This window comes from Nocardia sp. NPDC004573, from assembly GCF_053602135.1.
Window position 1 is genome coordinate 1 of the sequence record NZ_JBSGDA010000005.1, and the last position, 56473, is coordinate 56473.

At 67.9% G+C, this 56473-nt stretch carries 56 protein-coding genes and 2 pseudogenes (1 of these 58 cut by a window edge); 28 read left to right on the forward strand and 30 right to left on the reverse strand.

Annotated elements, in window-relative coordinates:
• Positions 1-333 (forward strand): hypothetical protein (locus tag ACWEKR_RS09710; protein ID WP_452354127.1); only part of this gene is annotated, 333 nt, incomplete at its 5' end.
• A gap of 57 nt (positions 334-390) precedes the next feature.
• Here the strand turns inward: ACWEKR_RS09710 and ACWEKR_RS09715 are convergent.
• The 4 genes from ACWEKR_RS09715 to ACWEKR_RS09730 all read right to left on the reverse strand — a co-directional run bounded on the left by ACWEKR_RS09715 (position 391) and on the right by ACWEKR_RS09730 (position 4475).
• Positions 391-1323 carry an undecaprenyl-diphosphate phosphatase gene (locus ACWEKR_RS09715; RefSeq protein ID WP_452354128.1) on the reverse strand — a complete coding sequence of 311 codons (933 nt, stop codon included), beginning with the start codon at positions 1321-1323 and terminating at the stop codon, positions 391-393.
• Between the two features lie 322 nt (positions 1324-1645).
• A complete protein-coding gene (dmpG, locus tag ACWEKR_RS09720; protein WP_452354129.1) occupies positions 1646-2671 on the reverse strand; it encodes a 4-hydroxy-2-oxovalerate aldolase in 1026 nt (341 codons plus the stop codon).
• Positions 2668-3648 (reverse strand): acetaldehyde dehydrogenase (acetylating), encoded by a 981-nt coding sequence (locus ACWEKR_RS09725; RefSeq protein ID WP_452354130.1) that lies wholly within the window; start codon positions 3646-3648, stop codon positions 2668-2670. Before ACWEKR_RS09725 ends, dmpG begins: the two co-directional genes overlap by 4 nt.
• 5 nt (positions 3649-3653) lie before the next feature.
• Positions 3654-4475: a 2-keto-4-pentenoate hydratase gene (locus tag ACWEKR_RS09730; protein WP_452354131.1), complete on the reverse strand. Its 822-nt coding sequence runs from the start codon at positions 4473-4475 to the stop codon at positions 3654-3656.
• A gap of 200 nt (positions 4476-4675) precedes the next feature.
• On the opposite strand from ACWEKR_RS09730, the gene ACWEKR_RS09735 reads away from it, so the two are divergent.
• Complete coding sequence (locus tag ACWEKR_RS09735; RefSeq protein ID WP_452354403.1) at positions 4676-5407, forward strand: IclR family transcriptional regulator; 732 nt, start codon at positions 4676-4678, stop codon at positions 5405-5407.
• A gap of 229 nt (positions 5408-5636) precedes the next feature.
• On the opposite strand, the pseudogene ACWEKR_RS09740 reads toward ACWEKR_RS09735, so the two are convergent.
• A pseudogene (locus ACWEKR_RS09740) lies at positions 5637-6096 on the reverse strand (IclR family transcriptional regulator); the annotation flags it as partial.
• A gap of 446 nt (positions 6097-6542) precedes the next feature.
• Between ACWEKR_RS09740 and ACWEKR_RS09745 the strand changes: the two are divergent.
• Positions 6543-6794: a hypothetical protein gene (locus tag ACWEKR_RS09745; protein ID WP_452354132.1), complete on the forward strand. Its 252-nt coding sequence runs from the start codon at positions 6543-6545 to the stop codon at positions 6792-6794.
• Between the two features lie 289 nt (positions 6795-7083).
• On the opposite strand, the gene ACWEKR_RS09750 is transcribed toward ACWEKR_RS09745, so the two are convergent.
• From ACWEKR_RS09750 to ACWEKR_RS09775, 6 genes are all read right to left on the reverse strand, one after another.
• Positions 7084-7224, reverse strand: coding sequence for a hypothetical protein (locus ACWEKR_RS09750; RefSeq protein ID WP_452354133.1), 141 nt, complete (start codon positions 7222-7224; stop codon positions 7084-7086).
• Positions 7225-7452: 228 nt separating this feature from the next.
• On the reverse strand, positions 7453-8466 hold the full coding sequence (locus ACWEKR_RS09755) for a cytochrome d ubiquinol oxidase subunit II (RefSeq protein ID WP_452354134.1): 1014 nt from the start codon (positions 8464-8466) through the stop codon (positions 7453-7455).
• Between the two features lie 18 nt (positions 8467-8484).
• Positions 8485-9906, reverse strand: coding sequence for a cytochrome ubiquinol oxidase subunit I (locus tag ACWEKR_RS09760; protein WP_452354135.1), 1422 nt, complete (start codon positions 9904-9906; stop codon positions 8485-8487).
• 297 nt (positions 9907-10203) lie between these two features.
• Positions 10204-11427 carry an FAD-dependent monooxygenase gene (locus ACWEKR_RS09765; protein ID WP_452354136.1) on the reverse strand — a complete coding sequence of 408 codons (1224 nt, stop codon included), beginning with the start codon at positions 11425-11427 and terminating at the stop codon, positions 10204-10206.
• 531 nt (positions 11428-11958) lie between these two features.
• Positions 11959-13047, reverse strand: a complete 1089-nt coding sequence (locus ACWEKR_RS09770) for an NAD(P)-dependent alcohol dehydrogenase (protein WP_452354404.1) — start codon at positions 13045-13047, stop codon at positions 11959-11961.
• 6 nt (positions 13048-13053) lie between these two features.
• Positions 13054-13530, reverse strand: a complete 477-nt coding sequence (locus ACWEKR_RS09775; RefSeq protein ID WP_452354137.1) for a DUF4334 domain-containing protein — start codon at positions 13528-13530, stop codon at positions 13054-13056.
• 83 nt (positions 13531-13613) lie between these two features.
• On the opposite strand from ACWEKR_RS09775, the gene ACWEKR_RS09780 reads away from it, so the two are divergent.
• The 4 genes from ACWEKR_RS09780 (at position 13614) to ACWEKR_RS09795 (ending at position 17382) form a co-directional block, all read left to right on the forward strand.
• On the forward strand, positions 13614-14195 hold the full coding sequence (locus tag ACWEKR_RS09780; RefSeq protein WP_452354138.1) for a TetR family transcriptional regulator: 582 nt from the start codon (positions 13614-13616) through the stop codon (positions 14193-14195).
• 126 nt (positions 14196-14321) lie between these two features.
• Positions 14322-16307, forward strand: coding sequence for a glycoside hydrolase family 15 protein (locus tag ACWEKR_RS09785; protein WP_452354139.1), 1986 nt, complete (start codon positions 14322-14324; stop codon positions 16305-16307).
• 101 nt (positions 16308-16408) lie between these two features.
• A complete protein-coding gene (locus ACWEKR_RS09790) occupies positions 16409-17044 on the forward strand; it encodes an MspA family porin (RefSeq protein ID WP_452354140.1) in 636 nt (211 codons plus the stop codon).
• Positions 17035-17382 (forward strand): hypothetical protein, encoded by a 348-nt coding sequence (locus ACWEKR_RS09795; protein ID WP_452354141.1) that lies wholly within the window; start codon positions 17035-17037, stop codon positions 17380-17382. The genes ACWEKR_RS09790 and ACWEKR_RS09795 overlap by 10 nt, the downstream gene beginning before the upstream one ends.
• Here ACWEKR_RS09795 and ACWEKR_RS09800 read toward each other — a convergent pair.
• Complete coding sequence (locus ACWEKR_RS09800) at positions 17375-17824, reverse strand: DUF6463 family protein (RefSeq protein WP_452354142.1); 450 nt, start codon at positions 17822-17824, stop codon at positions 17375-17377. The two genes, ACWEKR_RS09795 and ACWEKR_RS09800, sit on opposite strands and share 8 nt — an antisense overlap.
• 128 nt (positions 17825-17952) lie before the next feature.
• On the opposite strand from ACWEKR_RS09800, the gene ACWEKR_RS09805 reads away from it, so the two are divergent.
• The gene (locus tag ACWEKR_RS09805; protein WP_452354405.1) at positions 17953-18561 is read left to right on the forward strand and encodes a TetR/AcrR family transcriptional regulator; all 609 of its coding nucleotides are present in this window, start codon (positions 17953-17955) and stop codon (positions 18559-18561) included.
• A gap of 507 nt (positions 18562-19068) precedes the next feature.
• Positions 19069-19374 (forward strand): annotated as a pseudogene (locus tag ACWEKR_RS09810) (F420-dependent methylene-tetrahydromethanopterin reductase); the annotation flags it as partial.
• Positions 19375-19537: 163 nt separating this feature from the next.
• Here the strand turns inward: ACWEKR_RS09810 and ACWEKR_RS09815 are convergent.
• On the reverse strand, positions 19538-20395 hold the full coding sequence (locus tag ACWEKR_RS09815; protein ID WP_452354143.1) for a MerR family transcriptional regulator: 858 nt from the start codon (positions 20393-20395) through the stop codon (positions 19538-19540).
• A 218-nt stretch (positions 20396-20613) separates the two neighbouring features.
• Here ACWEKR_RS09815 and ACWEKR_RS09820 point away from each other — a divergent pair, with 218 nt between their 5' ends.
• From ACWEKR_RS09820 to ACWEKR_RS09845, 6 genes are all read left to right on the forward strand, one after another.
• Complete coding sequence (locus ACWEKR_RS09820; protein WP_452354144.1) at positions 20614-21108, forward strand: DUF6764 family protein; 495 nt, start codon at positions 20614-20616, stop codon at positions 21106-21108.
• 63 nt (positions 21109-21171) lie between these two features.
• Positions 21172-22290: a polyprenyl synthetase family protein gene (locus ACWEKR_RS09825; protein ID WP_452354145.1), complete on the forward strand. Its 1119-nt coding sequence runs from the start codon at positions 21172-21174 to the stop codon at positions 22288-22290.
• 16 nt (positions 22291-22306) lie between these two features.
• On the forward strand, positions 22307-23842 hold the full coding sequence (crtI, locus tag ACWEKR_RS09830) for a phytoene desaturase family protein (protein ID WP_452354146.1): 1536 nt from the start codon (positions 22307-22309) through the stop codon (positions 23840-23842).
• Positions 23843-23857: 15 nt separating this feature from the next.
• A complete protein-coding gene (locus tag ACWEKR_RS09835) occupies positions 23858-24781 on the forward strand; it encodes a phytoene/squalene synthase family protein (protein WP_452354147.1) in 924 nt (307 codons plus the stop codon).
• A gap of 94 nt (positions 24782-24875) precedes the next feature.
• The gene (locus ACWEKR_RS09840; protein ID WP_195085219.1) at positions 24876-25457 is read left to right on the forward strand and encodes a TerD family protein; all 582 of its coding nucleotides are present in this window, start codon (positions 24876-24878) and stop codon (positions 25455-25457) included.
• Between the two features lie 79 nt (positions 25458-25536).
• Positions 25537-26886, forward strand: coding sequence for a family 1 glycosylhydrolase (locus ACWEKR_RS09845; RefSeq protein WP_452354148.1), 1350 nt, complete (start codon positions 25537-25539; stop codon positions 26884-26886).
• Positions 26887-26896: 10 nt separating this feature from the next.
• On the opposite strand, the gene ACWEKR_RS09850 is transcribed toward ACWEKR_RS09845, so the two are convergent.
• Entirely contained in the window at positions 26897-27724 is an 828-nt protein-coding gene (locus ACWEKR_RS09850; RefSeq protein WP_452354149.1) for an SDR family oxidoreductase, read from the reverse strand.
• 137 nt (positions 27725-27861) lie between these two features.
• Here ACWEKR_RS09850 and ACWEKR_RS09855 point away from each other — a divergent pair, with 137 nt between their 5' ends.
• From ACWEKR_RS09855 to ACWEKR_RS09865, 3 genes are all read left to right on the forward strand, one after another.
• Positions 27862-29550, forward strand: a complete 1689-nt coding sequence (locus tag ACWEKR_RS09855; protein ID WP_452354150.1) for a glycoside hydrolase family 13 protein — start codon at positions 27862-27864, stop codon at positions 29548-29550.
• 52 nt (positions 29551-29602) lie between these two features.
• A complete protein-coding gene (locus ACWEKR_RS09860) occupies positions 29603-30679 on the forward strand; it encodes an NAD-dependent epimerase/dehydratase family protein (RefSeq protein WP_452354151.1) in 1077 nt (358 codons plus the stop codon).
• Between the two features lie 164 nt (positions 30680-30843).
• On the forward strand, positions 30844-31734 hold the full coding sequence (locus ACWEKR_RS09865) for a manganese catalase family protein (RefSeq protein WP_195085224.1): 891 nt from the start codon (positions 30844-30846) through the stop codon (positions 31732-31734).
• A 108-nt stretch (positions 31735-31842) separates the two neighbouring features.
• Here the strand turns inward: ACWEKR_RS09865 and ACWEKR_RS09870 are convergent, their stop codons facing one another.
• The 3 genes from ACWEKR_RS09870 to ACWEKR_RS09880 form a co-directional block, all read right to left on the reverse strand.
• Positions 31843-32406, reverse strand: a complete 564-nt coding sequence (locus tag ACWEKR_RS09870; protein WP_452354152.1) for a hemerythrin domain-containing protein — start codon at positions 32404-32406, stop codon at positions 31843-31845.
• A 95-nt stretch (positions 32407-32501) separates the two neighbouring features.
• Positions 32502-33797: an FAD-binding domain-containing protein gene (locus tag ACWEKR_RS09875; protein ID WP_452354153.1), complete on the reverse strand. Its 1296-nt coding sequence runs from the start codon at positions 33795-33797 to the stop codon at positions 32502-32504.
• Positions 33798-33961: 164 nt separating this feature from the next.
• On the reverse strand, positions 33962-34645 hold the full coding sequence (locus ACWEKR_RS09880) for a TetR/AcrR family transcriptional regulator (protein ID WP_452354154.1): 684 nt from the start codon (positions 34643-34645) through the stop codon (positions 33962-33964).
• 115 nt (positions 34646-34760) lie between these two features.
• Here ACWEKR_RS09880 and ACWEKR_RS09885 point away from each other — a divergent pair, with 115 nt between their 5' ends.
• Both ACWEKR_RS09885 and ACWEKR_RS09890 read left to right on the forward strand, forming a co-directional pair.
• Positions 34761-35555: an SDR family NAD(P)-dependent oxidoreductase gene (locus ACWEKR_RS09885; protein WP_452354155.1), complete on the forward strand. Its 795-nt coding sequence runs from the start codon at positions 34761-34763 to the stop codon at positions 35553-35555.
• Positions 35556-35571: 16 nt separating this feature from the next.
• The gene (locus tag ACWEKR_RS09890) at positions 35572-36345 is read left to right on the forward strand and encodes a 2OG-Fe dioxygenase family protein (RefSeq protein ID WP_452354156.1); all 774 of its coding nucleotides are present in this window, start codon (positions 35572-35574) and stop codon (positions 36343-36345) included.
• 73 nt (positions 36346-36418) lie between these two features.
• Here the strand turns inward: ACWEKR_RS09890 and ACWEKR_RS09895 are convergent, their stop codons facing one another.
• Both ACWEKR_RS09895 and ACWEKR_RS09900 read right to left on the reverse strand, forming a co-directional pair.
• Positions 36419-38221 carry a CocE/NonD family hydrolase gene (locus tag ACWEKR_RS09895; protein ID WP_452354157.1) on the reverse strand — a complete coding sequence of 601 codons (1803 nt, stop codon included), beginning with the start codon at positions 38219-38221 and terminating at the stop codon, positions 36419-36421.
• A gap of 267 nt (positions 38222-38488) precedes the next feature.
• Positions 38489-39397 carry an NADP-dependent oxidoreductase gene (locus tag ACWEKR_RS09900; protein ID WP_452354158.1) on the reverse strand — a complete coding sequence of 303 codons (909 nt, stop codon included), beginning with the start codon at positions 39395-39397 and terminating at the stop codon, positions 38489-38491.
• Between the two features lie 116 nt (positions 39398-39513).
• Between ACWEKR_RS09900 and ACWEKR_RS09905 the strand changes: the two genes are divergently transcribed.
• Positions 39514-39972: a winged helix-turn-helix transcriptional regulator gene (locus tag ACWEKR_RS09905; RefSeq protein ID WP_452354159.1), complete on the forward strand. Its 459-nt coding sequence runs from the start codon at positions 39514-39516 to the stop codon at positions 39970-39972.
• 108 nt (positions 39973-40080) lie between these two features.
• Here ACWEKR_RS09905 and ACWEKR_RS09910 read toward each other — a convergent pair whose 3' ends face one another.
• Entirely contained in the window at positions 40081-41304 is a 1224-nt protein-coding gene (locus tag ACWEKR_RS09910; RefSeq protein WP_452354160.1) for a cytochrome P450 family protein, read from the reverse strand.
• Positions 41305-41528: 224 nt separating this feature from the next.
• Here ACWEKR_RS09910 and ACWEKR_RS09915 point away from each other — a divergent pair, with 224 nt between their 5' ends.
• On the forward strand, positions 41529-41885 hold the full coding sequence (locus tag ACWEKR_RS09915; protein ID WP_452354161.1) for a nitroreductase/quinone reductase family protein: 357 nt from the start codon (positions 41529-41531) through the stop codon (positions 41883-41885).
• An 88-nt stretch (positions 41886-41973) separates the two neighbouring features.
• Here ACWEKR_RS09915 and ACWEKR_RS09920 read toward each other — a convergent pair whose 3' ends face one another.
• A complete protein-coding gene (locus ACWEKR_RS09920) occupies positions 41974-42594 on the reverse strand; it encodes a TetR/AcrR family transcriptional regulator (RefSeq protein WP_452354162.1) in 621 nt (206 codons plus the stop codon).
• Positions 42595-42823: 229 nt separating this feature from the next.
• Between ACWEKR_RS09920 and ACWEKR_RS09925 the strand changes: the two genes are divergently transcribed.
• The 5 genes from ACWEKR_RS09925 (at position 42824) to ACWEKR_RS09945 (ending at position 46800) form a co-directional block, all read left to right on the forward strand.
• A complete protein-coding gene (locus ACWEKR_RS09925; RefSeq protein WP_452354163.1) occupies positions 42824-43750 on the forward strand; it encodes a metal-dependent hydrolase in 927 nt (308 codons plus the stop codon).
• 11 nt (positions 43751-43761) lie between these two features.
• The gene (locus tag ACWEKR_RS09930; protein ID WP_452354164.1) at positions 43762-44922 is read left to right on the forward strand and encodes a DUF7802 domain-containing protein; all 1161 of its coding nucleotides are present in this window, start codon (positions 43762-43764) and stop codon (positions 44920-44922) included.
• 102 nt (positions 44923-45024) lie between these two features.
• Positions 45025-45480 (forward strand): peptide-methionine (R)-S-oxide reductase MsrB, encoded by a 456-nt coding sequence (gene msrB, locus ACWEKR_RS09935; RefSeq protein ID WP_281880056.1) that lies wholly within the window; start codon positions 45025-45027, stop codon positions 45478-45480.
• Positions 45477-45992, forward strand: coding sequence for a peptide-methionine (S)-S-oxide reductase MsrA (gene msrA, locus ACWEKR_RS09940; protein WP_452354165.1), 516 nt, complete (start codon positions 45477-45479; stop codon positions 45990-45992). The genes msrB and msrA overlap by 4 nt, the downstream gene beginning before the upstream one ends.
• 226 nt (positions 45993-46218) lie before the next feature.
• A complete protein-coding gene (locus tag ACWEKR_RS09945) occupies positions 46219-46800 on the forward strand; it encodes a DUF2165 domain-containing protein (RefSeq protein WP_452354166.1) in 582 nt (193 codons plus the stop codon).
• Positions 46801-46831: 31 nt separating this feature from the next.
• Here ACWEKR_RS09945 and ACWEKR_RS09950 read toward each other — a convergent pair whose 3' ends face one another.
• The 3 genes from ACWEKR_RS09950 to ACWEKR_RS09960 form a co-directional block, all read right to left on the reverse strand.
• A complete protein-coding gene (locus tag ACWEKR_RS09950) occupies positions 46832-49735 on the reverse strand; it encodes a UPF0182 family protein (protein WP_452354167.1) in 2904 nt (967 codons plus the stop codon).
• Between the two features lie 127 nt (positions 49736-49862).
• Entirely contained in the window at positions 49863-50087 is a 225-nt protein-coding gene (locus ACWEKR_RS09955) for a hypothetical protein (protein WP_452354168.1), read from the reverse strand.
• A 410-nt stretch (positions 50088-50497) separates the two neighbouring features.
• Positions 50498-51796 (reverse strand): DUF3533 domain-containing protein, encoded by a 1299-nt coding sequence (locus tag ACWEKR_RS09960; RefSeq protein WP_452354169.1) that lies wholly within the window; start codon positions 51794-51796, stop codon positions 50498-50500.
• A 65-nt stretch (positions 51797-51861) separates the two neighbouring features.
• Between ACWEKR_RS09960 and ACWEKR_RS09965 the strand changes: the two genes are divergently transcribed.
• On the forward strand, positions 51862-52461 hold the full coding sequence (locus tag ACWEKR_RS09965) for a TetR/AcrR family transcriptional regulator (protein WP_452354170.1): 600 nt from the start codon (positions 51862-51864) through the stop codon (positions 52459-52461).
• A 21-nt stretch (positions 52462-52482) separates the two neighbouring features.
• Here the strand turns inward: ACWEKR_RS09965 and ACWEKR_RS09970 are convergent, their stop codons facing one another.
• From ACWEKR_RS09970 to ACWEKR_RS09995, 6 genes are all read right to left on the reverse strand, one after another.
• Positions 52483-52629 (reverse strand): DUF1059 domain-containing protein, encoded by a 147-nt coding sequence (locus tag ACWEKR_RS09970; protein ID WP_159840470.1) that lies wholly within the window; start codon positions 52627-52629, stop codon positions 52483-52485.
• Positions 52630-52689: 60 nt separating this feature from the next.
• Positions 52690-53577, reverse strand: coding sequence for a VOC family protein (locus ACWEKR_RS09975; protein WP_452354171.1), 888 nt, complete (start codon positions 53575-53577; stop codon positions 52690-52692).
• Positions 53578-53593: 16 nt separating this feature from the next.
• Positions 53594-54658, reverse strand: a complete 1065-nt coding sequence (locus ACWEKR_RS09980) for a 2Fe-2S iron-sulfur cluster-binding protein (protein ID WP_452354406.1) — start codon at positions 54656-54658, stop codon at positions 53594-53596.
• A gap of 56 nt (positions 54659-54714) precedes the next feature.
• Positions 54715-54942: a hypothetical protein gene (locus ACWEKR_RS09985; RefSeq protein WP_195085244.1), complete on the reverse strand. Its 228-nt coding sequence runs from the start codon at positions 54940-54942 to the stop codon at positions 54715-54717.
• A gap of 10 nt (positions 54943-54952) precedes the next feature.
• Complete coding sequence (locus ACWEKR_RS09990; RefSeq protein WP_452354172.1) at positions 54953-56095, reverse strand: Rieske 2Fe-2S domain-containing protein; 1143 nt, start codon at positions 56093-56095, stop codon at positions 54953-54955.
• A 92-nt stretch (positions 56096-56187) separates the two neighbouring features.
• Positions 56188-56473 carry the 3' portion of a flavin reductase family protein gene (locus ACWEKR_RS09995; protein WP_452354173.1) on the reverse strand. The gene runs 221 nt beyond the window's last position, so the window shows 286 of its 507 coding nt (coding positions 222-507); its start codon lies off the right edge, out of view; its stop codon occupies positions 56188-56190.

Below are 56473 nucleotides of genomic sequence, written 5' to 3' on the forward strand. Positions count from 1 at the left end.
GACGCCCTGGACTGGCTCGCCCTCGACGACCCCACCCTCGTCGCCGAGATCGCCGCCGAATCCCCCCGCCCGGTCACCTACGCCCACCGCACCCGCGCCCTGCGCGGCAGCGATCCGGCTTTCGTCGGGGAGCAGATCCTGAGCTACGACGACTTGGCGGCCGCCTCCGCGCAATTGCGCGACCGCGCCGAACTCACCTACGAGTCCGAAATAGTGCAGCACGAGGAACCGGGATTGTCCGCCGCTGTGATCGAACTGGTCGCCGCGGGCACGGTCGGCGCATCGGTCGTCCTGGACGACGACAGTGCGGTGCCGACGGGCGAATGCGCGTAACCCGATTGATCGGCCCGGCTCGCCGGAGCCGGGCCGTCGACCTCCGGCGAGGCGAGCTCAGCCGAAGTGGACGAGTGAGACAGTCCCCGCGGCAATGCAATACACCGCGAACGGCAAGAGGGTGCGGGTCTGGAAGTACCGCTCCAGGAATCGTACTGCCAGCCAGGACGACACCCCGGAGACGATCGCGCCGACCAGCACCGGCCCTCGGATACCGTCGGTCTCCGGGCCCACCAGTTCGGGAATCTCGAGCAGACCCGCACCCAGAATCGCCGGGGTGGCCAGCAGGAACGCGAACTTGGCCGCGTGCTCGTGCGCGAGACCACGCCACAAACCGCCGACCATGGTCAGGCCCGCCCGGCTGAAACCGGTCAGCAGCGCGCCGACCTGGGCGAAGCCGATCCCCAGTGCATCCGGTGCCCCGAGGGCGGCCAGCGGCCGGTCGGATTGGCGACGGGTCTCCGCCTCGGCGGTGAGCGTGCCGCGCCGGGCCTCCTGCCGGGCGAACCGTCGGCCGTATTCGGCCAGGGACGGCTCGTTTCGTCGGCGCAGCCCCTCGCCGATGATCAGCACGACACCATTGAGCGCCAGGAAGAAAGCGGCGTAGACGGGCGTCCCGAACAAGGCGTGCAGCGGATGCTCCAGCAGGAAGCCGAGGACGCCGACGGGAATGGTGGCGATGACGATCAGCCACGCCAGCCGCTGCGGAATGGTGTCGAGCCGCCCGGTGCGCAGCGTGGTGAACAGACCCGCGACGATCGCGCACCAGTCGCGCCAGTAGTAGCCGAGCAGCGCCACCGCGGTCGCCACGTGCAGCGCCACCACGAACGCCAGATACGGTGTGCCGGACTCGCCCTCGCCGGTGAGCTTCGCCCAATCACCGCCCAGCCATGCCGCGACCAGCACGGAATGGCCGAGGCTGGAAATCGGGAACAGTTCGGTGACACCCTGCACCGCGCCGATGACAGTCGCTTGAAAGTAAGTGAGCATCGTCTCCGAGTCTCGCACGCGCGCAACGCAATCATGGGACAGCCTCGGCTCGGTCGAGAATCGGTCGACGACGGCTCTCCGTCGCGGCCTGGCAACGCTGCGGCAGTGCCGTGCGGTCGAAGCCGTGGACGGACCCGCACAGGACGGCGAGCCGGTGTAGGCAGCCGGTCGATCGGAAGGAATCGACCGGCCGTCGGCAGCGAGGTGTGAGTCTGTCGCTCGCCAGAGTGTCTACGTGTCGATGACGTTGCCGCGCCGTGCGTCCGGATCGCGTCCGCGCCCGAACGGTGTCGATGAGCCACCATCGGAGAGGTCGACGCGTTCAGTCCGCGGCGCGGCCGGTTCCGGCGAGCAAGTCGAGGGCGATGTCCACGATGAGATCCTCTTGCCCGCCGACCAGCCCGCGGCGTCCCACCTCGAGCAGTATCGTGCGCACGTCTATCCCGTGCCGCCGCGAGGCGGTTTCGGCATGCCGCAGGAAGGAGGAGTAGACCCCGGCGTACCCGAGAGTCAGGGTTTCCCGGTCGACGCGCACCGGGCGATCCTGCAATGGCCGCACCAGGTCGTCGGCGGCGTCTTGCAGGGCGAACAGATCGCAGTTGTGCTTCCAGCCGTGCAGGTCGGCGACGGCGACGAACGGTTCGATCGGGCAGTTGCCCGCACCGGCCCCGTGTCCGGCGAGCGAGGCGTCCACTCGGGTGACGCCTTCCTCCACCGCCACAACGGAATTGGCCACCGACAACGACAGGTTCTCATGCGCGTGGATGCCGATCTCGGTGGCCGGATCGAGCACCTGACGGTAGGCGCGGACCCGGTCACGAACGCCGTTCATGGTCAACCGGCCGCCCGAGTCGGTAACGTAGACGCACTGCGCGCCATAGGATTCCATCAGTTTCGCTTGCTCGGCCAGGCGGGCGGGTTCGGCCATGTGCGACATCATCAGGAACCCGGAGACGTCCATGCCGAGCTCCCGGGCGGTGGCGATGTGCTGGGCGGACACGTCGGCTTCGGTGCAGTGGGTGGCCACGCGCACCGACCGGACGCCCAGCCGGTAGGCGTGCTTCAGTTCTTCGATGGTGCCGATGCCGGGCAACAGCAGAGAGGTCAGCCGGGCGTGCGTCAGGTTCGCGGCGGCGGCTTCGATCCACTCCCAATCGGTATTGCTGCCCGGACCGTAGTTCAGGCTACCTCCGGCGAGACCGTCGCCGTGGGCGACTTCGATGCCGTCGACCCCCGCCGCGTCGAGCGCGGCCACGATCCGCCCGACGTCGTCGGGCGTGATGCGGTGGCGCACCGCGTGCATGCCGTCCCGGAGTGTGACGTCTTGGATGAACAGCTGAGTGGTCATCGGAGCGCTCCCCGTTCTGCCGGTGCGGCGATCGTGTCGGCGACGGATTCGGCGTAGCGCACGGCCGCCGAGGTCATGATGTCGAGATTGCCCGCATAGGCCGGTAGGTAGTGGGCGGCTCCTTCGACTTCGAGGAAGACCGTCACCTGGTGGGTGGGCGATGCCGCCGCGTCCGGGCCGACCAGGGTGTGCACCGGTTGGTCCTGCGGGACGGGGGTGATCTGCACCTGCTGCTTGAGACGGTAACCGGGCACGTACGCGGCCACCTCCGCGACCATCCGCTCGACCGATTCCCGAATCCCATCTCGCACACCGGGATCGGGAGCGGTGACCAGGCACAGCACCGTATCGCGCATGATCAGCGGCGGGTCGGCCGGATTCAGGATGATGATGGCTTTGCCACGCCGGGCGCCGCCGACCGATTCGATCGCGTGCGCGGTGGTCTCGGTGAACTCGTCGATATTGGCGCGCGTACCCGGGCCAGCGGATTTCGAGGCGATGGACGCGACGATCTCGGCGTAAGCGACCGGTGTGACGCGCGAGATGGCGGCGACGATCGGAATGGTGGCCTGCCCACCGCAGGTCACCATGTTGACGTTCCGAGCATGACGATGTTCGTCGAGGTTCACCGCCGGTACGACGAACGGACCGAGCGCGGCGGGAGTCAGGTCGATCAGGCGTTTGCCGAGCGGCTCCAGCACCGCGGCGTGCGCGGTGTGGGCCTTGGCGGAAGTCGCGTCGAAGATGATGTCGATGTCGTCGAAGTTCGGCAGCTTCAGCAGGCCCTCGACGCCCTCGGCCGTGGTCGGGATCCCGAGCCTGCGGGCGCGGGCGAGGCCGTCGGATCCGGGGTCGATGCCGACCATGGCGCCCATCTTCAGCACCTCCGAGTGCCGGATCACCTTGATCATCAGGTCGGTGCCGATGTTGCCCGACCCGATCACCGCGACTTCGAGCCTGGCAGCGTTGTCGTTCATGGGTTTCACTCCTGGATGAAGGTCGCGGTCACCGAGCCGAGCCCGGTGATCTCCGCGGTGACCGTTGCGGTGCCTTCGATCGCGGCCATCGGTCCGAGCGCTCCGGAGAGAACGATCTGACCTGCCCGCAGGGGACGGCCGAACTCCCGCGTGGTGCGGGCCAGCCAGGTCAGCGCGTGCAGCGGATCGCCGAGGCAGGCCGCGCCGGTCCCCGTCGACACCTCGGCACCGTCGATCGCCATCCGCATCTGCACCGCAACGGGCTCGAAGGAATCGAGGGTGCGGCGGTCGGCGCCGAGAACGAAAAGGCCGCTCGAGGCGTTGTCGGCGACGGTGTCGCCGAAGGTGATGTCCCAGTCGGCAATGCGACTGTCGACGATCTCCAGCGCGGCAACGGCGTAGTCGACCGCGCTGCGCACCTGCTCCGCATCGAGTGGACCGTCGACCAGATCCTCCGCGAGCACGAACGCGATCTCCGCTTCGACCTTCGGTTGCAGCAACCGGGTCAACGGCACGGGCGTGTCCTGCCGATAGGACATGTCGTCGAACAGCACGCCGAAGTCGGGTTGGTCGACGCCGAGCTGTCGCTGCACCGCCGGGGAGGTCAAGCCGATCTTGCGTCCGACGATCTCGGCGCCCGCCGCGATGCGCTCGGCGGTGAGCAGCTCCTGCACCGCGTACGCCGCGGCTATGTCGTCGGCGCCGATCAAATCGCGTATCGGTGCGCACGGGGTGCCGGAGCGGGCGGCGGCGCTGAGCAGGCCGGCCGCGAGCGTGGCGGTGTCCGCGGCCACGGAGCGTCGGTCGAGGTCTGGAGGTGTCGGCATCGGCAGTCCGGATTCTGGTGAGGAGGGTGAAACGGTGGTCCCACTGTCGCCGCGGCCGCGACCGCGTCGCCAGCAATGCGTTCCACTGAGTCGAACGCCCGCGCCGGTAGAGTGAGCCGGGGCCGAAAGTTCGGAGGTCTACGGTGTCATCCGCGTTCGCAGGCCGTGCGGTCGACGGGACGACCGTGCTGGGCAAGATCATGGCGGTGCTCGAGGCGTTCGCCATCGACGACACCGCCTTGAGCCTGGCCGAACTCGCGCGACGGACTCACATGCCGAAGGGCACCTTGCATCGCGTCCTCGCCGACATGGTGACGGTGCGACTGCTCGACCGCACCGATGCCGGGTATCGGCTCGGCGGCCACCTATTCGAGCTGGGTATGCGCGCGTCGGTCGAGCGGAGTCTGCTCGAGGTGGCCATTCCGTTCCTGGAGGAGCTGAACGCCCGTATGCACGAGACCACGCATCTGGGCGTTATCGACGGCATGGAGGTCGTGTACCTGACGAAGATCGGCGGGCGCAGGCAGGCCAGTGCTCCGTCGCGGATCGGGGGGCGCATGCCGGTGCACTGCACAGCCATCGGCAAGGTGCTGCTGGCCAACGCGGATCCGGCACTTCGCGACCGAGTGCTGGCCGGACCGCTTCGTCGCTACACCCCGCGGACGATGGTCCTGCCGGGCACGTTGCGCAAGCAGCTCGATCGCATCGCGGCCGACGACGTGGCCTTCGAATTCGAGGAATCGACTCCCGGCCTCGTGTGCGTGGCCGCCCCGGTTCGTGAAGGAGACCGAGTAGTGGCCGCGATCAGCGTGGCAGGGCCGTCCCACCGGTTCCATCCCGATGCCCACGCGGCCTCCGTCCGCGCGGCGGCCGAGGGCATCGGACTCACCCTTACCCGGCGGGCTCGAATGTTGCGCACACCGCCGCCCTGAGCGCAGCGCACGAAGGCGACCCCGTCCGGCCCATGTCCGATCGAGTGTTTGTAAGAAACCCGGCAGCGCAGGCACACCAGATGTGTCCGGCTGGGGTAGATACACATGTGCGCAGGGTACATTCGAGGCTCTGTCGGGTCGAGCCGTTTCGGCCCTGGGCTGCACGGCATCAGGTCCGGATTCCTGAAAGTCACGCTTAAGGCGCGGCTATCGCAGATCGACTTTCGCGTCGGTCGACCACTTGCGCGACCACATCGCCGGCGGAGAACGGCAGAATCGCCTTGCCCGTCGCGGTCGCGTACAGCGGCAGCCGGCCCGCCACCCGCGTCGGGATCTCCACCGCGCCGTGACCGGACAGCTTCTCGATATAAAGCACATCCAGACCGTCGGGATCGCGAAATACACCGTCGCGCCGGTCGCGCCTGCAGTTCCTGCAGATACGGCAGGGCCGCGTCGCGGAGAACCCGTTGCGTGGGGACCAACTGCCCCAGCTCGAACAGGCGCAGGCCGAGCCGATACTTCGTTCCTGCGCGGTCCAAGACACCCCACTCGACCAGAGCGTTCGCCAGCCGATGCGTCGTCGCCTTGGCTACGCCGCCGCGGCGGGACAGTTCAGTGAGCGACAAGGCCACCGAGTCGGCGTCGAACGCTTCGAGTAGCAACCGCGCTTTGCCCAGTACCGATTGCATCGTCGAGCGCCTCCGACAAACCCAGGCGGTCCACCCGCCGGACCAAGCCATACCGTTGCGTATTCGTCGCTGGTGATTTACCCACCGCGGTGCTCAGGCGCTCGAAACCGAGCGCAGGCAGGCCCGAAACGCGTTCAAGATAAGTTCGCTGCCGGGTTCCCATAAGGTATATACATCTGTTACATTACCGATGCGGAGCCTATATAAACACCTGCTGCTCCTCGTCCGTACGACAAAGCCGTCGCAGGACATCCGACCCGACAACGATGTCGGAAGGCCGACAATGCCGTCGGCCGCCCAACGGATTCGCCACCCCCAGGTGCAGGCCCGCCCTCGCATCACCCGGCGTCCAGGCGAGTCGCGCTGCGCGGTGCGGAAAAGGCCGCAACAATCATGGGCGACTCGCCGCCCGATCGGACATTGAGGAGCCGGAGGAAACCATCGACATGCCGATCAACTTCTTGAGTGGGCTCGATTTGATCGCCGCGCTCGACGCGCGCAATGTCGAAGCCCACCTCGCCGACGCCGTCGAGGGCTGTACGGCATGCGCCACGACCTCGCGGCCTGGGCCCGGGTGCCCCGCCGGCATCGCCGCGCAGATCCGCGTCGCCGACTCCGCACCGTCGACGCTGACGGCGATCGAACTGGTCGACAGACTACTCGCCCTGCGCCGGTCACCCGAAGCCTCCGGCCGGTAGCACGGCCGCACGACGCACCAGCGCAGCAGGCCGGTGCGGGTCGCCCTCGAATGAGCGACGCCTGTCCGTCGTTCAGGCGCCGCGGCATCTACTGCGCGTACTCGCGGGAACGCTCGCGCGATCGAGCGGGCGTGCAAGCCGCACCAGACGTCGGCAGCGCGTCTTCGGTCGTCAGCGGCATGATCCGAACGGTGGCTCCCAGAAGATGCGGCGCAGCGCTCGAACGTCCGCGATCCGGTGGACACCCGGCGAACGCAGCCGCGACGGGACGCGAGCCGTCGAGACGGCGTCAGCTCTGCGCCGTGGTCTGCGTGCGGGGGAATCGGTGGCCCATGACATCCGCCCACCATGCGCTCAAAGCGCTGGACTCGGGCCAGATGATCCGGTCTCGGTCGTCGTCGATGCTGGGCACGTTCGCGTCCTCGATCACGATGCAATCCTTTGCGCCATCAATCCTTCGGAAGAAGCACCTCCCGCTCCGGTCATCGAGCGGTGGCACTGATTGCGTACCGACACGACCGCGCTGTCGGGCCGATACGTGCACCGGGTACCACCGGCGACCGTAAACAAACCGTTCTTCCGGTACCTGCTCCGGTTTCCGTCACGCGGTTCTCCTCCGGCGAGGGCGCGGGTCTCAACCGGGCATTCGTTCGGACTTCTACGCCTTTTCCGGGGATCGAGCCGGTTCATCGCGAACCCACGCGTCGGTCTGGGTCAGCCAGAGCAGATAGGCCAGGGCCGGGAGCACCGTGACGGCGGCGACCGCGACCACGGCGAGCAGTCCGACCAGGGTCGCTCGCGCACCCGCGGCATCCTCGATGAGCATCTCGTCGACCAGGATCCACGGCGTCTGCGCGACCGCCCACCCGATGACGATCGCGGCGACCGCGACCGTCGCGGGCACGCGGGCCCACGCGAATCGGCGACGGTACACCAGCACCAGGGTGAGCACACCCGCGGCGGCCGAGAGCGCGATCAGCGGCAAGGCGCGCCCGAGCAGACCGGCGCCCAGTGTCGGTGCATCGTGCCGGATCGGAGCGATCGCGGCGATCGCGACCGCCCCGGTCACGCCACCGACGATCAGCGTGCGGGAGCGCAGGTAACCGGCGAGCGTGTCGTCGCCCGAACGAGCGGCGTCCGCGGTCAGAAAGACTCCGGCCAGGAAGACGGACGTTCCGACCGCCAGCGCCCCGCCCAGGATGGATGTCGGATTCAGCCAGGAATGCACCCGGTCGCCGTATCCCTCGGCGGGCACCCGGCCGGACGCGATCGCGCCGACGGCGGTGCCGAAGAAGAACGGCGTGATGAGCGATGCGCCGGCGAACAAGGCGCCGAACAGGCGAGCCTGGCGCAGGGTCGCGGAGTATTTCCGGAACGCGAAGTTCGCCCCGCGCAGGACGATACCGAGCAAAGCCAGGCTCATCGGGACGAACAAAGTGGTCATGATGGCGGCGAACGCCCTCGGGTAGGCGGTCCACAGGAACACCAGGATGTAGATCAACCAGACGTGATTGGCCTCCCACACCGGCCCGATGCTGTGGTCGATGAGCACGCGCAGGCGGCTGCCGCGCCGGGGCCCGCCCGCGGTCAGGTCCCAGAATCCGGAGCCGAAGTCCGCGCCGGCGAACAGCGCGTAGAACACCACTCCGGTGAACATCGCTGTCGCGACCACGTCCGAAAGGTCCATCGGTCAGGGCTTTCCGACGCTGCGGGCGCGCTGCGCCTGATCGACCGGCGACGCTCCCGGCCCGTACGGGGCGGTGATGGTCGCGGCGCCGGTGCGCCAGCGCCGGGCCATCGAGCGCAGGACGACGATCGCACCCACCGTCATCCCGAGGTACACCAGCAGCACGCTGATATAGCTCCACCACAGGCCGGTGCTGGTGCTGGCGGCGTCGGTGGTGCGCAGCACCTGCCATACCGTCCACGGCTGGCGGCCCACTTCCGTGGCGATCCAGCCGCACTCCAGCGCGAGAATCGCCAAGGGCCCCGCTGCTACCGCAGCGCCCAGGAACCAGCGTTCGGCCAGCGGGTCGCGCCGCCGCCAGCGCAGCAGCCAGAACACGGTCACCATGAGCGCGAGCAGGGTGCCGATGGCGACCATGCTCTGAAAGGCGAGATGGGTGAGGTTGACCGGCGGCCGATCCTCCGGAGGTATGGCGTCCAGACCGGGGACCGGGGCGGTCAGGGAATTGCGGGCGATGATCGAACCCAGGCGCGGAATCTCGAGCGCTCCCCTGACCTCACCGTCGACGAGAATTCCGCCCAATCGCAATGGGGCAGGCCCTTCCGGGACGGGGGCGAGTTCGAACGCGGCCAGCTTGGACGGTTGCGTGTCGTGCACGCGCATCCCGAGCACATGTCCGATGAGGGGCTGCGCGAGCGCGGCGACGGTAGCGAAGACGAACGGGACGGTGAATCCCAGTCGGTGATGTGTGTCGCGGCGGCCCCGCAACAGACCGGCCGCGTAGACCCCGGACACCAGGAACCCGACCACCATGAACGCTCCGACCCACATGTGCGCGAACTGCAGATAGACGCCGTCGTTGAACATCGCCCGCCACGGATTCACGTCGATCACCTCGCCGTCGACGATGCGGAAGCCGGTCGGGTTGTTCATCCACGCGTTGACGCTGACGACGCAGAAGGTGCCGACCACCCCCGCGATGCCCATCGGCACGAGCATGGCGAGGTGCAGGCGGGGCGCCATGCGACCCCAGCCGTAGAGGTAGATGCCCAAGAAGATCGCTTCGATGAAGAACGAGAGCCCTTCGAAGGCGAACGGCAAGCCCAGCACGTCGCCGTAGCGGCCCATCAGTCCCGGCCACAGCAGCCCCATTTCGAAGCTCAGCACCGTTCCGGAGACCGCGCCGATCGCGAACAGGATCGCCGACACCGTTGCCCACCGCTTCGCCAAGCCCAAGGCCGTACGGTCGTCGCGCACGATGCCACGGCGATGCACGACGTAGATCATGGCGGGGAACGCGACCCCGAAGCAGGCGAGCACGATGTGCCAGCCCAGCGAGAACGCCATTTGCTGGCGCGCGGGCAGCAGACCGGGCGGACCCTCTGCCGACGCCTGGTAGAGCGCGGCGAGCGTGCTCGACACCATGGCAGCCCCTTTCCGCATTCACGGGCGCCGCATGCCGCACGCGCATCCGGCCCCTCCGCGGATATCCCCCTTTTGCACCTCGCCAACCACGCGAAGTAGCACGGATCCGAGTGCTCGGCGTAGCGGAGCAGTCGCGTGGAGAGCGCGGACCCGCGCCGTGCTCGAGCCGAGCACCCGTCCGGACGGCCGCAACGGCAGCTGCGACGTTCACGTGGCCGTGTCATCAGGAGGATTGTTCTCTCTGGGAATCGCCGTATCCGGGATAGCGACGGGCCTGTTGTCCGTGGCAACGCGAACCTACGGGTTGGCCGACAAGGTGACCCGCGGCCCGGCAGTGGCCCCGGAGTCCGGCACCCCTGCGTAGTCGGGCAGCTCGACGCCGTTGAGCGCACGCTCGACCAGTTCGGTGAACCATTCGCCCTCGAAATCGATGCTCGGCTCGGCGTCCGAGCCGTGGACGTCGCCGCTGCGCGCGTGCAACCGGCCGATTTCCTGGTTGGCCTCGACGAACGAGCGCATCCGCCGCTCGTAGCCGGCGAACCCGGCCTCCGGGTCCCACCCGGCGGCAGCCAGCTCTCCGGCCAGCAGATAGGCGCCGACCAGGGCCAGCCCAGTGCCCTGCCCGGACATCGGCGACGAACTGAACGCCGCATCCCCGAGCAGCCCCACTCGCCCGCTCGACCAGCGATCCATCACCACCTGGGCGACCTGGTCGAGGTAGAAGTCCGGGGAGTCGTCCAGGTGCGCGAGGATGCGGGGGGTCAACCAGCCGAGGCCTGCCATCCGCTCACGCAGCAGATGCTTCTGGGCCGCGACGTCACGGTAGTCGACTTCGAAGTCGATTGCGGGGAAGGAGAATATGGCCATCGCCCGGGTGGCGTCCTGGATGGGCCGCAGGCCCGCGGAGCGCCCGGACTCCTGGTACTCGAGCAGCCAGCGGTCCAGCCCGAACTCGTTGGGCACACTGTAGAAGGCCAGCACGAGACCGAGATGGCGGACGAACCGCTCGCGCGGCCCGAAGACCATTGCTCGCAGCGCCGAGTGCAGCCCATCCGCCCCGACCACCAGCTCGAAGCGCCGCCGGTCGCCGCCCGCGAAGACCACGTCGACCCCGTCCACGTCCTGGGTGAGTCCGGCGATCCGGTCACCGAAGACGTACTCGACACCGTCGCGGGTGTCGTCGTAGAGCACCCGGGACAGGTCCCCGCGCAGGATCTCGATCTCCGCGATGTACCCGTCGCCGCCATTGTCATCCGCGCGGTAGGTCTCCAGCACGTTCCCGTCCACGTCCACGGTGTGTGCGCCGGCGGTCTCGGTGCAGGCCGCGCGCACCGCCGCGTCCAGCCCCATCCGCCGGATGACTTCCTTGGCCACCCCGCGCGCGTCCACCGCCTGCCCGCCGGGCCGTAGCTCGGCGGCCCGCTCCACCACGGTGACCTCGGCTCCCCGCCGGCGCAGCCAGTGGGCCAGCGCGGGCCCCGCGATACTCGCCCCTGCCACCAACACCCTGGTACCGCTCACTGCGCCCCCTGTGTCCTCGTCCGGATGGTTTTGCTCGTGCTCGAGTCGTCCGTCGCGCGCCGAATTCTGTTGCCCGCGTCAGCGCTTATGCCGTCGAGCGATACGTAAAAGCCCGGAGTCGACTTCCGCATCCAAGTACCTCCGTGTGTTTCTTCCCGCGCTGGAACGGTCCCTGCACAGGCTCACCGCTGTCGATGTATCCAGCGATATCGACGACGGATCCACGCAGAATTCATCGGTGCAGCCGAGATCGTGTCCACCCCGCCTGCCAACGCCCTGAAGCCGGCAATATGGCGCGCCTCGCGGGCCACGTCCCAGTCGCCCCGATCAGCGACCACTCCTTCGAAGACAGGGAGGACCCGCGCTTCCAGCGCGTGAAGGACGAGTCAGCCAATGAGTCGGCCTGCCCGATTCGGCAGAACCCGTGCCATTGCCCGGCGCAGCGCCTGGCGGACCGTGTCGTCGACAACCCGGGCGGCGCCGCTCCGGCGGGAAACAGCGACGCGCGGCGCACGTCTGGCTTCCGTCACCTCACCAGGTCAAGACCGGTTTGACGACCATGCCCGCACGTTGGTCCGCAAGGGCGGCATTGATATCGCGATACGGGTACGTCGTGACGAGCCGGTCGATGGGGAACCGTCCGGCGGCATGCAGGTCCAGCAGGTGCGGGATGAAGGTCGCGGGCACCGCGTCGCCTTCCAGGCAACCGCGAATCGCTTTGCCGCCCAGAACGATGTCCCGCAGGTCTATCTCGGGGACCCCGGTACCCAGGCCTACCGCGACGACGCTGCCGCCGATCGCCGCTCCGGCAGCCGCGGTGGCGAGCACCCGCGCCGACCCGGTGGTGTCGAGAGCGTGCGTCGCCCCGCCGTCGGTCAGCTTTCGAATCGCGGGCACGACATCGTCGGCTGCCGGATCCAGGGCGGCGGTGGCTCCCAGTTCCAGCGCAAGCGCCCGCCGTGCCGGTGACGGTTCCACCACCACCAGTTCGGTGACCTCGCACACCAGCGCCGCCAGCACGCCCGCCATCCCGACCGCGCCCGCGCCGTAGACGACGACGCGGGAGTCCCCGTCTGGGCGCAGCACATTGAGCACCGCTCCGGCGCCGGTCAGGAACCCGCAGCCCAGTGGGGCGAGGACGGCCGGCTCGACTTCGGTGTCGACGACCACGGTGTTGTCGGCGGTGGTCAAGGCATACGCGGCGAGGCTGGATTGCCCGAAGAACCCGTCCCGCACGGGGGTTCCCGCGACGGTGACCCGGGCGGACCGGTCCGCCCGGGCGCCGAATTGATTGAGTTTCGCCGCTCGCACGCAATACGCCGGCCGTCCCGCTCGACAGTTGCGGCACGTGCCGCAGTGCCGGAAGGTCAGCACGACCCGGTCGCCGGGCCGCACACCGGTCACCGCCGCGCCGACGGCCTCCACCATTCCGGCGCCTTCGTGCCCGAGCAGCACCGGATGGTCGGTCGCACCCGCCGCCCTGGTGACCAGATCGGTGTGGCAGATACCGGTGGCCTGGATTCGGACGCGGATCTCGTCGTCCCGGGGGTCATCGATCTCGACGGTTTCGACGGTGAACGGCGTGGCCGGGTCGCGCGAAAGCACCGCGGTGGTGGTCACCATCGGTCAGGCCCGCTCGAGCAGGAAGTAGAAGTACTCGCCGTCGGCGAGCACCAGATCGGGCCGGCCGTTCATGATGCCCATCAGCGTGTTCTCGTCGAGCCATTTGAAGTGGTCGAACACCGGGCGGCTGTCGTAGACCATGGTGGCGGTCACCTCACCGCGGAATTCGATGTTCCACAGCGTGGCTTCCCCACCGCCGCCGAGCTCGACGTTGGAGAACAGCGATCCGTCCTCCGCCCGGCAGATCAACGGCTCCGCGTCCAGCAGACTGTGGAAGGTCTTGCCGTACCAGCGGCTCACCGACAACGCTTTGCGCAGCGGATGCCCGGTCGGGAATGCCGTCCCTTTCCATTCGCCCAGGATGTCCTCGGCGCGCGCTACCGGCAGGCCGGCCCACAACGCGTCCAGCTCGGCCGCCGTCACCCCGCTCTCCCGCTCGGCGAGATGTCGCCAGCCAGTCCCCGCAGAGCCCATAACCATCCTCGTTCCCGGCGCATTCCAGAACCTTTTGGTTCGGCAACTGTATATCCGAACCAAAAGGTTCGGCAAGATAGGATGCGGCCATGCGCGCAGCAGGTCAGGCCACCCGCGAACGAATCCTCGTCGCGGCCAAAGCGGAGTTCGCCCGGTACGGCATCGCCGGAGCGCGCATCAATCGCATCGCCGACGCCGCCAAGGCGAGCAAGGACCGCCTCTACGCGTACTTCGCGGGCAAGGACGAGCTGTACGCGGCGGTCACCGAGGAATGGGTCACCCAGACCACCGACGAGACCGCCCTCGACGCCGCGGACCTGCCCGGTTATGTGGGCCGACTCTTCGACCACTACCTCGCCCACCCCGACAACGCCCGGCTCCAGGCCTGGGCCGAGATCGAACAGACCCACATACCCGCCGCCGAAGAGGCCATCCGCCGGATCATCGCGGGAAAATTGGCCGAGATCCGCCGTGGACAGGACCAGGGGCTGGTCACCGGGGAGTTCCAGCCCATCACCCTGGTCGTCATGCTGACCGACCTCGCTCGCACGGCAGCCATGCACGCCACCCGCACCGACCATCACAACGTCGCCGAACGGCGCGCCGCCACCGTGCTGGCCGCTCGTCGACTGGTCAGCCCGCAGGTGGGCCCGGCGGCGGACCATCGTTAGCGCGCAGTGCTTGCCGAGCCGACCCACCAGGTGGTGGGCTGGGGGCAGCGTCACATCACCCATGTCTCGAGACCGCTCGCGGTGTCTCCCGGGAAGAAAGGCGGTGCAGCAGGTAGGCGCCGGTGGATGACCGGCCGGATCAGCGCCGAGAAGACGAGGGAGAAACGCATGACCGAGTTCGAACGCGCACCGCGGCTCACGGCGTTTCCACGCATCGACGACTACGGGTTCATCTCCGATTGCGAGGTCACCGCGCTGATCTCCCCCAACGGGGCCATCGAGTGGATGTGTCTGCCGCGGATGGACTCTCCGAGTGTCTTCGCGGCCATCCTCGATCGTTCCGCCGGCTCTTTCCGGTTCGCTCCCGCCGACTTCATGGTGCCCACCGATCGCCGCTATATCCCGGGCACGATGGTCATGGAGACGAGCTGGCGCAGCGGCGACGGATGGGCGACGGTGCGCGACGTGCTCCTGGTCGGGCCGTGGCGGCACCAGACACCCGGGCGCAGCGCCCACCGGCGCACGCCCACGGACTACGACGCCGAGCACATCCTGCTGCGGACGGTGCACTGCGAGACCGGGCAGATCCAATTCGGGCTCGATTGCCAACCGGCGTTCGACTACGGCAGGTATCGCGCCCGGTGGAACTACCTCGGCAGTTATTACCTCGCGCAGGCCGGAGCCGACGGGACCGACCTGCAGCTGACGTTGAGCACCGACATGCGCCTGGGCTTGGAAGGCACCCATGCGGTCGCCCGCACCCTGCTGAAGACCGGTGACACGCGCTTCTGCGCGCTGGCCTGGGGAAGTCGCGACGCCCCCGGCGACGTCGAGGAGGCCGAGGAGCGGCTGCTGCGGACGATCCACCACTGGCGGCATTGGCTGGCCGGCGGGCGATTCCCGGACCACCCGTGGACCGCGGAACTCACCCGCAGCGCGCTGACCCTCAAAGGATTGACCTTCGCCCCCACCGGCGCCGTCGCCGCGGCCGCCACCACATCGCTACCGGAAACCCCTGGCGGGGAGCGCAATTGGGACTATCGATATTCCTGGATCCGCGACTCCGCTTTCGCCTTGTGGGGCCTGTACACCCTGGGCTTCACCTGGGAGGCGAACGACTTCTTCTCCTATATCCTCGACCTGACCGAAGAAGCCCGGGACATGCAGATCGTCTACGGCATCGGCGGCGAAACCGACCTCACCGAGCAGACACTCCCCCACCTGCGCGGCTACGACAACGCGAGCCCGGTGCGCATCGGTAACGAGGCATACCGGCAACGCCAGCACGACGTGTGGGGCGCGGCCCTGGACGCGGTCTACCTCTACGGCCGACATCAAGATCAAATCGATGCGCGGGCCTGGCCGCTGCTCGGCCGTGCGGTCAAGAGCGCCCTGACCTACTGGCGTGAGGCCGACCACGGTATCTGGGAGGTTCGCGGCGAGCCTCGGCACTTCACCTCGAGCAAGGTCATGTGCTGGGTCGCCGCCGATCGCGGCGCCCGGCTGGCGCGCATCCAGCAGGACCTGGAACGCGCCCAGCGCTGGCAGAAGGCCGCCGACGAGATCCACGCCGACATCTGCGCCCATGCCGTCGACTCTCGGGGGGTGTTCACCCAGTATTACGGCAGCACGTCGCTGGATGCGTCGACCCTGCTCATCCCCCTGGTTCGTTTCCTGCCGCCCGACGACGAGCGGGTGCGCAACACCGTGCTCGCGATCGCCGAGGAATTGACCGAAGACGGCCTCGTCCTGCGATATCGCGTCGATGAGACCGACGACGGATGCGCCGGGGAAGAAGGCGCTTTCACGATCTGTTCGTTCTGGCTGGTGTCCGCGCTGTCGGAGATCGGCGAGAAGAAGCGCGCGAAGCAGTTGTGCGAGAAACTGCTCGGCTACGCCAGTCCCCTGGGTCTCTACGCCGAGGAAATCGACCCGCGAACCGGCCGGCATTGGGGCAACTACCCGCAGGCGTTCACCCACCTGGCCCTGATCAACGCGGTGATGCACGTCATCCAGGACGAACAAGCGATCCTGCGGCAGGCTCTCGGTGGTGAGTCCATCGCTCCGCGCCTGGACGACGCACCACTCACGCGCGGATATATCCACCGCTGACCCGAGCGGCGAAATTCCTTGCTACTCAGCGGTGGGGGTTTCTCGTATAAGGCCGAGTCACTTACTATCACGTCCGACTGTTAACAGGACTAAGGAATTCATTGAGAGGCTCGACGATGGCGATGCTCGGCATCGCCGCGACCGCGGCTTTCGGCATCACCGCCGCACCCGCGACCGCAGACCAGGTGGCAGACAAATCTCGCTCCGTCGAGACCGAGGACGGCTGGGAGTTGCGGATCAGCAAGACCGCGGAAGACCTGCAGCGCGTACCCAATCTCGCCGCGACGCCGTTCACCCGTGAGGGGTTCGTCACCTTGTCGGCGGCGGCCGATATCGGTGGCGAGGGACGGGAGGCGGTGAACGCCGGGACGCTGCAGTTGGGGTACCAGATCGGCTGCCAGGCCGATGTCTCCAACGGTCTCACCGTGGGCTTGTCCGGGGCGATCGGCCCGAACGCCATGGTGACCGTCGCCCCCTCGCCCGGCCTCGCGGTCGGCGGCAGCGCGCTCGCTCTGCCCAGTATGTCCACGACCATCAAGCCCGGTACCATCACCAGCATCACGCTGGGCACGAAACCGCTTGCGGGGCCGCATGGTTCCATCTCCGTCGATCAGATCCAGATCAAGATCGATGCGTGCGCGGGTGCGGTGAGCCTGCGCTCGTTCGCGATCGTCTCGATCTCCACGGCTACGGCCGACAATTCGGTCGCCGTCTACGGTGACCCGATATGGCTGTGATCGACATGCGGGGCCGGCGGTTGTGGATGGCGCCGCTCGGCGTGTCGGTTTCGCTGATCATCGCCGCGGCCGCCGCCTCCGCCGAGCCGATCGTTCCGGCCGGTCCGGGAGCGGCATGCGGCGAAAGGCAGGGCTCGGCGACAGCCCCTGGATGCGGCAACGACAAGCCCGCACCCGAGACGCGGGGCGGGCCCGCGGCGCCACCGCCCGCGCTGCCGTTGCAGGTGCTGGCGCCTCCGCCCAAAGCGTCGGCGCCCAACACCAATACGCCCGCAGGCGCACTGGTGCCGCCCGCGCCGGGGCCGGGCGGCGGCAGGCCGATCGTGCCGGTCAGGTAGCGCGGAAGGGTACCGGCTCACCCTGATCGGAAGCCGCGGTCTTTCTGGCTGCCACAACGACCAACATCCCGGCGACGGCGCCGACGAAGTACGGGGAGGGCACCAGGAGAACGCCGCCGAGCACACACCATGCCGTGAGCGCCCAGCCGAGGCCCGCGGGCACGGCCACCCCGCGTCCCGCGAGGTGCCAGATCAGCGCGCCGAGCAGGATCAGCGGCACGGAGAAGCTGCCCGGACCCGCCCAGAACGTGAGCTCGTTCTGCAGGGACTGCGTCGTCTGCGTGGTGCCTCCGGGCGTGAGCGGAACGGCTGCCCATAATCCTCGATCGATCCAGCCGGTGACGTCGTCCCAGGAGAAGAGCGTCAGCAGCGCCAGGTGCCCCGTTCCCAGCACGAGCATGATCGCAGCGGCCCAGCGGAGCAATCGCTTTCCGTTGTTCATGGTGACCTCCCGTGTTCCTACTCCGGCGTTCTTCCGGCCGGTCCCACCCCGCCGAAGGCGAAGTGGACGATCGCGACGACGTCCGCCTGGATCACGGTGTGGCCCAAGGTTTATACGGTGCCGTACAGTTGATCTGTACGGTAACGTATAGAACCAGCGCGATCAATGGAGGTGACCCGATTCCCGCTGTGCCCCGCACCACACGAGCCCGCTGGATCGAGGCGGGTCTGACCGCCCTCGCCCGCGGCGGTCCGGACGCCGTCCGCGTCGAGACGCTCGCCGCCGAGCTCGGCGTGACGAAGGGCGGGTTCTACGGGTACTTCGACGGCCGCCCCGCATTGCTCACCGAAATGCTCGACGAGTGGGAACGCCGCTGCTCGACCGAGGTCCTCGCGCAGGCCGAGGCGGAAGGCGGCGACGCCGCCGACCGGATCCGCCGCGCGGGCCGGCTGACCTTCGCCGAGGACCTGCACCGGATCGATCTGGCGGTGCGGACATGGGCTCGCCACGACGAGTCCGTCGCGACCCGCCTGCGGCGTATCGACAACGAGCGAATGGCGTTCTTGCGCAAAATGTTCGGGGCATTCATCACCGACCCCGACGAAATCGAGGCACGAGCCACCCTCACGTTCGCGCTCGCGATCGGCCGCCACTTCATCGTCACCGACCACCCCGGGTACACCAAGCACGAGGCCGTCCAGCTAGCCGGGGAGTACCTTCTGCGTCCGCCGCGGTGAGTCCCGCGAGTATTTCCCACAGCTCGAGCTGATCTCAATCGTTGACACTCGCAGGCCGCCGAACGCCATGCCCCGTATGCCCCTCCGCTAGCTACACGTGGCCATGCCTTTCCCGTTCCCCGGCGACCGTAGCGGCCGACCCCGCCGACGATCGGCCGGACCTCGTCCTGCTCGCTCGGGCCGTCGCGGAGCACGGCCGAGCCGGTTCGCGCGTTGCACAGCGTGCGATTCGCGCATGGAGAGAAACGGGAGAAGGATGGCATCGAACCCACTGCATCTCGGCATCGCCCTCGACGGGGCGGGTTGGCCTCCGGCGGCATGGCGGGAACCGACTCCCGGCCGACCGAGTTGTTCGATCCGCGGTACTGGACGGATCTGGTCGCCACCGCCGAGCGCGCACTGCTCGATTTCGTCGGCATCGAGGACTCACTGCGCGTTCCCGGTGATCGCCACACGCCGTCTGACGAGGCCGTCGATCAGGTGCGAGCCCGGATCGACGCGCATCTGATCGCCGAGGCGAAGAATCTCAACCTGCGCGAGGTGGTGCTCGACCAGTTCGAGCGCGGTCCCCTGGTCGGGACCCCGGCCCAGGTCGCGGAGCAGATCGACGCGTTCGTCCAGAACGACGGATCCGACGGTTTCATCCTCGGATCACACCTGGCGCCGTGGGGTCTGGACGAATTCGTCGACAAGGTGGTTCCGCTGTTGCAGGATCGCGGCGCGCTGCGTACCGCATACACCGGCACCACTCTGCGCGACAATCTCGGTCTCCCGGACGTGCGATCGGCGACAACGGTCCCGGCTCGCAGCTGAGTTCGCCGCTGGGGTCGACGCGGTTGCCGCTCGCCCGGCCGACGGACGACACCGATATGAGCACCCGCCTGCACCAGATGGCTCTCGCGCTGCCACGGTCGCAGTGCGGGTGTTCCGATGTGGGTCGTTCACCAGCGGCCCCTCGGGCCGATAGCGGACAAGATCAGCCGGCGCCCTGCCCGAGGTCACGCAAGATCCCGAGCGCGTCCTCCAGGGTGCGGACGTAGGACACCTCGGGCGGCAACCGGACCGCGGACCACCCCGGTCCGGCGACCAGCACGCGATCGGCGACCTGCCGCACAGCGCGGATCGTCTCCGGCGCGGCGGTCGCGGGCATCTGGGACCAGAGCATGAGCACGCAAGACCGGTCATGGTGGGCGATGGCGTCGGTCAAAGCCGCGTCGGGCACCGCCGCGCCCAGCAGCAACGCGACGATGCCACGCTCGGCCAGCGCGGCGCGCAGCACTTCCAGAGCCAGCACGTGGTCCTCTCCCGCGGTACACGCCAAGAGGATCGGTGGCTGGAAACCCGGACGCCGGACCGGCGGGAACATTCGATGCAGTCCCGCGATCACCGACCAGGACAGCAGGTGCTCCACTTCGATCAGGCCGCGCCCATCGGTTTGCCCGGCCACGATGGTCGCGAACGCCGGACGGCACAGCTCGTTCCACGTCGCGACGACCCCGTCGCGCGCCAGGCGAGCCAGGATGATGGTCAGCGCGACATCGGGTTCCAATCGTTCGACCGCTCCCAGCAGGGCGATGCGGTCCGCTGCCGAGTCCGGCGCTTCGGCGAGCGCTTGCCGCGCGGCTCCCTCGGGCGCCGCACCGGCTCTGACGAGTTCGATCATGCGCCGCAAGGTCGCGATATCCGCTTCGGAATAGCGGCGGTGCACGCCCGGCCGGTCTCGCGGCGGTCCGATCGCGTAGCGCTGATTCCAGCTGCGCAGGGTGGCGACCGGGATGCCGAGTCTCGTCGCCACCGCGCCGACCGTATACCGAGCGGCTTGTTCCTCAGCCATCGCCGGATCGCATCCGCCCCGGGCGGTCACGGCGCGCGATGCCGGGCGTCCAACTCGGCCGGGCTTCGATGACGTCGCAGGGCGAGCTGCTGCCCGGCGGCCTCCGGATCAGCACGTCGTCCGCTCCTTTCCAGAAATTCGACAAGATGCATCGATTTTGCATCAATAGACGCGTAGTGTGAAGCCCTATAAGCCCAAGCTCCCTACCGGAGGACGTCATGGATCGACTCACTCTTACGCGATCACTCGGACTGACAGCCGGCGCCGGGGCGGCCTGGCTGGGTCTGCTGGTCACCGCACCCACCACCACCGCCGCCCCGGCGGAGTGCCCCGCTCCGGGTCCTTCGACGACGCAGGACACCGGCGCGGACGGGTCGTGCTCGGCGAACAGTGGCGCAGGCGGAGCCGCGGCCGCCTATGGCTTCGATGGAGCAGCCAGCGCCGACGCCGAGCCGACCAGCCTATCCCTGGCAATCGCGCAGAACGGCGGCCGAGCGACGTCCGACTCGACGTATCTTTCCGGCCCCGCCGCGATCGCTGTCGGCCCAGGGGCGACCGCCACCACAACCGGCGTGCGCCCCGGATTGTCGATCGGCATCGCGGGGCCGGGCGCAACGGCCGCGGTCACCGGCGTCACGCCGCCGACATGCAGCGGCGGCTTCGCCTTCGCGGGCGACTTCCAAACGTGGCAAGGCTGCTTTTCGCCTCGATAGTGCATCATTATGCGAAGCACGGAGGTGCGGGTGGCTACCCGCGACGTACGAAGGGGATCGGAAATGAGCGGCGTTTCGTCCGAAGCAATCGTGACCGACTGGGGCAGCGCGCTTCCTGTGGTCGGCGCCGGGACCTACTTCTCGCTGTGGCGAGACGCGGTGCGGCGCGCGGTACTCGAGGAAGTCGGTGCTTTTGTTCGGCGAGCTTGCCCGGTCGCGCTGCGTAACCTGGGCGCACAAGACGTTCTGTGCCAGTACGCCCTGGGCGGGAAGTGCTTGCGGTCGACGTTCATGTATCTCGGTTGGCTGTGCGGGGCGCCGGACGACCCGACGGCGCTGCGCGCGGCGGCCGGTCTGGAACTGCTGCACGCGTTCGCGCTGCTGCAGGACGACGTCATGGACCAATCCGCGACCCGTCGCGGGGCCCCGTCGGCCCATGTCCGGTTCGCCGCGGTGCACCGCGACACCGGCGCGCCCGGCTCCTCCGTCCGATACGGCGAGTCCGCCGCCACACTGCTCGCGGACATGTGCCTGGTATGGGCCGAGCAGATGCTGCGGGAAAGCGGCATCGCCGAGTCCGCGCTCGCGCGCGTGTGGCCGCGCTACGACAGCATGCGGGTGGAACTCGCGACGGGTCAGTTCGCGGACCTGCTCAACGACGCGCGCACCGAGCCGCCGCTGGCCGCGGTGCTGGCGATCGCCCGAGCCAAGTCCGGCAACTACACCGTGCGCCGCCCGTTGGAGATGGGCGCCGTGATGGCCGGATGCGACGCGAACGTCCTGGACGCGTTGGGGCGATACGGCGCCGCGGTCGGTGAGGCGTTCCAGTTGCGCGACGACATTCTCGGAATTTTCGGATCCCAGGCCGTGACCGGGAAACCCGCCGATACCGATCTCGGGGAACGCACGGCGACCAGCGTGGTAGTCCTCGCACGGGAGATGGCGACTCCGTCGGCGCGGGCCGAATTGTCGGAACTGCTGCATCGCCCCCGGCTCGGCGCCGCGGCGATCACCCGCGCCCGGACGCTGATCAGCGAGTCCGGTGCCCCCGCGCGGGTCGAGGAGATGATCGCCGAGCGGGTGTGCCGGGCACGCAGTGCACTCGCCCCCGCGCTCTTCGCCGCACCGATGCGCGCCGCCCTCGGGAGCATGGCCGCCGCCTGCACCGAACGCGTCGCCTGACAGGAGGATTTCATCGATGCGCAGAATCGAAGGCGCTACCGACCGGGTCGTGATCGTCGGAGCCGGTTTGGCGGGGTTGTCCGCCGCCTTGCACCTGGCCGGCCGGTCCCGCGAGGTGATCGTCGTGGAACGCGATCCGGTACCGGGGGGACGCGCGGGACACGCGGACCTCGCGGGCTACCGGCTCGACACCGGCCCCACCGTCCTGACCATGCCCGATGTCGTCGAAGGCGTCTTCGCGGCAGCCGGAGCGCGGGCCGCCGACCACTTGCGGCTGGCGCCGGTGGAACCGGCGTACCAGGCGCATTTCGCCGGAGGCCGGACGCTGCAGGTGCACACCGGCGCCGAGCGGATGGAAGAGGAGATCCGTCGCTTCGCGGGCGCGGGCGCGGCCGACGGCTATCGCCGTCTGCGGAATTGGCTGACGCGTCTGTACCGCGCGGAGATGGATCATTTCATCGCGGCGAATTTCGACTCCCCGCTGTCGATGGTCACTCCCGAGCTGGCGCGGTTGATCGCCTTGGGGGGCTTCGGCAGATGGGATCGGGCAGTCGCGCGGTACATCCGCGATCCGGATCTGCGGCGCGTCTTCACCTTTCAGTCGCTGTACGCGGGCGTAGCCCCCAGCCGGGCGCTGGCCGCCTACGCCGTCATCGCGTATATGGATACCGTCGGCGGCGTGTTCTTTCCGCAGGGGGGCATGCGGGCGCTTCCGGATGCGCTGGCCGGTGCCGCGACCGAGGCCGGGGTCCGATTCCGCTACGACACCGCGGTGACCGCCCTGGAGCGCACGGGATCGCGGATCACCGGTGTGCGCACCGCGGGCGGCGAGCGAATCCCCTGCGACGCCGTGGTGCTGACGACGGAACTGCACGAGGCGTACCGCCTGCTCGCGCGCACACCACGACGTCCCGTTCCGCTGTCCTCCGCCCCGTCGGCGGTGATCGCCCATGTCGGGTGCGCGCCCGAAGCCGGGATAGCGCACCACAATCTGCTGTTCGGAGCCGCCTGGGCGGAAGCGTTTCGGGACGTCATCGACCGCGGGCAGGTGATGCGGGATCCTTCGCTGCTGGTCACCCGTCCCACGGCGACCGATCCCTCGTTGGCTCCGGCGGGACGGGACCTGTTGTATGTCCTCGCGCCGGCGCCGAACCTCGAACGCGGCCGGATCGATTGGGACCGCGCGGGAGCGAGCTACGCCGAGCAGATGCTCGACATCGCGCAGGATCGCCTCGGTTCGCGGTTCGCCGATGTCGACCTATTGCGCGTGGACACTCCGGCCGACTGGGCGCGCCGCGGCATGCTCGCCGGAAGTCCGTTCGCGCTCGCCCATACCTTCACCCAGACCGGTCCGTTCCGGCCCGCCAACATGATCCGCGGCATCGACAACGTCGTGTTGGCCGGTGGCTCGACCGTGCCGGGTGTGGGCATACCGCCGGTGCTGATCTCCGGCCGTCTGGCCGCGGATCGTGTCACCGGCCTCCGGCCCGACCGGCGGCGGCGCGCCGTCCCCGTGCGAGCCGCGCTCTCCACCAGCCGCATCGATCGATGAGTGATCGGAATCGAGATGACCAGCACCGACCTCGACACCACCCGGCCCGGCGATCCGGAATTGCGGCGGTCCTACCGGTACTGCCGAAAGCTCAACGCACGCCACGGAAAGACCTTCTTCCTGGCGACGCGACTGCTGGCACCCGACCAACGCCCCGCCGTACACGCCTTGTACGGGTTCGCGCGCCGAGCCGACGACATCCTCGACGATCTCGATCCGCAGCGCGAGCCTGCCGAGAGAGCCCGGCAATTGGACGCCCTGGCGGGATACTTCCGCGACCGCGACGCCGGCGCCGACGGCGTTCTTCCCGCGGTGCTCGACACTGCCGAGCGCTATGGCATTCCCCCGGCACTGTTCGACGCTTTCCTGGCCTCGATGCGGATGGATCTGACGGTCACCGACTATCCCGACCGCGCCGCACTGGACACCTACATCTATGGTTCGGCCGAGGTGATCGGATTGCAATTGCTCCCGATCCTGGGGGCCACCTGCGCCGACGAGGCAGCGCCTTATGCCGCCGCCCTCGGCAAGGCCTTCCAGCTCACCAATTTCCTGCGGGATGTCGGCGAAGACCTGTTGCGCGACCGGGTGTATCTCCCCGCCGACGAACTGGCCGCGTTCGGAGTCGACCGCGAGCTGCTGCACTGGTGTCTGGCGAGGCAGCGTACCGAGCCAAGGGTTCGCGAGGCCTTGGCCGCGCAGCATGCGCTCACCCGCGACATCTACCGCTTCGCGCATGACGGAATCGCCTTGCTGCACCGTCGTTCCCGCCCGTGCGTCACGACGGCGGCGACGCTCTACTCGGAGATCCTCGACCGTATCGAGGACAGCGGGTTCGCGGTCTTCGACCATCGCGCCACCGTGCCGAACCGGAGGCGAGCCCGAGTCGGCGCGGCCGGTCTGATCAAAGCCTGGTGGGCGCGACGCGCATACAGGTGACCGTTCGGCAGCACGCGCACCGCACCCGGCCGGCGCTTCCGGCCGACTGATTCGCCCGCCGGGCGCGGGAGGCCGTCATCAGTATCCTGATGTCGTGATTACGCTCAGGAAAGAAGACGGCGCCGCAGACCTCGCGGGTATCGCGAAATTGAGTGTGGGAGTCAGCTGGGACCCGTCCGCCGGCACGAGCGGCGGCGCACTCGGCTGGGCACGCCGCAAACGCGGGGTGGACCTCGATCTGATCGCCGTCCTCATGCAGGGCAGCGAGCCGGTGCGGTTCGCGGGACTCGATTCGCTCGACCCGTTGGGCAACGGCTCGGTGGCGCACACCGGCGACGAGCAGACCGGCGCCGCCTCCGGGGACGACGAGACCATCCACGTCACCTTCGCCGACGTCCCCACCGCGATCGACGCGATCATCTTCGTCGCCGCCGCCTTCAAAAAGGGCAGTTCCTTCGAGAAGGCGAACAACATCTCCTTCAAGATCTACGACGCCACCGGCGGCAGCAGCCAGCAAGTCGCGGATATCTGGCCCTCGCTGCTGGGCACCGACAACGCCAATGCGGTGGCGCGCGCGTTCCGCAACGGCGACCAGTGGCAACTCGAAGTGCTCAACCGGCAAGGCAAGATCAAGCAGGGTGACATGCAGGCCCTGTTGCGCTTCGCCATGCAATAGCGCCCGGGGGCAGGCTTTTCGAATCGCGCTGATACGCGGATTCCGACAATCGGTGGACCGCCGCGGTTAGTCTGGGCCAATGCGATCTCGGTTCCGTCGGTACGTCCTGGCCGCGCTCGCCGGCGCGGCATCCACGCTGCTGCTCACCACGCAATCCCCGGCCACCCCGCCGGTGCAGCCGGTGGCAGGCCTACCGGCGCTGGGCGGGGACTTCCTGTGGGGGGTCTCGACCTCCGGATTCCAGTCCGAAGGCCATACACCGGACAGCAATTGGACGCGGTACGCCGGCGCGACTCCCGGTTACGACGGCCTGGGCGATTCGGTGGACTTCTATGGCCGATACGCGTCGGACATCCAACTCGCGGCGGACCTCGGGGCGCGGGTGTTCCGGATCGGGATCGAATGGGCTCGAGTGCAACCCGCGCCGGGAGTATGGGACGAGGGCGCGTTCCGTTTCTACGACGCGGTCATCGCGAGCGTCGAGCAGGCCGGGATGCGCCCCATGATCACCCTCGACCACTGGGTGTATCCCGGCTGGGCGGTCGACCGAGGGGGCTGGCGCAATCCACGCATGGTCGACGACTGGCTGGCCAATATGCGCGCCGTCGTCGATCGCTACGCCTCGCGCAATCCCTTGTGGGTGACCGTGAACGAACCCGTCGCCTACATCATGCACGAGGTCCGCCGGGGCGCCGCGGACGCCGCAGAGATGCTGGAGCGGGTCGCTCAGGTGCACAACGCCGCCTACGACTACATCCACCAGAGGCAGCCCGGTGCGCAGGTGACCAGCAATGTCGGCTACGTCGCCGGATCCGAGGCGCAGGTCAACGGGCCGTTGATCGACCGCATCGCCGATCGGCTCGACTACGTCGGCGTCGACTACTACTTCGCCTACGACCCGGCCCGGTCGCTGATCGAGTCCATCGTGCGAGCCAGTGGTTCGGCCATGCCCGATCTTCCCGGCCCTCAGATCTGGGATCTGCCGTTGCGCACCGAGGGCATCTACTATGCGCTGCAATACTATTCGCGCCGATTGCCGGGCAAGCCGCTGTACGTCGTCGAGAACGGGATGCCCACCGAGAACGGCCGTCCGCGGGCCGACGGCTACACCCGCAGCGATCATCTGCGCGACACCGTCTATTGGATCCAGCGCGCCAAGGCCGACGGCATGAACATCATGGGCTACAACTATTGGAGCCTCACGGACAACTATGAATGGGGCAGCTACACACCACGTTTCGGCCTCTACACCGTGGACGTGCGCACCGACCCGACGCTCACCCGCCGCCCCACCGACGCCGTCGGCACCTACACGCAGGTCATCGCCGGGGGCGGAGTCCCGGACAACTACCGTCCCACCCGTGGCCCGGCCCTGTGCGTGTTCGTCGATCCGCCTGCCAGCTGCCTCAGCCCGGTAGCGGAAAGGTAGCTGCGCGACCTCAAGGCGTGCGCCATTTCTCGTCGGTCAACAGGCTGCTCGCCTGCGGTCCCATCAGGAGCATGCCACCGTCGACGACGTAGGACGCGCCGGTGACATAGCCGGCCTCCGGCGTGGCGAGGAACGCCACCACGGCGGCGACCTCCTTGGCGTGACCGGTTCGTCCCAGCGGAACGCCGGGGCGGGACTGCTCACGTGGGTCGACGTCTTCCTGACCGGTCATCGGTGTCGAGATCTCGCCCGGCGCCACGGAATTGACGGTGATGTCGTGTTCGGCGAGTTCCAGCGCCAGCACCTTCGTCAGCGCGCCCAGCCCCGCCTTGGCCGCACAGTAGGGCGCGGCACCGACGCGCGGGGCGTGCTCGTGCACGCTGGTGATGTTGATGATCCGTCCCCCGTTGCCCGCGGCGATCATGTGTTCGGCAGCGCGCTGGGCGCACAGGAACGCGCCGTCGAGGTCGACCGACAGCACGTGCCGCCAGGTGTCGAAGTCCATCTCCATCACCCTCTGCGCCGACCCGGTCCCGGCGCAGTTCACCAGCACATCGACGCCACCGAGTTCGTCGGCGAGTTCGTCGACGACCGACGCGGCGGACGGCAGGTCCGTCAGATCCAAGTGGCGCACGGCCGCGGTCCTCCCCTGCTCGCGGACCTGTGCGGCGGTGTCCTGCGCGCCGCGCTGATCGCTGCGGAATGTGAGCCCGACGTCGGTCCCGCCCGCGGCGAGGGCGACGGCGATCGCCGCACCTATCCCGGAGTCGCCCCCGGTCACCACGGCTCGTCGCGGGGCGCCTGCTCGTTCTTCCGGAAGTGGAGCTGTAGTACCCATGTTCCGCGACTACCCGGCCCCGCACGGACCACACCGTGGCCCGCAGGCCCACGCCCTGCTTCCGCGCTCGACCTCGCCGACGTTACGACCTCCGATTCCGGGTAACCGGCCTGGAACGAGCCGAGAGGAGGGCGACGATGGCCGCTGATGCTTCCTGGTGGCGCGACGCCGTGATCTACGAGATCTACATCCGGAGCTTCGGCGACGACGACGGCGACGGTCTCGGCGATATCGCGGGTATCCGGTCTCGGCTGCCCTATCTTCGGGATCTCGGCGTCGACGCCATATGGATAACTCCCTGGTATCCCTCGCCGATGGCGGATGGCGGCTACGACGTCGCGGACTACTGCGACATCGATCCCCGGTTCGGCACACTCGCGGACGCGCAGGAGTTGATCGACGAGGTCCATGCGCAGGGGATGCGCATCATCGTGGACCTGGTCCCCAATCACACCTCCGATCAGCACCCGTGGTTTCAGGAAGCGCTGGCGGCCGGGGCGGGTTCACCGGAGCGAGCCCGCTATCTGTTCCGGGATGGCACATCGTCCGGCGGTCCGCCCAACAATTGGCGAAGCGTCTTCGGCGGCCCGGCGTGGACTCGCGTGGCGGATGGCCAGTGGTATCTGCACCTGTTCGACGCTCACCAGCCCGATCTGGACTGGCAGCATCGGGACGTCCGCGCCGAGTTCGAGTCGATCCTGCGTTTCTGGCTGGATCGCGGGGTGGACGGCTTCCGCGTCGACGTGGCGCACGGCTTGATCAAGCACGCCGATCTACCGGATATCCAGACCGATCACGAGGACATGCTGGAGCCGCCGGATCGGACCGACCATCCTCATTGGGACCGGCCGGAGGTGCACGACATCTATCGGAGCTGGCGCGCGATCGCGGAGTCCTACGGCCCGGATCGGGTCTTCGTCGCCGAAGCGTGGGTGGCCAAACCCGAGCGCCTGGCCTGCTACGTGCGTCCGGACGAACTGCACACCGCGTTCAACTTCGACTTCCTGCGCTGTTCCTGGCACGCCGACGCGCTGCGTGCCGTGGTCGATTGCACGACCCGAGCACTGGATGCGGTCGGAGCGCCACCCACCTGGGTGCTGTCCAACCACGACATCACCAGGCATGTGACCCGCTACGGACGGGCGTCCACCCGCGGCGGCGGTGCACAGCACGAATCGCACGGCCCCGTCGACGTGGCGCTGGGCCGGCGGCGCGCCAGAGCGGCGTTGCTCCTGATGCTCGCGCTTCCGGGCAGCGCCTATCTCTATCAAGGCGAGGAACTGGGTCTGGAAGAGCTCGAGGACCTTCCGGTAGAGGTGCTGCAGGACCCGACGTGGGAGCGGTCGGGCCGCACGGCGCGCGGGCGGGACGGGTGCCGCGTACCGCTGCCGTGGAGCGGATTCCGTCCGCCGTTCGGGTTCAGCCCGGGCGACACCCCGACCTGGTTGCCGCAGCCACAGCGCTGGGTATCACTGACGGCGGAGCTGCAGAAGCGGGAGCCGGACTCGATGCTCGCTCTCTATCACCGAGCGCTCGGTGTGCGCCGCAAGCACTCCGCGCTCGGCGAGGGCGCGTGGTCCTGGCTGCCCAGCGATCCGGGGGTCTTGGCACTCCATCGCGCGCCCGGCCTGGCGTGCATCGTGAATATCTCGGGTGAGCCGACCGCGCTGCCCCGGCACGAGCGGGTGTTGGTGTCCAGCGAACCGTTGCCGGACGGTGCGCTGCCTGCCGACAGCGCTGCTTGGCTCGAGGTCGCAGACCACCATGTCCCCCAGCGAGCCGCAGCGACATCCGTTACCACCGACGGCGTACCCGGGCGATGGTAAGGAGGTGGCCCATGCCGGCGACTTCGCGAGGCGGTACCGGGCGGCGCGGCCGATGAAAGTCGTCGTCACCGGGGCCAGCGGCAATGTGGGAACGGCGCTGTTGCGCGCCTTGCGCGGCGACGATTGCGAGATCGTCGGCATCGCGCGGCGCGCACCCGATCGCGCATGCGAACCGTACGTGGCCGTCCGGTGGGTGCCCTGCGATATCGGTGCCACCGGCTCCGCCGAGATACTGAGGGCCGCGTGTGCGGGCGCCGACGTGCTCGTCCATCTCGCATGGGCGATCAATCCGCGTCTGGGTGATCCGCCGATGCGCAGAACGAACCTGATCGGCACCGAAAACGTGCTGCGCGCCGTGGCGGAGACGGCGGTGCCCCAGCTCGTCGCCGCGTCCTCCTGCGCCGCCTACGCCCCGGCCCACCGGTGGCGGCGGGTCTCGGAAGAATGGCCACTGTCCGGCGTGCTCGGCAGCGCGTACAGCATGTCCAAGGCGGCGCTGGAGACGCAGCTGGACCGCTTCGAGGCTCGGCATCCCGAGATCCGTATCGCGCGTGTCCGTCCGTGCGGGATCGCGCAGGCCGAGGCCGCCGCGGAACTGGCGGACTGGATCCTGCCGCCCTGGTTGCCGCGGCGAGTGATCGGCACGCGCCTGTTCCCCGTGCCACTGTGGCGCGACTTCCGGCTGCAACTGGTGCACAGCTCGGACGTGACCGCGGCGATCCGCCGGATACTGCAGCACCGTGCGGCGGGGGCGTTCAATCTCGCCGCCGAACCCGGCCTGGGTGCTGACGCGCTCGCGGCGATGTTCGGGGGGTTCCGCCTGCCCGCGCCCCGGCGCGTGGTCGACGCCGCCGCGTGGGCCGGCTGGCGCACCGGGCTGCAGCCGCTGCACCCGGCGTGGCTGACCCTCGCCGACCGCGCTTGCTTAGTCGACTCGGCCAAAGCCCGCCGGGAACTCGGCTGGGCGCCGCGTTTCGGCGCGCACGATATCTGCGCGGAACTCGTGGCCGCCATGCGTACTGGGCAGCCAGGTCACAGTCCGCCACTCGCGCCCGCTCGCAGCCCAGGAGCCGGACGTCCGTCGCACCAGAGCCAGCGCCCGCACGACGGGCACCGTGCGTACCGATGAGCGACGGCGCTCGCCGGATCGTCACGCCTCGTGTCGTTGCGAAAGACCGGCTGCCGAAACCCGTATCGTCGCCAGCGAAACAGCAACACCTCTCTTGCTCGTCCTGCGCTGGGTTAGGCACCGGAAGCCATCTCGAACAGCCGACCGTACTGGTAAGGAGAGCGATGTTCACCCATAACAAGGATCTCCAATTCGAAGTTCGCGTGGACCGTCCCGATCCGCGCTTCGCAACCCTGCTGCAGGAGCAATTCGGCGGCGCCAACGGCGAATTGAAGGCCGCCATGCAATATTTCAATCAGGCGTTCATGCTGCGTGGTAAGCATCCGAAGACCTACGACCTGTTCATGGACATCGCCACCGAGGAACTCAGTCACCTCGAGATCGTCGGCGCCATGATCACCATGCTCCTCGACGGACTCAACGACGACTTGAAGCAGGCCAACCAGCGGTGCGACTGGATGCCGGTCGTGGCGACGCCCGGCGGACGTGACGAGGTGATCCATCAGGTCGCGGTGAATCCGATGTACTTCGCACTGAGCGGCGGCGGCCCCGTGGTGAAGGACTCCGCAGGTGTGCCGTGGACGGGTGCGTACGTCGACGCGAACGGGGAGCCCTCGGTCGACTTGCGCAGCAATCTCGCCGCGGAGTCACGCGCCAAAATCGTCTACGAATACCTCAAGCAGTTCACCGACGATCCCGGTGTGCAGGACACGCTGTCGTTCTTGATGACGCGCGAAATCGCGCATTTCCAGCAGTTCACCGCGGCGCTGAACGAATTGCCGGTAAATTTCCCGCCCGGTGCGCTGCCCGGCGACGATCGGTTCCAGAATGTGGCGTTCAACATGTCCAACGGCACCGCGAGTGCCCGCGGCCCATGGAACGAAGGGCAGGGACCGTGGCCGTCCGGCACGGAATGGCGCTACATCGACAACCCGGTCACCGAATGGCTCCGCTCCGATGACCGCGTGAATCATGGGGCCGAGACCAATCCGGAAGGCGAACCCGCGGTCCGCGGCACCAAGCCGTTCACGCACGAGTCGCACATTCCGGACTGACCTCGGTAGTGCCTTGTGCCGGGTCCGACGCGGCACTTCAGGCGCTGACGGCGCGGCGCGCGGCTCCTCGGGGGTCGCGTGCCGTCGGCGTCCGTGACACGGTCCGGGTCAATGCTTCGGCTTGCTGATCATGTCCTTGGCGCGATCCATCATTGCGGCGAACGGGCCGACCAAAACGTTCGCGGTGGCCGATTCCACGCCGGGATGGGGCCGGGTCGGCGCCATCGTCTCGGCGAGTTCGACCGTCCGGCGCAGCCGCTGCAGAGTCTCGTCGTCGAGTTCCGCGCGCAGCCGATTGAATTCCTCGCGTTCCTCATGGTCGGCGTGCGCCAGCACCGCTTCGCGCAGTTTGGCCAGCTTGACCTGGAATTCCATCGAGCTGATGGACAGCGATTCCAGCTCGGCGAGCTGCTTTTTGGCCTTGTTCTCCTCTTCCAGCCGTGCGTCGACGATGGCGCCGCCGTCGCCGAGCTCGCGCCGGGCGCGCGGATGAATGATCTCCTCTTCGGCTGTCTCGTGCACCGCGAGCAGGCGGCGCAGCTCGAAGAACTTGCTCTCGCGCTCCACGGGATCGGAGGTATCGGCGGTCTCGACGAACAACTGCCGGATCCGGTCGTGCTGCTGGATGAGGAAATCGATCGCGTCGGTGGTCGAGTCGATCGTGGTTGCCATAGTTGATCTCCCTCGCACTCTCGGGACGGGCTGACGAACTACGTCCGTCGCGGCGGTACCCGACAGGGCGCGGGCGAAACCGCCCGACCGGCCGGTCAGGCGTAGACGGTGCCCGTGATGGGGGCGGGATAGACCGAGGTCGGCACGCGGTGGCGCCACGGGCGATGAATCTCCGAACCCGGCAGCGAAGCCAGTTCCGGAATCCAGCGCCGCACGTAGTTCCCGTCCGGGTCGTAACGTTCGGCGCTGCCAGCCGCTCCCGGATCGAAACGCCCTGCTTGCTGCCAGGTCAAGCGGTCGCTCGCGGCGTCGTCGAGCAGCCACCGGCGAAAATGCTCCGCGCCGATCCGCCAGTCCACACGCAGCGTCGTGGTGAGGAAACCGGCGGCGATCACGCGGGCGCGCTCCGGCATCCATCCTTGCGCCGCCAGTTGCCGCATGCCCGCGTCGACGATCGGATATCCGGTGCGGCCGTCGCGCCAAGCGCCGACGACGACGGGATCGTGCGTCTGCCGCTCGTCCGGACGATCACCGGACCGCGCGATGTCGGCCCGGGCGACGAGAAACTGCAGATGGAAGTCGCGCCGGGCGAGCTGGCGGACGAACGCGCGTCCTTCCGTCGTCGCCATGTCGGTGTGGTACGCCATTTCGGCGGCGGACAGGCAACCGAAATGCAAATACGGCGACAGGCGCGCGCATCCCTCGCGGGTGAGGTCACCCGTCGACCGGCCAAGTGATTGCCGCCGGTCGGCGGTGCAGCCCCGCCACAGTGCACGACCCGTGATCTCCCCTCCCACCGCCAGCTGCGGTGAGATGACCGCGTCGCCGAGTCCGTCGAACCTCGGCACGGGATCACTGTCGATGCGGGGGACGATCAGTTCGGTGGGCTTGCTCAGTGGGCGTCGCTTCGGCGCCGCCAGCCATCGGCGGAAGTAGGTCGCGAAGTCCGGAATCTCGTCGTCCGGCCGGTGCTGGACGCAGTCGGCGGGATCCACGGCGGTGAGAGTGGCGGAATGGGTGTGCAGCAGACAGCTGCGGCGCTCCAGCCGTTCCCGTAGCGCCCGGAGCCTGCAGCGGCTGTACCAGGTGGCGTCCTCGGCGATATGGACGCTGTCGGCGTGCACCTGGGCGGCAACGCGATCCACCGCGTCGACATAGTCTCCGTGCCGAACCACCAGTTGTCCTCCGGCGCAGCGGAGCTCGGCGTCGAGTTCGGCCAGCGCGGCGGAGAGGAAGCGGAGCTTGTTCCCGGCCGGTCGGGCGCTGCCGACGATGCGATCGTCGACGACGTAGAGCGGAATCACCGCCGCGCCCTCGCGGACGGCGGCCAGCAGAGCCGGATTGTCGTGGACGCGCAGGTCACGAGTGAAGAGTGCGATTGTTACGGCCATTCGAGATTCTCGACGAAGGCATCCGTCGCGAGGATCGACGACGGCGGTATCGGACGGTCGGCGGCGTGCCACGCCGATGCGGGCGGTATCGAAGTAATGAGCTTTACGCCAATGCTGCGGGACAGCGGCTGTCGTGTCAAGCCGAGCTACCGCGCACGCCGGGATCAGTGTTCGCGGAACAGATCGGTGAGCCAGGGCTCCAAGTCGGCGCTCAGCACGGTCAGATCCGGCTCGTCCGACTCATCGAGCGCGTCGGCGGTGAGTTGACGGACGGCGTAGACGACGGCCATATAAGCGGTGACGGACAGCAGCGGCTGCCGATTCCCCGTCGCGCTTCGCACCAGACCTCGGATGTACTCCGCGAACAGCCGGATCGACTTCCGTCTGCGCCGACGCGCGGCCGGACCCAATGCGTCGATCTCCACCTGGTAAGCCCGAGCGACCACCAGGTCGTTCTGCAGTGAGCCGAGGTACTGGCCGAGCGCCTCGGCGACGATGGACCGCCGGTCCCGGCCTGCCAGCTCCGCGCCGGTGAGCTGGGTCAGCAGCACCTGAATGAAGCGGTCGTAGCCCGCGAAGACGCACTCGTCTTTGTTGGCGAACGCATCGTAGAAAGCCGCAAGCGATACTCCGGCCCGCTTCGCGACGTCGGTGGGGCCGAAGCCGGCGTAACCGCGCGCTGCCAGTAGTTCGGTCACCGCCACCAGCAGCCGTTCCCGTTGCGCCGCCATCACTTGCTCTCGCCCCAGATTGTGGCGGCCGCGCGGCAAGGCAGCGGGAAGTGTGAAGAACACTCCGTCTCGCACCGGAACGATCGGTGCGTCGGCGTCGGCGGGCGCGGCGGACACTCTTGCAGACTACCGAGCCGGTCGCGCCCACACCGAGGCGAGCGGGCCCCCGGCCGCTGCCGCGCTGCGTCGAACCAGCGGGTATGGGGGCGGCCGGAGTGGGTAGCCGCAGCCTATGACCGACAGACCACTCGCACTTGTCACCGGAGCCTCCAGTGGTATCGGCTTCGAATTGGCCCGGCAGTTCATCGAGCACGGCTACGACGTCGTGATCGCCGCGGAGGACGATGCCATCGAGACCGCCGCCGCTTCGCTGCGCCACCCGCAGCACGAGGTGCGGCCGGTGCAGGTCGACTTGCGGACCGCCGACGGTGTCGAGCAGCTCTACCGCGCGGCCACCGAGAACGACCGCAAGCCGGACGCCGTCGCGCTCAACGCGGGCGTCGGCCGCGGAGGCGCCTTTGCCGAGACCGACCTCGGCGACGAACTCGCCGTCATCGATCTGAACGTTCGCTCGACGGTGCACTTGGCCAAACTGGTCGTGTGCGACATGGTCGCTCGCAACGACGGCAAACTGCTGTTCACTTCATCCATCGCCGCCACGATGCCGGGCGCCCGGCAAGCGGTGTACAACGCGTCCAAATCCTTCATCCAGTCGTTCGCCAAAGCATTGCGCGAAGAACTGCGCGACACCGACGTCACCGTGACCGCGCTGATGCCCGGCCCGACCGACACCGACTTCTTCCGCCGCGCCGGGATGCTCGGTACTCGCATCGGCCACCTACCCAAGGACGACCCCGCCGACGTCGCGCGCCAAGGCGTCGAAGCCCTGCTCGGCGACCGGCAGCAGATTTTCGCCGCCTCGCTGCTCACCAAGGCGTTCGGCCTGGCCGACCACGTCCTGCCCGACGCGGTCAAAGCCAAGGCCAACCGCATCATCTCCGCGCCCACCCGGGCCGCCACCCGTTGACCGCTCGATGGCGCCGATGAAGCGCTTCCCGGCCGTGGCTCGAACGGGTGCGCGGCGATCACCGGAACACGCGGCACAGAAGGCCGAGCAGGTGGTGCGCGTGGCGAGCGACGCCTTGGCCACCGATGGCGTCCATCTCGTACCTGCTCCCCTCACCACGTCCAGTCTCGGTCAGGTGGACTGGGAGCGTTTCCGCGGGCACTGGGAACACTTGTGCACGGACGTCTACGCCGACGGTTGCGGCACGCGCAGGCTGCGTCGGTACGGGCAGTTCTCGCTCACCGGACCGACCGGGCGGATCCGGCTGATGCCGCAGGATCCGTTCGTGCAGCCGGAGAACTCGAATCCCCTCTACATCGGTGTGGACCGCACTTTCGAGCCCTTGACCGACGGCTTCGTGGCCGACTGCGCGCTCCATGCACTGCTGCGGCTGCTCGCTCGGTTGGCGACAACGCTGGACACACCCGCCAGGTGGAGCGCGAAGGTCCATCCCTTCCGAGTCGTCGCCTCGGCAGGCGCGACCGGTCTGCCCACACCGGAAGGCCGTCACCGCGACGGCGTCACCTTGGTGTCCTCGCTGCTGATCGGGCGGGACAACGCCGCGGGCGGTGCGAGTTCGGTGTACGACTCGAGCGGAAGGCGCCTGCTGAGCACCACGCTCAGCCGCCCGGGCACTCTCTTGGTGAGCGACGACCGCCGCACTCTGCACAGTGTCTCCCCAGTGCGTCCAGTGGATGCCGCGCGCCCGGCCTATCGCGACGTACTGGTGGTGACATTCGCACCCGACTGAAGCAGCCGAGCGCCTTCCGGTGTCGCAGTTGCGCGTGCCCGGGGCCGGTACCGGCCCCGGGCCACGTCCACGGTCAGCCGAGTGGCAACTCCAGACAGGAGGGCGCGTCATCGGGTGCACTGATCGTGATGGTCGACCCGACCCGGTTGACGGTGGAATAGAACGGGTCCATGCCGTCGACGACCAGCACCACTCGGTGACCGTCCGGCACGTCGTAGGCGGCGCCTTGCAATTCCCACGCCACAGTGGCGGGTAGATCCGACTCGATCGTCTTGGGCTCGTGCGTAATGATTCTTGCCGTGCCGTCCTCGGCCACGTCGAGCAAGTAGGCCACGACCGTCGCGGACTCGTCGGAGCTGTCGACGGTCAGTTCCAGCCGGGGCACGCCACGGATCTGCCTGGCGATGCCGCCTCGCGCTGCCAGCAGCGGTCCCGTCGACCAGACCAGGGCATGCGCGCGGTCGATCTCGTCGGTGCGGTAGATCTTCGGATTCCCGGCCCACTCTTCCTGGCCGGTCCGCATGAGTTTGTCCATGGCCACGACCTCGGGCTCGGCGCCGACGACGAAGCTACGCTGCCAGCCGGACGCGAGGTCGGGGCTCAGGCCACCGTCGCCGCCCTCGCGCACATCGGTCAGGAACAGCGATTCGGTGTGGGTGGTGACGTCGGCCCACGATGCCTTCTCCTCGCGCCGCGCCGGTTCGACGATGACGTTCTGGCCGTCGCCCGATGCCGGAGTGGTCACGTACGTGAACATGACCTGGTTGCTGATCTCGGGCCATTGGTCGACACCGTTGTCTTCGTCCTTGAGATAGTGATCGAGCCAGGCGTAGGCCTCGAGCAAGGGCACGTTCGGTCCTGCGCCGTGCGCGGGCGGAGCGATCAGGCCGGGGCCTTCCGGCGCCGCGTGGTCGCCGATCCACATGTTCAGCCGTTTCGGTCGCGGGAGCTTCTCGAAGGTCTCCAGCACCTGGTTCACCGGGAAAAGTCCTTCGTGCCAGGTGTTGGAGAAGAAGGTCGGAATCTCGCGGGAACCGGCGTAGCGCTCCGGAGCGCGCTCGTTGCCCCAGTCGACCACCGGATCCATGTCGTCACCCGCGTCGAACTTCGCCAGGATCTCCAGCGCCTCTTCGTCGAACTTCTCCTCCTGCGCGCCGCCGGTCAAGCCGATCAGCGCCTCGACGGCCCGCAGGTGGCGGGTGCCGTTGTCGTACATGCTGGTCGCCAGGTTGCCCCAGGTGCTCAGGGCTACGACGACATCGACGCGTTCGTCCTCCGCGGCCACGAGCTGGCTGATGCCCGAGCCGTAGGACTCGCCCATGAAGGCGATCCGGCTGGGCGCGAGGGCCTCTATCGCGTAGGTGAGCACCGTGGAGCCGTCCGTCCGGTCCTTCGGACCGGCGACATCGACAGTGCCTTCCGACGTGCCGAACCACGGCACGTCCGTGCCGGGAAGGGCGGACAGCCCGATACCCCGCGGCGTGTAGGCCAGCACGTGGTAGCCCTTCGCCGCGAGTGTCAGGTAGGCGTACTCGAACAACGGCCACCCGAACGGTGTCCACCCCGCCGGGAAGACCACCAGCGGGCACGGCCGGGTGGTGGTCTGCCGCAGCATGTGCGCCGACAGCTTGATCCCGCCGGATACTTCGATGCGCGGGAACGTCGGCACGGCCACGTTCAGTGCCCGGTTCACCAGGTCCGCCACGTCGCCGGGCACCAGCCCTTCGCCGCTGCGCTCCCGCACCGCGGTCACCAAGTTCGACGCGAACTGCACTGCTTCGGGGCGAACCTGCCCCTGGGGGTCCCAAGCCCCTTCCAGGGCGATGCGGGCGAGCTGTTCCGAGGTGGTCCCGACGATCGAAACTCCTTGCGACATACGCGTCATCGATCCTTCCTGCCAGTTGCCGAGGAACTGCGGACCGCAGCAGCGTGACATGGCAAGTAATGAATCGTCCGCGGAATCGGCGAGGCGTTCTCCGTTCGCAATCCGCTCTTGACCAGCGGAAACGTTGCAAGATTGGACTACCGTCCGCACGCTCGGCGAGCTGGGGTCCGCCCTCGGCTCGGGTCGGCGACCGAGTGCACGTGCACCGATTGCCGGTGCCGTGCCCGAACCATAGGCGAAGCGATGCCGCGCCGGACTTCAGGGCCGTAGCACGTACTTCCCGCGCACACCGCCCTTCGCGACCGCGCGGTGCGCCGCGGTGGCTTGCTGGAGCGGTACCGCAGCGTGCACACGCACCGGAAGGCGGCCGGTCGCGGTGTCGTGGAGCAGCTGCGCGAGCCGGGCGGCGTCGAACCGCGTCTCCACGGTACGCACGGTGATATCGCGTTGCTCGGCCGGCGCCATACCCGGCCGCACGCCGACGAACAGGCCGCCGTCGCGGACAAGGGCGAGCCCCTCCTCTTGGAGCGCCGCACCGTCGGCGACGGCGTCCCAGCCGGGCACGGCCGTTGTGGTGAAGTCGGCGCCGAGACCGCGCACGAACTCCTCGTCCTCAGCGCGTGCCAGCCCGGTGACCCGCCAGCCGCGATCCTGGGCGAGCGAGACGACGTAGCCGCCGACCGCGCCCGCCGCCCCGGTCACCAGCAGGCTCCGGCCGCCGCCGTCGCCGAGCAGGTCGACCGTCTGTGCCGCGGCCAAGCCGTTCAGCGGCACCGTGGCCGCCGCGATCAGGTCGAGCCCGTCGGGCACCGCGACGATGTCGCTCGCCGAGACGATCAATTGTTCGGCGTAGGTGCCGAAGTCGCGGTCGAATCCGCCGAGCAGGCCCGCGACGCGGCTGCCCACCGGCAGGTCGACATCCGGACCGGCCGCGGTGACGGTGCCCGCGAAGTCCGAGCCCAGACCCGTGTGGTCGGGCTGGTCGATCAATCCGAGTTCGTGGAACACCCCGGCGGCGATCGCCAAATCGACGGGATTGACCGTGGCCCCGGCTATCGCGACCCGGACCTGGCCCGGACCGGGGCCGATGACCGGTACGTCGATGATCTCGATGGCGTCCGGGCCGCCCGGCGTCCGGACGACCGCGGCGCGAAATGTGGTGGACATGTGCTGCCTCCTGTGGAGTTGTCGGTACCGCTACCCCACAATGGGCGAGTAACTCTCCAACAGGAAGTACGCACTTCGAAGTGCGTATGCCACCGCGCGGTACGAAGGAGCGGCCGATGCCGACCAGGACGGCAGCCCAGCGACGGGCGCAGGAAAAGCTGGACTACGACGCGTTCTTCGCGCAGTGCCCCAGCCGTCAGTTACTCGACCGCATCTCCGGCAAATGGGTGGCGCTGGTGCTGGCCGCGCTGGGCAGCGACGGTCCGCACGACGGAGCGGAATGCGCCGGCGAGCCGCGAGCGCTGCGTTATTCCGAGCTGTCACAGCGACTGGCCGGGGTCAGTCAGAAGATGCTCACCCAGACTCTGCGCTCCCTCGAGCGCGACGGACTGCTGACCCGTACGGTCACACCGACCGTCCCCGTCACGGTCACCTACGAGCTGACCGACCTCGGGCTCTCGCTCCACGAGATCATGCGCGGCGTCAAGATCTGGGCGGAGACCCATATGGACGCGGTGCTCGCCAACCGGGAGAAGTACGACACCACATCGTCCACGCCGGAAGCGGCGCGGTGACCGAGACGATCGCCACTCGCGGATGCGCTGCCGGGCGTGTGCGGCCGACGCGGCGACCGGGACCGTTCAGGGTTCGTGCACCCGGGACCCGATCGCCGCCAGCAGGAATCACTTCTTCTCGGCACCCAGTTTGATCGGCACCGAGAGCGGGCCGACCGTGAAGAAGGATGGCGAGTACGGGATCTCGGCGGGGTCGATGGCGAGTTCGAGGTCCGGCAGCCGCCGATAGAGCGATGCGAGCGCGAGCCTGCCCTCGAGACGCGCCAGGCCCGCGCCGATGCAGTAGCGGGGGCCATGGCCGAACCCGAGATGTCCGCCCCGCTGGCGCCGGGTGATGTCGAACTCGTTCGCGGTCTCCCCGTATTCTGTCGGATCGATCCCGCAGGCTTGGAAGGCGACGCCCACCGCCTGCCCCTTGGGGATGGTCACACCGGCCACGGTGACTTCCGTCAGGGTGAACCGCCAGCTGGTCATCATCACCGAATGGCGGTAGCGCACAGTCTCTTCCACCACATCGGCCCAGCGGTCCTCGGCCTTGGCCAGGGCGAGCTGATCGGGGTGTTGCGCCAGCGCGAGGATCGCGTGTCCGAGCATGTGGACTGTGGTCTCGTGGCCGGCCACGAGCATGATCCACAGGACGGCGACCAGTTCGTCGGCCGTGAGCTTGTCGTCCTGGTCGCGTGCTTGCACCAGACCCGTGGTGAGGTCGTCGCCGGGCTCCGCCTGCTTCCGGTCCGCCAGTTCGTACAGGTAGGTCATCAGCGAGTTCTGGGTCGCGAACGCCTCTTCCGGCGGCGTGGTGTGCGCGAGCAGGGTCGCGGTCCAGCGCCGCAGCCGATCACGCTCGTGCTCCGGCACGCCGAACAGCTCGCAGATCACCGCCATGGGCAGCGCCTCGGTGAAGGTGGGGACCAGATCGACGCCGTCACCGGCGGCTACCACCTCGTCCAGCAGCTTGTCGATGATCTTTTGCACGCGCGGCTCCATCGCCTGCACCCGTCCCGGCGTGAACGCCTTGCTGATCAGGCCGCGCAGCCGCCGGTGGTCGTCGCCGTCCTTGGTGGACAGATGGTCGCCTTGCACGACGGCGCGCAGCGGCCAGTCCTCCGGAATCGAACCGTCGTGCAGGGCGGGCCAATGCTTCGGATCCCGCGCGAATGTCTTGTTGTCCCCGGCGAGGATCTCGCGCACCGCCTCGTGCGTCAGTGCGAGATAGGCGGGTACGCCTCCGGGAAACTCCACCTCGACCACCGGCGCGATCTCCCGGAGCCGGATACAGGTGGCCAGCAGATCTTCGTTCGCCGCGGGGAATGCGGGCAAGCTGGTTGTCATCGGTGGTTTCCCTTCTGCGCGTTCGCCCTCCGGCCGTCGTGACGACGGCCGTGCTCGAGTATCGAGCGGGGCTCACCGGACGGAGCGACCAATCGGCGATTCCTGCCTCCAACCGGAACCAAGGCGTCGCAAAACGGAATTCCGGTGTGCGCGCTGCTCGATCGAACCCGTCTTCGCGGTAGCGATTAAGGTGGCGGTGTTCGCTGGATGTCCGGGAGGAAGTCGTGGGATCGAAGACGGTGGCGGGACGCGCTGTACACGCGGTGAACGCCGGAGTGTCCGCCTTGCTCGGCGCTCCGGTGCTCGGGCGGCTGCTCGGCAAGGGATTCGTGGTGATCACTTATGTGGGGCGTCGGTCCGGGCGAACGTTCAGCACACCGGTCAACTATCGGCGCAAAGGCGACGAACTCGTCATCGGAGTCGCCCTGCCGGACAAGAAGACTTGGTGGCGCAACTTCCTGGACGAGGGTGGACCCATCACGCTGCATCTGGACGGCGTGGACAGGCCAGGACATGCGGTAGCGCGGCGTGACGAACGCGGTCGCGTCTTCGTCGACGTCCGCCTCGACGGCCGGAACTGACCGCCACACGCCGGAAGAGCCCGCCGCGAGACGCCTGATCCGTGGTGCACCAGGTAGACGCGGCGATACGCTGCGACCAGCCCTTCGGCTACACGCTCGCCGAAGGCTTCAGCTGGGCGACGATCGCGGCCCCCATCCACCGTCGGAGATAGCGACGCAGGTCGTCTTCCTCGCGCGGCGGATTGCCCGGGGAAATGAAGAACGACTGCATCGTGCGCAGAACGTACTCGACGAGTTCGTGCAGCGACTCGTCGTCGTACCCGTAGCGCGCCCAATCGACGTCGAAGCGTTTGATCATCGTCATCCCGAAAGCTTGCGCCTCCTCGGAGGTCAGGCTCTCCGGGTGCACGTTCGAGTACGTGCTCGACAGCAAGATGCCCAGATGCGGTGTCCGGCGCACCTCGGCCAAGGTGTACACCACGCCTTCGGTCATCGCCTCCACGGCGTCCTCGATACCGCTGACATGCCGGGTCAGCCGATCGAGGAAACCGTCGACCGACGCCATCGCCGCGGCCGTCATCAGCGCGTCCGCACTGGGAAAGTAGCGGTAGACCGTCTGACGGATGACTCCCAGCGACTCGGCGACATCCGCGATGCTGATCTCCGAACCCGTCTGCCCGATCAGCTCGACAGCGGCGTCGACGATGCGGCGAGCAGCTTCCTCGTCGTTCTTCGGCGGACTCCCGCCCCACCCGCGCCTTCCTGCCACTGCCCGCTTCCTCGACTCGAAGCCCGTCGCTTGCGAACCCCCTGGATGGAAGCCTGCCGACCATCCGGATCAAGGGCTCGACCGTATCACAGGGCTATCGCACCGGGGCCGATTCCTCGATTCTGATCATACACGTGGACAGTTGTATGTATGATCAACGCCACCGCGGCTCGGCGCATCCGGGTGGTGCCGCCGGACCGTTCATTTCCGAAAGTCGAGGTATAGCCACGTGACCGATCTGCAAGTCCGGAAGATGCGCTTCGCATTCGCGGACTACGACGTGCCCTTCTTGTGGAACGAAGAGAATCCGGCCTTCTCGTCGATGGCCAACGCGGTGTCCTTCCTGGCGATCGGCTTCGAGAAGATGATCGTCAACATGATCCGCGAGGCCATGCCGCTGATCACCGATCCGGAGGTCGCCGAGGAGGCCGATGCGTTCGTGCGCCAAGAGGGGCAGCACTCCACCGCCCACCGTCAGCACGCCAACGCTCTGATCAGGCGCTATCCGGGGCTGCAAGAGACGCTCAACGAAGTGATCGGGGAATTCGACCGCCTCACCGTGAACACTCCGGTGAAATATCGGCTCGCTTATACCGCCGATCTGGAGGCGACCTTCACCCCGGTGTTCAAACTGATGCTGGACAACGACTCGACCCTGTTCCGGCCGGGGGACGACCGTGTGGCGTCGTTGTTCATCTGGCACTTCGTCGAAGAGGTCGAACACCGCAGTTCCGCGCTGATCATTTTCGATTCCGTCGTCGGAAGCGACGTGTACCGCATGCGGATGGCGCCGTCGATCTTCCGACACGTGATGAAGGTCATCAGGATCGCCTGCGCAGGCTTCAACAAGCATGTTCCTTCGGAGGAACGAAAGGTCGACGCCTTGTCGATGTTCGCGACGTACCGGCGCGGGCAGAAGCTGCGTAAGTTGTTGCCGTTTCACCATGCGGAGGACAACGGCCCGATGCTGCGCGCGTTCGATCATCTCCCGCTCGGCGAGCAGCTCGTCGCGCTGGCGGGCATCATCCGCAGCCAGCTGCCGAAGCACAACCCGGATCACGAGAAGCTGCCCGCACTGGCCGACGTGTGGTTCGAGCGCTATGAGGCCGGCTACGACGTCTCACACTGGTACACCGCCGACGCGGTCGCGCCCTAGGAGCCGGACCGATGGCTGAACATTGCGCACCCACCTTCGAGCAGCTCGCCACCGCGCTCGGTTTCTCCTGTGAAGAGGCGGGCGGACCGTTCGAAGTGCGAAACCCGTTCGCGTTGGAGAACTGGACGCTGCCCGTTCTCGAATTCACCATCGTCTTGGGCGCGATACTCGCGCTCGTCTACGCGATCCGGCGATTTCGCCGCCACGGCGACCCCACCGCTCTCGTCCTCTGGTTCGGCGCGACCGCATACCTGTTCATCATCGAGCCCCCGCTGTACTTCCCCGCGGCGTTCGGCATCGACGCGCACGTCGACACGATGTTCGCGCACAACTTGTTCACGGTGGAATTCCTCTGGGGCCGATTACCGCTCTACATCGTGGCGATCTATCCGTTCATGGCCACGCTGGCGTTCGAGATCGTCAGGATGCTGGGAGTCTTCCGGCAGCACGGCGTTCTCGTCGGATCCGCGTGCGTCGGTTTCGTCCACCATGCGTTCTACGAGATCTTCGACCACCTCGGTCCGCAGTTGCGCTGGTGGGAGTGGTCGACCGACAACCCGATGAATCAGCCGATGTTCGACTCGGTGCCGCTGCCGAGCGTGGTCGTGTTCGCCGCCCTGTGGCCGATGTCCCTCGCGTTCTGCGTCCAATTGCTCGTGGGCCGCCACGTCGACCGGGGACGAACCTTCTCCGGCCCGGAATTGGTCGGGCGCACGGTCGTCATCGGCATACTCGCGTCGCTGGGGACCGCCGTGCTGCCCATTCCGGCGACGGTGTTCGGCATGGGTAGCACGACAGTGCGCGGCATTCTCTATGCCGCCGAACTGATCGTCGTCACCATCGTCGCCGTTGTCGTTCTCTGCGGCCGATGGCTGCGGCTACGGCGCGACGCGGCAGACGCGGTGCCCTATCGGAACGACTTCATCCGGGTTTACAGCGTGGTGTACCTGTGCGTGATGGCTTTCCTCTGGGTGACCGCGTTGCCCGATTTCTTCGGCGCCGTCAACGGGGTGACCAGCGAAGGAGACCCCATCGGCAATCTCTGGTACACCCTCGCCTGCTTCGTCGTCGCGACTTTCTGCGTGCTCGCCGTGTTCACGGCGCCGCGGAGAAAGGCAACGGAAAGCGCTGTTGCGGCAGCCGCAGAAGCCACGGTGAGCCGCACGGCGTAGCGGCAAGCCGTCGGGCGGCCGCAGCGGCGTGTGACGCCCGGCTCGCCGGGATTTTCCGGCCGGGCGCGCGGGTTGTACCTGGGGCCGATATGAGGAGGTCATGTGGCACGGGAGTACAACCGGAATCCCGCGGCGGTCGCCGCCTTGTCCCCTGAGCAGTACCACGTCACTCAGGAGAACGGGACCGAGCGGGCGTTCACGGGCGAGTACTGGGACAACCACGAGCCGGGCATCTATGTGGATGTGGTCTCCGGTGAACCGTTGTTCGCCTCGGTCGACAAGTTCGACAGTGGCACGGGATGGCCGAGTTTCACCAAACCGCTCGAAGCCGGGAACGTGGTGGAGAAGCGGGACTTCAGTCACCTGATGGTCCGGACCGAGGTGCGTTCGGCGTTCGGCGACAGCCACCTCGGACACGTGTTCACCGACGGTCCCCGCGCGGCGGGCGGCTTGCGGTACTGCATCAATTCGACAGCGCTGCGGTTCATCCACCTCGACGACCTCGAGGCGGAAGGCTACGGGCAGTACAGGACTCTCTTCGCGAAGGAGGAGGCGTGACCGACACGCGGAAGGCGATTCTGGCCGGTGGATGTTTCTGGGGCATGCAGGACTTGATCCGCAAGCAGCCGGGGGTGGTGTCGACGCGCGTCGGCTACACCGGTGGGCGCAACGACCATCCCACGTATCGCAACCACCCGGGCCATGCGGAAGCCGTGGAGATCGTCTACGACCCGGCCCGAACGGACTACCGGGAACTGCTCGCGTTCTTCTTCCAGATCCACGATCCGACGACGAAGGACCGCCAGGGCAACGACATCGGGACCAGTTACCGTTCGGCCATCTTCTATCTCGATGACGACCAGAAGCGGATCGCCCTGGACACCATCGCCGACGTGGATGCCTCGGGCCTGTGGCCAGGCAAGGTGGTCACCGAGGTGACCCCGGCGAGCGAGTTCTGGGAGGCCGAGGCGGAGCATCAGGACTACCTGCTGCGCTACCCGGACGGCTACACCTGCCACTTCCCGCGGCCGGGATGGAAGTTGCCGAAGCGGCAGACCACCGCACAGTAAGACGGACCGCTCGGCGGGATCGCGCCCCGGCCGCCCGCTGAGACGTTCGAGCACACAGTATGCGACTGCGTCACCGTTCCCGGTGGCGCAGTCGCCCTGTTTCGGGGCCCGGCGGCTCGCGCGATCCGGCTCCCCCGCTGTGGGGAGAGGCCACGATCGGCGGCCTATACGATCGTCGACGCCTTCAAGTCCGGACATCCATGCCAGTCGACCCGAGGTAGGCCAGATGATGCGCAGCGGCGCAAAGGTTCTCGACGTGGTGGGCAGCCGTCGGATGGCGGTGGCGACACTGGCCACCATCACCGGCTTCTACTACCTGTTCGTCGCGTTCACCAACTGCGTGGACACCGACACCAACCGCAAGGGGGTGGCTGCGGTGCTGTCGATGAAGGCGACCATCCACCATTCGGGAACGGACTGGCGCGCGATCACCAACGGCAATGTCGCGCTCGTCGCCTACATCCTGGTGGTGATCTGGGAGTTCTTGATCGCCTTCGTGCTGCTGGCCGCGGGAGCCACGTGGGTGCGGGCGCTGAGCGGACGGCCGCGCCGAATCCGCGCCGGTCTCGAGGCGGCGGCGAAATTGTCCAGCCTGGGCTGGACGATGGCGGTGATGCTGTTCGCGGGTGGGTTCCTGACCGTCGGCGGCGAGTGGTTCCGCATGTGGGCCAACGACGACGTGAACGCGTCGTCGGCCGCGCTGCAGAACTTCCTCATCGCAGGGGTCGGCCTGATCCTCGTCCACCTGCCCGAAGCCAAGCCGGCCCCGGCCGCGGAAAGCGGTTCGGCCGCAATAGAATCGGAGTAGAGCCGCAGTCGACAGGTCACGGACGCGGGCGTCAGCGCCCGTTGCGCTCGAGTTCGTTCAGCTGCTTCTGCAGACGTTCCAGGGCGGCCCGGATTTCATCGATCTGCGCGTTGAGTTCGGCGATCTTCGCGCGATCCGGCGGCGGCGCCTGCGCGGGCGGTTGCGCTGCCTGCGGCGGCGCGGGCTGCTGACCCGGCGGCAGTGGCGCGCCCGGACCGCCGCCGGGTGGTGTGGCGAGCCGGCCGGTGCCGGGACCGAAGACCTGGTCCAGTGCCTCGGCGAGGGTCGGCGCGTAGCCCACGAGGACGCCACCCGTGCCGGGTTCGCGGTAGCTGACCAGCACCCGCGCCAGCTGCGGGAACGTCGAGGCGTTCGGTGCGGTCGAGATCCGCTCGGTGAAAAGCGGCTCGGCGTAGAGGACGCCGCCGTCGGCGATCGGCAGGGTGAGCAGGTTGCCGTACTGGATCCGGTTCGAGCGCTCGAGCAGAGTCCGCTCGGAGGCCACCCTGGTATCGGAGATCATCGAGTTCTGGATCTGCTGCGGCCCCTGGGTGAGCGTGTCGGTGGGCAGCTGCAACACGCTGATCTTGCCGTAGTTCTCGGGGTCGGAGCGGACCGAGACATAGGCGGAGAGGAATTCCCTGTTGTATCCGACCATCGCACTGGCCAGCCGGAACGACGGTTCGGCGCTGTCATGATCGCCGATCAGGACGTAGAACGGCGGTTGGTGCGGATTGGTCTCCACGGTGGGGTCGCTGGGCACCGACCAGAAAGCGTTGGTGGTGAAGAACTCGCGCGGTTCGTCGACGTGGTACTTGGCGAGCATCTCCCGCTGGATCGTGAACAAGTCCTCCGGGTACCGGAAGTGGGCGCGCAGCTCCGGACTGATCGATTCCTCGGGTTCGACCGTGCCGGGGAAGACCTTCATCCACGCCGCCAGGACGGGATCCTGCCGATCGAACTGGTACAGCGTGACCGTGCCGTCGTAGGCGTCGACGGTGGCCTTGACGGAATTACGCACGTAGGACACCTCCCGGGGGGATCCGCGGGAGCTGTCGTCCCCCGGCTCGAGCGCTTCCAGCGAGCTGCGCTTGGCATAGGGATAGCCGTCGATCGCGGTGTAGGCGTCGACGATCCAGACGATGCGGCCGTTCACGACGGCTGGGTAGGGGTTGTTGTCGGTCGTCAGCCACGGTGCGACGAGTTCGACGCGATGGCGCGGATCGCGATTGAAGATGATCTTCGAGTCTGGACCGATGGCCTTCGAGAAGATGATGTTGCGTTCGGTGTATGTCACGGCGAAGGCGAGGCGGTTGAGCCAATTCCCGATCGGCACCCCGCCCGCGCCGGTGTAGGTGTATTTGGTGGTGTCGGTGTCGTACTCCCGAGGCTCGGCGCCGCCGCCCACGATGGCGTAATCCGGACTGGCGTGGGCGATCACTTCTCCGAAATACACGCGCGGCTGATCCACTCGGATCACCTGATGACCGGAGGCTTGCGACGCGATGTCGCCGACCGCGTAGATCGGGTATCCGCTGTTGCTGCTGGCGGCGTCGCCCGCGGCCTCGCGGACCGCCGCGTTCACCCGGTTGGCCGGTGCGGCGACGAATCCGTTTCCATGCGTGTAGACGGTGTGCCGATTGACCCAATGGCGCTGGTTGCCGCTCAGCGCGCTCGGGGTCAGCTCGCGCGCCGCGACCACGTAGTCGCGTAGTTGTCCACCGACGCGGTAGCGGTCCAGGTCCAGATGCGGTGGGAAGCTGTAGAAGTTCTTCAGCTGTTGCTGCTGGGTGAACGTCCGGGAGAGCACGTTCGGGTCCAGCAGGCGGACGTCGGCGAGCGTGGTGACGTCCGCGGGGACCTCGGACGGCGGCTTGCTACCAACGCCGGAATAAGGCTGGTACTCGACCCGATCGCCGCCGATCCCGTACGCCTGCCGGGTGGCCGCGATATTGCGTTCGATGTACACGCGCTCCATGTCGGCGGCGTTCGGACGGACGGAGAACTGCTCGACGGCCAACGGCCAGACGGCGCCGACCAGAATCGATGACAACAACAGCAGAGCGGCGGCCATCGCCGGAATCCGCAAGTCGCGCACGACGACGGCGGCGAAGACCGCCGCGGCGCAGATGAGGGCGATCGCGAAGAGAATCAGGCGAGCCGGAAGCACCGCGTTGATGTCGGTGTAACCGGGCCCCGCGAAGGTGGGTTCCTTGCTGCCGCTGGACAGCAGCGAATACCGGTCGAGCCAGTAAGCGATCGCCTTCAAGAGGATGAACGCGCCGGCGAGGATCGCGAGCTGGACGCGGGCCGCGCGGGTCAGGCCACCCGCTTTCCTGGACAGCCGCAGCCCGCCGAGCAGATAGTGCGTCACCACTCCGGCGACGAAGGCGAGGACGACAGCGATGAACAGCCAATTGACGACGAATCGGTAGAAGGGCAGGTCGAAGACGAAAAAACCGACATCATGCCCGAATTGCGGATCCGGCACACCGAAGGACCCGCCGTGCAGAAACAGTTGGATGGTCATCCAGCTCGACTGCGCGGCGAGGCCGCAGATGAGCCCCAGCGCGGCGGCGACGCCGAGACCGAACCGCAGCGGCCGCCGGACCACCGCGGTCCGATACGGGCGGAGGCTGTCTTCTTCCTCGGACTCGGGAACGAACAGCGGGCGGAATCTGAACGCCAGCCACATCGCCGTGACGAGGACGCCACCGATAACCACTGCGATGACGAGGAACAGCGACAGCCGCGTGAGCAGCACGGTCAGCCAGACACCACGGAATCCGACTTCGCCGAACCACAGCCAGCCGATATAGGCCCTGACCAGCCGGGGCACGATCAGCAACAACACGACGAACACCGTGGCGGCGATCACCAGCACCCGGGTGCTGCGATGCAACCGCCGCAGGCTGGGGCCGTCGCGCGCGCTCATCTCCCACTCCCGTGGCCGCCGCCCGGCCGAGCTAGGGACGACCGAGGCGAACCACCAAGCCCGATACTACCGGGGGCGGGTCGCAGTATCGTGCCCGATCACGCCCGGGTTCGCGGGCTGCGGAGGGTCAGGCCGGGGCGGCCGCGAGACCGTCGTGGACGATCTTGGCGACAGCCGGGTGAGCCAGGTATTCGGCGATGCTGTGTGGGCGGTCTTTCGGGTTGTCCACCGGGAACTCTTCGAGTTGCCCCTGCCAGGTGTCACGCAGCGGGCATCCGATCGCGATCGGGTCGACGGCGGCCCACGCGTTGGTCCAGTTGCGGACGCGTTCGGGCCGGTGCGGCCCGCGCACCAGGACGCGCGAGGTAGGTCAGCACCCGTTCCGCCATGTGCGGAAGTTCGAGCTGCCTGCCACCGTGGGGCAGGATGAATTCCTCGACCAACGTGAGCTGGAAACACGTTGTGTCCGAGATGTGGCCCGTGCGCACCATGTCAGTTCTCGATCGTGGCGCCGATCGTCATCGAGACGGCCCGGCGACGGGTGCGCTCGATGTCCCCTGCCTCATACCGAACAGTCTGCTCAGCCTCGGCGGTGTCGGCGCGAGTAGTCGACTACGTGATCTCCGGACTGCGTCTCTCCCCCGCTTGCGCATTTCGGCGAAGGGCTGGATCCCGCTCGACCGACTCACCGGCTTCGGCGTCGACCCGAAGCAACTGGACGCGCTCCTGGCCGCCGCCGACGACTGATCACCCGGTTCCCGCTCATCCGGCGACGGCGGGGGCGCCCACGACCGGGGCACTGCCGCCGGGCGCTGTCGCGCGGTGCAGTCCGCGACGATCGTAGGCGTAGGTGGCCGTGACACCGAGCACCAAGCCGATGCCGAGACCGAGCAACGTCATCCACAGCCCGGGACCGAAACCGGCTTCGGCGCGGGCATCGAAGAAGAGGATGGCGCGCACGGCCAGGTAGATCTGGTGCATCGGTTCGAAGGCGGCCAGTTTCGCGATATAGGCGGGCGTCGCCTCCAGCGGGACCGTGGCGGCCGAGGACGGCAGGCCGAGGACGACGAACAGGATCAGGTTGACCAGCAGTCCGGCGGTCCCGAATGTGGCCAGGACGGCCAGTGCGGTCACGCCCACGGCGATGATGGCGAGTGTGCCGTAGAGCCACAGCAGCAGTGGGCTGTCCAGCGGGACCCGCAACATCGCGGCCACGGTGAGGAACATCCCGGACAGGATCGGCGCCGCGGTGACGATGACCGCCCACTTCACCAGCAGGGTGCGGAGCCGGGAGATCCCGGTGGCGGGCGGGTGGACGAACCACGGGCCGTACTCGGTGGGAGTGAACCCGAGAACGGAGTCGACGAGCGTGTGGATGATCATGGCTCCGGTGAAGCCCGCCAGCAGCAGGATCAAGGTGTAGAAGAAGGCGACCATGCCTTGGCCCGCCCCATCGTCCATCGGGCGATACGGCGCGGTGACGATCTGCACCGGGTCGGCGAGCATCAGGCGGGCGGCGCCACTGATCTCGACCGGTGCGCCCGGACCCGCGGCGAGGGCGGCGTTCACCTGGTCGGTCAAATTCTTGCCGACGGTCTCGTCCACCTGGTTCAGCGCACGATCGGCGATGCGCTGCATGATGCCGGTCGTGTACGGACCGATCCGTGGGTTGGTGTTGATCGTGATCACCGGGCGCTCGATCGCCCCGGGCACCACGGCGCCCGCGCCCAGGATCGCCAGCCGTTTGGTGAAGTCGGATGGGATGACGATCGCGCCGTAGACCTCGCCCTGCTGCAATTGTTTACGCGCCTCGGCGATGCCGACGACGTGCAGGTCGATCTTTTCCGCCGGCATACCCGCGACCAGCGCTTCGGTGACCTGGGCGCCGATATTGGCGGGTTTGCCGTCGAGCGTGTCGCCGAGGTCTTGATTGACCAGGGCGATCGGGAAGTCGTGCAGGTTCTTCTCGGTATTGCTCGCGTAGCCCAGGTACATCGTGCCCAGCAGCGCCGCGAAGACCGTCAGCACTGCGATCGGGGCGGTGAAGGTCCGAACCGTCATGCGAGTCAATGTAGCCACTGCCTACAAAGTAGGCAACGCCTACATCTTGTTATCCTGCATACACCATGCCGACCACTCGAAGCCGGTCTTACCACCACGGCGACCTGCGTGCCGAGCTGCTCCAGCGCGCCGAGGCGACGCTGCGCGAGTCCGGCGTCGACGGCCTGTCACTGCGCGGACTGGCGCGTGACGTCGGAGTCAGTCACGCCGCCCCGACCCGGCATTTCAAGGACAAGCAGGCGCTACTGGACGCCATCGCGGTGTCCGGATTCCAACGTCTCGCCGCCGCCTTGGAGCAGACGGCGGCCGCGAGCTCGGCCGACGGGCACATCCGAGCTCTCGCCCGGACCTATCTCCATTTCGCGACCGAGAATTCGGAGCTCATCGCCTTGATGTTCGCGCGCAGGCACAGCCCCGCCGCCGGAGACGCGATGTCCCGGGCCGTGGATGCGGCGTTCGCGACGCCGGTCGCACTCATCGCCGAAGCGCAGAAGCGGGGGGAAGTGATCGCGGGCGATCCGCGGCGCATCGCACTGTCCGCGGTCGCCGCGCTGCAAGGTCTGGCCACCTTCGTCGGCTCTGGCGTGATCGCCGCGGAGACCGCCGACGAACTGGTGGGCGAGACCACCACCCACATGATCGAAGGCCTGCGCCCGAGACCGTGAGCCCGGGCGCTGCCCTCTTCCTCAATACGCGATGAACAGGATTTCGTCGCGCGAGTACTCGTGCCCGGGGTGGTTCTCGGCCAGGTGGGCTTGGGTCTTGGCCACGAGATCGTCCTCGTCGGTTCCGACGATCCTCTCTCCACAGGGGCAATTGAGATTTCGCTTCATCAGCGTCCTTCCTCCTCGAATCGACAGTCTAGGACGCCGCCGCGGGGCAGACTCGCCGAGTCAGCCACGCGACCATTCGTGGCCCCAGTAGCTGTCGGCGGTGATCTCCTCGGCGCTGTAAGTGGATTCGTCGACCAGCATGCCCTCGGTGCCGTATTCCAGATCCCAGCCACCGGGTGTGCGGACGTAGAAGGAGATCATCTTGTCGTTGGTGTGCCTGCCGAGCGTCGACGACAGCGGGTAGCCCGCGCGCATGACGCGGTCGAGCGCCCGGCCGACGGAGTCGAGCTGGTCGACCTCGACCATAATGTGTACCAGGCCCGGACCCTCGGGACGCGTCCCGGGGATCAGCGCGAGGCTGTGATGGCGCTGGTTGACGCCGAGGAATCGCACCCGAACCGGCCCCACCTCGGGTGGGGTGGGCACACGGAACGAGCCGCGCGGCAGGAATCCGAGCACCTCACAGTAGAACCGGTTCGACTCTTCGAGATCGGGCACCGGCAGCACGACGTGACCCAACCCGAGTCCCCCGGTGACGAAACGGTCGCCGTGCGCGGTGACGACCGGGCTGTGGTCGAGGACCGGGCCATGGAAGACCTCGACGGTGAATCCGGCGGGATCGGTGAAACGGAAGGCTTCTTCCACGCGCAGTGCGTCGACCTGATCCTGGGTCAGTGGCGTGACAGCCACACCCGCCCGCTCCAGCGTTTCGCGCACCCGGGCGAGCGCGCGATAGTCGCGCACCTCCCAGCCGACGGCGAGCACCCGGTCCTGTTCGGCGGGAACGAGTTCGAAGCGGTAGGCGTGCTCGTCCATCCGCAGATAGAGATTGTCCGGATTCGGTCCGGAGGCCTGCGCGAAGCCCAGAACGTCGAAGGCGAAGGCGCGCCAGGCCGCCACGTCGGCGATGGCGACTCGGACGTAGCCGAGCGAGGCGATGTCAGCCATTGATTCGTCGTACTCCTCAGGAATAGGTGACTTGCACCGTGTCGGTGACCGGGACCGCCTGGCAGGCCAGCACGTATCCCTCGGCCAGATCGGCCTCGTCGAGAACTTCGTTGTGCCGCATCCGCACCTGTCCGGAGACGACCCGGCAGGTGCAGGCGCTGCAGGCGCCCGCACGGCAGGAGTAGGGCGCTGCCAGCCCGTTGGCCAGCAGGACGTCGAGCAGCACCTGATGGTGCGGCCACGGCAGTTCGCGCGTCTCGCCGTCGAGTTCGACTTCGACGGCGGCGCTGTCGGCGGAGTCGGCCACCTCGGGTGCGGCGCTCTCGAACGGGTTGCCGTCGAGCGAGACGAATTTCTCGACGTGCACCCGCTTGCGCTCGGCGCCCAATCCGATCAGCGCCGCGGATACCGCGTCCATGAACGGACCGGGGCCACAGACGAACGCCTCGCGCTCGGACCACGGTGTGGCCAGCGCCGCGAGCTGGGCGCGGGTCGGCAGTCCTTGCACGCTCTCCAGCCAATGCACCACGACCAGGCGGCCGGGATAGCGGGCGGAGAGATCGGCGAGTTCGGCCGCGAAGATCACCGATCGTTCGGCGCGGTTGGCATAGATCAGCGTGCAGTGCCCGGCCCCGGCAGCCAGTATCGATTTCAGGATCGACAGCACCGGGGTGATTCCACTGCCGGCCGCGAACAACAGCACGTCGTCGTCGAGCGACGCGGGAGTGAAGACGCCGGCGGGTGGCAGCGCGTCGAGAACCGTTCCCGCGACGGCGTTGTCGCACAGCCAATTGGATCCGTAGCCGTCGGGCGTCCGCTTGACGGTGACCTTCAGTGGCCCTTCCTCGTGCGGCGCGCTCGACAGGGAGTAGCACCGGCTGACCGAGCCCGTCAGTTCACTCGGTATCCGCAGTGTGAGGAACTGGCCGGGCCGGTAGGCAATCGCATTCGATTGCTCCGTGACGGAATCCAGTTCCAGTGAAACCGCATCGTCGGTCTCCCGGATCACCTGCACCACGCGCAGGGGCACGATCGCGCTCGGGTGGCTGTCGGGGTCATCGGGAACCTGCGTCGGCGCCACGGCCGCCCGATCCACTGTTGTGTCTCCTCTCCGGTCGTCCAGGGCGTGTGCCGCGCTCACGGCACGTCCCCGTCCCGCGTGCCGATTCCGAGGCTTCCGCCCGCGACGGCGGCATCGATGCTGTCGCGCAGCGCGACGCAGGTCCGCACCCGCGCGCTGTCCGCCCCGGCGAACTCGGCGCACGCCGCCACCGCGCCGGTGGTCCACTGCACGCTGGTGTGCTGCGGGCTGTACTTCTCGACCAGCACGCAGGTGTCGCAGGTACGGCAGGTGATCCGTTCCATGCCGATCCGCTCAGGCTCCGGCGGCGGTGCGCTGCCCGGCGAGATTCTCGGCGACCTCCGCCTCCCAGGCCGTGACCGCCCGGGTGGTGTCGACCTCGAACTCGAAGCGGTCGGTCATCTTCGGGTCGATCTCGGCCACGTCGGTGTAGAACTGCTCATACCAGCGGCGCAACTGGTAGACGGGTCCGTCCTCCTCGCACAACAGCGGATTGTCGATGCGGGTCTTGCGCTGCCAGATCGCGGCGTCCTGTTCGAAGCCGCGGCCCAGGCCGCCGGCGAACTTCGCCGCGATGTCCTCGGCCTGCTCCGGTGACACGCCGTGCGGCTTCTTCACGATTGCGCCGTACTGCAGTACGAATTTCGTGGGTGACACGGGATAGTGACAGTTGATGAGCACACCCTCGACCGTCAGTCCAGCGCTCTCGCTGCGCAGGTGATCGATCATGTAGGAGGGGCCGTAGTACGAGGCGTCGGAGTGCAGGACATTCTTGCCGCCCAGCGCCTTCGCGGTCTCCCCCATCATGTCCTCGCGCGACACCGACGTCATGTACTGACTGGCGATGTGACCTTCGAAGACGTTCTTGAAGTAGGTCGGGAAACCGAAATGCACGTAGAAGAAGTGCGCCATGTCCACCACGTTGTCGATGACCTCGCGGCAGTTCGCGCCCTCGATCGTCATGGTGTTCCAGGTCCAGTCGGTCCACTCGTCGCTGAACGCCCCCTCGATGCGCGGGATCGTCACCTGTTCCGGCGGCGGATTGCCCTCCGGGTCATTCCATACGAACAGCTGCTTGTTCTGCTCGAGGGTCGGCCACGAACGGGTCCGCGCCCGGGGTGGAACGCGGCGGCCGTACGGGATGCCGGTGCAGCGGCCGTTGCCGCCCCAGCGCCAGTCGTGGAAGGGGCAGGCTAGCGAGTCGCCCTTGATCCGGCCGTCGCCCAGGTTCCCGCCCATATGCCTGCAGTAGGCGTCCAGCACGTGGAGCTCTCCGCCCGCACCGGCGAAGACCACCAGTTCGGTGCCGAAGATCTCCACCGTGTGCGGTTTCCCGTCCCGGAAGTCCTGCGCGAGGCCGAGGCAGTGCCAGCCGCGCGCGTACCGGGCGGGCGGAGCGCCCGCGTCGATCACTCGGACCTCGGTGTCGGTAGTCATCGGTTCCTCCACAATTCGCGCACGTTTGTCACCTCGATATTTCGGTTCGGCATGCGGGGCGGAAATGCGCAGTCCCACTGGCCGGGAGGCGCTCACGCGCCATCGAACCGCCCGAACGCGGAGCGGTAGAACAGCAGCGGCGCGGCTTCCCGATGCTCCGACAGGGCGGTGACGCGCGCGATGACGATGGTGTGGTCACCGCCGTCGACCTCCTGCTCGACCTCGCAGTCCAGCCACGCCATGCTTCCGACCAGGCGCGGCGAGCCGTTCGGCGAAGGCTCCCAGTCGACCCCGGCGAACTTGTCCGTGCCGCTGCGCGCGAGGCGGCGGCAGATGTCCTGCTGGTCGTGGGCCAGGATGTTGACACAGAGCCGGCCC

Coding starts and splice junctions, on each gene's coding strand:
- ACWEKR_RS09965 (WP_452354170.1), top strand. CDS start 51,862: ATGCCGACCACTCGAAGCCGGTCTTACCACCACGGCGACCTGCGTGCC.
- ACWEKR_RS09735 (WP_452354403.1), top strand. CDS start 4,676: ATGGCGGTGCTCGAGGCGTTCGCCATCGACGACACCGCCTTGAGCCTG.
- ACWEKR_RS09985 (WP_195085244.1), bottom strand. CDS start 54,942: ATGGAACGGATCACCTGCCGTACCTGCGACACCTGCGTGCTGGTCGAG.
- ACWEKR_RS09795 (WP_452354141.1), top strand. CDS start 17,035: ATGGCTGTGATCGACATGCGGGGCCGGCGGTTGTGGATGGCGCCGCTC.
- ACWEKR_RS09885 (WP_452354155.1), top strand. CDS start 34,761: ATGACCGACAGACCACTCGCACTTGTCACCGGAGCCTCCAGTGGTATC.
- ACWEKR_RS09905 (WP_452354159.1), top strand. CDS start 39,514: ATGCCGACCAGGACGGCAGCCCAGCGACGGGCGCAGGAAAAGCTGGAC.
- ACWEKR_RS09815 (WP_452354143.1), bottom strand. CDS start 20,395: ATGGCTGAGGAACAAGCCGCTCGGTATACGGTCGGCGCGGTGGCGACG.
- ACWEKR_RS09715 (WP_452354128.1), bottom strand. CDS start 1,323: ATGCTCACTTACTTTCAAGCGACTGTCATCGGCGCGGTGCAGGGTGTC.
- ACWEKR_RS09745 (WP_452354132.1), top strand. CDS start 6,543: ATGCCGATCAACTTCTTGAGTGGGCTCGATTTGATCGCCGCGCTCGAC.
- ACWEKR_RS09850 (WP_452354149.1), bottom strand. CDS start 27,724: ATGGGTACTACAGCTCCACTTCCGGAAGAACGAGCAGGCGCCCCGCGA.
- crtI (WP_452354146.1), top strand. CDS start 22,307: ATGCGCAGAATCGAAGGCGCTACCGACCGGGTCGTGATCGTCGGAGCC.
- ACWEKR_RS09960 (WP_452354169.1), bottom strand. CDS start 51,796: ATGACGGTTCGGACCTTCACCGCCCCGATCGCAGTGCTGACGGTCTTC.
- ACWEKR_RS09825 (WP_452354145.1), top strand. CDS start 21,172: ATGAGCGGCGTTTCGTCCGAAGCAATCGTGACCGACTGGGGCAGCGCG.
- dmpG (WP_452354129.1), bottom strand. CDS start 2,671: ATGACCACTCAGCTGTTCATCCAAGACGTCACACTCCGGGACGGCATG.
- ACWEKR_RS09970 (WP_159840470.1), bottom strand. CDS start 52,629: ATGAAGCGAAATCTCAATTGCCCCTGTGGAGAGAGGATCGTCGGAACC.
- ACWEKR_RS09760 (WP_452354135.1), bottom strand. CDS start 9,906: ATGGTGTCGAGCACGCTCGCCGCGCTCTACCAGGCGTCGGCAGAGGGT.
- ACWEKR_RS09990 (WP_452354172.1), bottom strand. CDS start 56,095: ATGACTACCGACACCGAGGTCCGAGTGATCGACGCGGGCGCTCCGCCC.
- ACWEKR_RS09725 (WP_452354130.1), bottom strand. CDS start 3,648: ATGAACGACAACGCTGCCAGGCTCGAAGTCGCGGTGATCGGGTCGGGC.
- ACWEKR_RS09865 (WP_195085224.1), top strand. CDS start 30,844: ATGTTCACCCATAACAAGGATCTCCAATTCGAAGTTCGCGTGGACCGT.
- ACWEKR_RS09900 (WP_452354158.1), bottom strand. CDS start 39,397: ATGTCCACCACATTTCGCGCCGCGGTCGTCCGGACGCCGGGCGGCCCG.
- ACWEKR_RS09845 (WP_452354148.1), top strand. CDS start 25,537: ATGCGATCTCGGTTCCGTCGGTACGTCCTGGCCGCGCTCGCCGGCGCG.
- ACWEKR_RS09775 (WP_452354137.1), bottom strand. CDS start 13,530: ATGGTTATGGGCTCTGCGGGGACTGGCTGGCGACATCTCGCCGAGCGG.
- ACWEKR_RS09950 (WP_452354167.1), bottom strand. CDS start 49,735: ATGAGCGCGCGCGACGGCCCCAGCCTGCGGCGGTTGCATCGCAGCACC.
- ACWEKR_RS09930 (WP_452354164.1), top strand. CDS start 43,762: ATGGCTGAACATTGCGCACCCACCTTCGAGCAGCTCGCCACCGCGCTC.
- ACWEKR_RS09945 (WP_452354166.1), top strand. CDS start 46,219: ATGATGCGCAGCGGCGCAAAGGTTCTCGACGTGGTGGGCAGCCGTCGG.
- ACWEKR_RS09895 (WP_452354157.1), bottom strand. CDS start 38,221: ATGTCGCAAGGAGTTTCGATCGTCGGGACCACCTCGGAACAGCTCGCC.
- ACWEKR_RS09910 (WP_452354160.1), bottom strand. CDS start 41,304: ATGACAACCAGCTTGCCCGCATTCCCCGCGGCGAACGAAGATCTGCTG.
- ACWEKR_RS09975 (WP_452354171.1), bottom strand. CDS start 53,577: ATGGCTGACATCGCCTCGCTCGGCTACGTCCGAGTCGCCATCGCCGAC.
- ACWEKR_RS09730 (WP_452354131.1), bottom strand. CDS start 4,475: ATGCCGACACCTCCAGACCTCGACCGACGCTCCGTGGCCGCGGACACC.
- ACWEKR_RS09835 (WP_452354147.1), top strand. CDS start 23,858: ATGACCAGCACCGACCTCGACACCACCCGGCCCGGCGATCCGGAATTG.
- ACWEKR_RS09780 (WP_452354138.1), top strand. CDS start 13,614: ATGCGCGCAGCAGGTCAGGCCACCCGCGAACGAATCCTCGTCGCGGCC.
- ACWEKR_RS09860 (WP_452354151.1), top strand. CDS start 29,603: ATGAAAGTCGTCGTCACCGGGGCCAGCGGCAATGTGGGAACGGCGCTG.
- ACWEKR_RS09875 (WP_452354153.1), bottom strand. CDS start 33,797: ATGGCCGTAACAATCGCACTCTTCACTCGTGACCTGCGCGTCCACGAC.
- ACWEKR_RS09800 (WP_452354142.1), bottom strand. CDS start 17,824: ATGAACAACGGAAAGCGATTGCTCCGCTGGGCCGCTGCGATCATGCTC.
- ACWEKR_RS09855 (WP_452354150.1), top strand. CDS start 27,862: ATGGCCGCTGATGCTTCCTGGTGGCGCGACGCCGTGATCTACGAGATC.
- ACWEKR_RS09890 (WP_452354156.1), top strand. CDS start 35,572: ATGAAGCGCTTCCCGGCCGTGGCTCGAACGGGTGCGCGGCGATCACCG.
- ACWEKR_RS09870 (WP_452354152.1), bottom strand. CDS start 32,406: ATGGCAACCACGATCGACTCGACCACCGACGCGATCGATTTCCTCATC.
- ACWEKR_RS09820 (WP_452354144.1), top strand. CDS start 20,614: ATGGATCGACTCACTCTTACGCGATCACTCGGACTGACAGCCGGCGCC.
- ACWEKR_RS09785 (WP_452354139.1), top strand. CDS start 14,322: ATGACCGGCCGGATCAGCGCCGAGAAGACGAGGGAGAAACGCATGACC.